Genomic DNA, 55,940 nt, shown 5'->3' with positions numbered 1-55,940 from the left:
CGTCTTCGAGTACCACCCGGACAACCCCGACCTGCTGGAACTCTCCAACCACGTCCGGAGCGCCCATCACTACTACCGGGACGAGGCGGTCCGGCCCGGTGCCCGGGTGGACCTCGTGGTCGAGTTCGGCGCCCGCCGAGTCGTGTGGTGGGTGAACGGCGTCCGTGCCTTCGCCGACCGGCGCGGGGTGGGCCGGCACTGGGAGGCGTATCTCATCGTCAACCTGTCGGTGTGCGGCGGGCGTTACCATCCGCCGCCCGCTCCCGACGTCGCGGAGATGGACTTCGCGGTGGACGGCCTGCTCGTCCGCAGACCCGCGTCCGACGAGCCGGACGGCGTGGCGGCGGACGTCGGCCTGTTCGACTGAACCGGCGGGCGCACCGGCCGAAGTCGGGCCCGACAGAGAGACATTGGGCCCCGGCGGGTGCATCCGCCGGGCGATCCCGCACGGAAGTACGGCATCAGTAGCGACGTCGCGTTCGTGCACGTCGCACCGACAGGTGCCGAGGGCCATGACGAATCCGCAACCAGGGCGAGAGAGTCCCGAGGCCGCGTACATCGGCCATGTGGGCAACTGCCGCACGTGTCTGCGCGAATCGGGCCGCTGCCCGCGCGCCGAGCGCCTGTGGCGGCTCTACCAGGAGTGGCGCAGCGGCTACGGCGGCCGCCCCGGGGGAGCCGAGTGAGACCGCACCGACGACCCGCCTCGAACGCCCACGGCCGTCCCCGTCCGGTCGCCGCAGCCGGCCCGGACGACGCGAGGAAGGCGTAGGTCCAGCGACCGCCCGCCCCCGGTCGAGCTGGACAGGGACGACCGGGGGCGGGTTCATGCGGTGGCACGCGCCTGACCCCGGCCGGCCGGAGCCCCTGATGCGGCTGCCGGACGAAAGAGGCACGCGCCCTTTCCCGGGACGGCGCCCCGCGCGGGCCCGGCGGGCGGGCAGCTCCACCAAACCGTCCGCGCGTCGGCTCCGGATATCCAGTGACCGGCGGCACGAACCCTCGTCGGCCTAGGGTGGGGCGTCGAGAACGCTCCGACGGTGAAGAGGTGTCATGCGAGGCTCTGCGCGGATGTCCGCCCGCGACGGACTGCATCCCGGGGCGGCCCGGGCACTGACGGCGCTGGTGCCGCACCGGCTCACGGGCGGGGACGCGGGTCCGGCGCGCGCCGCGGTGCTGATCCTCCACGGCGGCAGGGCGGACAGTCTGGCCCCCTCCCGGCCCTGGCACGTCTCGGGCCTTCGGATGCGGCCGTTCGTGCGCGCCGTCACTCGGGCCGTGCCGGACGAGGACGTCTTCGTCGGGCAGGTGCGCTACCGCGTACGCGGCTGGAACGGAGCAGCCGCCGATCCGGTCGCTGACGTCCACCGGGCCCTCGCCGAGCTCACGGACCTGGTGGGGGACGTGCCGGTGGTGCTGGTCGGTCACTCGATGGGGGGCCGTGCCGCCCTGCGCGCCGCCGCCGCGCCACAGGTGAGGGCCGTGGTCGCCCTGGCGCCCTGGTGTCCGAAGGGTGAGCCGGTGACCCATCTGCGGGACAAGCGGGTGATCGTCCTGCACGGCGACCGGGACCGGATCACCGAGCCCGCGTCGTCCTTCGCCCTGGTGCGCCGGGCCGCGAAGGAAGGATCCTCCGCGAGCGCCGTACGGGTCGTGGGCGGTGACCACGCGATGCTGCGGCGCGCGCGGACCTGGCACGAGGCCACGGGCTCGGCGGTCGCCGGTCTGGTGTCCCGCGCCGGCGGCGCGGAGGAGCGGCTTCCCGCCGAGGGACCGGACGGCGAACCCGGCGTCCTCTAGCCCCGTGCCCGACCGGGCGGGAGGCGGCGCCCGCCCGGTCGGGGACTCAGGCGGAGTCCAGCCGGTCCGCGGGATCCGGACCCGGGGTGAAGGAGCGACGCGAGCCGGCCGTGACGCGCGGGGCGGACCCGGGAAGCGGACCGCCCGTGGACGGATCCCAGCTGAGGATCCACTCGAAGTCGCGCTGCAGCCGCCGGGCTTCGCTTCGGACGAGCGTCGGTATGTCGCCGCGTTCGGAGATCAGTTGGGCATAGATCGGTGCATCGTGCACGTGGGGATCCTCGACTCGCTCTCGGGGCCTTCCGCGGGCCTTGCTTGTCTCGACGGTAGGGCCGCGCCGCCGACGTGGTGGTGATCCGGCCGGGTCGGCCAGAACCGGTCACGGCATGACCAACGACAGCCGACGATGTCGAACGAGCCGTCAGGGAACGCCAGTTCTTTTCGTACCTCGAACGGCCTGCTCACGCCGACCGGAGGTCCCGGCCCACCGTGGAGATGCGATGGAGGGAGCGGGCGGACGCGGACTCGTGACGGGCCCGCACGGCCGAACGCGGCCTTCCCGACGGCCCGTTCGCGCACGGGGTGTGCTCCCGCGGTCGCACAGCGGGGCGATGCGACGAAGGTCACGAAAATGTATCGGACATCTGGGACGTGGATCTTCACACGGAGGTCACAACCTCGCTAGGTTGACGACCAGGCCGCCCGACTCCCTCCGGCGAACGCTCGCCGGGCGGTGCGGCCTCCGCCGAGTCCGGCCCGTCCTCGTGGCAGCCGGAGCCGGGGACCCACCGAACCTGGGGTGAATCGGCCAACTGCCCTACGGGGCTGGGGCCGTAGGGCATACCTTCCGGAACCGTCCGCCCGAACCCGACAGCTAACCCGGTAGGCGGACGACGGAAGGAGTGCCATCCCCATGGCGCCGGAACGCACCGAGCCCAGCGGCGACGAAGTCCGCCGACGGCTCGCATCCCTCTACGACCGCGCCGAGGACGACACCGGCAACTTCAACGCCACCCGCGCCCTGGCGGGCCTCTCCTCCCGGCAGGGCGACCGGCGCGCCGTGGCCCGACGGCTCACCGACCAGGGCCCGGCCGGGGAACAGCGCGGGGGTGTCGACGCCGCCCAGAGCGATCTCATGCGCCAGTGGTTCGACGGCGCCCGATCCCGGCTGGGACCCACGGTCGCGGCCGTACTGCCCGCGGACCGGCAGCCCGACCGAGGGCGGGGGACGGCCCGGTCCGGCGGGGGTGCCGGACGCCCCATGGAGCTCCCCGCCCAAGACGTGCGCGCCGTGGCCGAGTTGACGGCTGCTCCCGTACGGGAACTGACGGCCGGCCCCGTCGCGGCGCCGGTCGCGGAACTCACCGCCCGTCCCGTTCTCGAACTGACCGCCGCTCCGGTCTCCGGGCCGACGACCGGGCTCGCTCTCGCTGTGCCGGACGGCGCCGCCCCGGCCACCGGGCCCCTGCCGGTGGTGGGCGGAGCCGCGCCCGTCGCCGAGGCGTCCTCCCCGCGGCTCCGCAAGGACCGCGCCCGGCGCAAACTGGCCGCCGCGCAGGACCTGCTGACCCGGCACAACGCGCGGCGGAGCGTGCCGGCGCCGGTCGCGTACCCGCCCCTTGAACTGCCGCCCGTGGAGACGGCCGCCCCCGCGGCCCCGTACTGGCCCGCCGGGAACGCGCAGGTACCGGCCGCGACGGCCGCGTACCCGTCCGTGGCCGGTGCCGCGTGGCCGGCGGTCGAGGCCGGGCACCCGCAGGTCGAGAGTGCCTCGCTGCCGGTCGCGGCCGTCGAGTACCGGCCGCTGCAGGAGACATGGTCCGCCCCGGCCGAGCCGGTGGCCCCGGCCCTCGACGACAGCCGGTACCCGTCGTGGCCGGAACCCGTGAACCAGCCGGCGCCCGGCGCCCCCTGGTCCGCCGATCCGAACCCCGGGTACGACACCGGGAGCATTCCCGCCCTCGCGGTGCCGCCGGTCACCGGGTACGACACGGGAAGCATGGCCGCAGTCGCGGTGCCCCCGGTCAGCGGCTACGACACGGGAAGCATGGCCGTTGTCGGGGTGCCGCCGGTCACCGGCTACGACACCCGGGCCGCCGAGGCCGTCGCGTTCGCCCGCGCCCAGGTCGGCAGACCGTGCGTGTGGGGAGCGTCCGGGCCCGGCTCGTACGATCCCTCCGGGCTGACCCAGGCCGCCTGGCGCAGCGCCGGCGTGCTGCTGCCGCGGTCGACGTCCGACCAGGCGCGGATCGGACCGGCCGTCGCCCTGGCCGGGGTTCAGCCGGGCGACCTGATCTTCTTCCACGGGGACCTGAGCCACGTGGGCCTCTACGTCGGCGACGGCATGATGGTCCACGCGCCCAGCCCCGGGGGGCGGATCACCGAGGAATCCGTCCAGCATGCCGGGCAGGCGGCGATCCACAGCGTCGTACGGCCGGTCTGAGCGACAGCGGGACCGGCGGCCGCGGTGATGCCGCGGCCGCCGGTCCCGCCGACGTTCCGGGTCTCTCCGGCCCGTCGGTGTCAGAACTCGCTGTCGATCCCCGTGACGGCGGCCGGCCCCAGCGGAGCGTCGTTCTCGGAGAGGCCGCTCTCGCGCAGCGCCCCGGAGACGAGCCGTACCGCCTCCGCCTCGGCGCTGCGCCGGTCCGCGGCCTCGACCTCCAGCCGGACCGAGAACGTGTGGTTCTCGTCCACGGTCAGCAGGCTCAGTTCCTCCGTCTCGCCCAGATCCGTGTTCTGCGGGTCCTGGGGACGCAGCCTGCGCTCCACGTCTGCGCGGGAGGCGTCCGAGACGCCGTGGACGAACGTCCCGGGAACGGTGATGACGTAGGTGGTCACAAGAACTCCTAGCGTGCGTGCCCCGCGGGCCTGAGTGCGGTCGGCAGTGTGATCGCCCGTATACCCCGCATTGTGACGGTCACCCGCGCGTTCTTCGCGTCGGACGCCCTCCGCGGCCTGCTCACGGGTGTGCCGCGCGGTGTTCGGGTGGCGATACGGTCGGGGCCATGGCTGATGCTCGGTTGACCACCGCCTCGTTCCTCGTGCTCGGCGTCATCGACAAGCTCGGCGAGGCCAGCGCGTACGACGTCAAGGGTGAGGCGGCGCGCACGGTGGCGCCCTTCTGGTCCGTTCCGCACGCCCAGGTGTACGCCCAGTGCGACCGCCTCCTGGAGGCCGGCCTTCTCGCGCAGGTGCGCCAGGAGAGCGGCCGCAACCGCCGGGTGCTCACGCTGACCGACGAGGGCAGGGCCGCGCTGCGGGACTGGCTGGACGACACCGCCTTCGTCCCGGTCGAGGCCCGGGAGCGCGGCATCCTCAAGCTCTGGTTCGGCGGCCGGCCGGATCTGCTCGGGCCCGTTCAGCTGGACGAGCACGTCCGGACGCTCGGCGACTACGAGGCGCTGGCGGAGAGCGTCGGGGAACTGCTGACGCGGGGGCAGCGTGACGCTCTGGAATTCGGCATCCGGTACGAGCGCATGATGGTCGACTTCTGGCAGTGGGTGCAGCGGCGGGACGAGGACGCGACAGACCGTTGACCCCGGCGCCCGGGCGGCCCTACCGTCTCGATAGTCCAAACGAGACTATCGATGGTCGGTCCGCGACCACGAGCAGGGAGTCGCCGTGCGTCGTCCGACGGGCACCACCTGGCGCCGTGCAGCCGTCATCGCCGTCTCGGCGGTGTGCGTGGGCTACGCGCCCATCGCGATGACCGAGCTGTGGCCGTACGCGCGTCCCGGCGCCCCGGCGTTCGGCGAGTGGATCCTCGGGCGCGTGGTCTCGCCCCGCTACGTGGCGGACGCCCTCGCCACCCGGATCGAGCCGTACCGCCACAGCCTCCTGCCGCTGATCGTGCACTCCGTCCTCGGCGGCCTCCTCATGCTTCTCGGGCCGTTGCAGGTGCTCACCGCCGTGCGGCGGCGGACCCGGCTGCACCGCGCTCTCGGGGTGGTCTTCGCCGTCACCGTCTACGCGTCGATGGCCGGTGCCGCGCTGTACCTGGCACGGACCGCGCCCGAGGACGCGTTCAGCGGGGCCGCCTTCTGGATCGTGCTCGCCACCATCCTGGTGGGCACGGTCCTGAGCGTGACGTTCGGCGTGCTCTCCGCCGTCGCCGGCTATCCGGACCTGCACCAGCGCTGGATGCTGCTCTGCTACGGCTTCCTGCTGACGGCACCCCTGCTGCGGTTCGAGTGGGGCGGCCTGCCCATGATCATGCCCGGCCTCTCCATGGCGGAGATCAACCGCGCGGCCACCATGCACCTCGGCTCGGTGGTCGCCTTCGGCGCCCTCATCGCCTCGCGCTCCCTGGACAGGCGCCGGAAGATCTCCGGCATGTCCCGCTCCTGGGCCCCGCTGCCCGTCCTGGCCGTCGCCCACCTCGCCGGAGCGCTCGCCCTCACCTGGATCGTCCGCTCCGGCCTGGACTTCGGAGCCCCCGGCCGCCGGCTGCTGCTCGCGTATCTCCTGCCGTATGCCGTCACCTACGCGGTCATGGCCTCCTGCGCCCTGCGCACCGGCCGTGAGGGCCGCCTCTGGGCCCGGGAGGAGTGGCGGCTGCACTGGACGGCCCTGTGCCTGGCACCGGTGCTGTCGGCGGCCGCCGCACCGCTCTTCGAACGGACGCTGGGCCTCGACCGGCTCACGGCCGTCTCGGCGGGAGCGGCGATCGGCTGCGGTGCGCTGGCGACCACGGCGACCCTCGTGGTCAGCCTGCGCGTCATGTACGCCCGGGAGGTCCTCAAGCGGGCCGCGCCCGCGCGCGCCACGGCCCCCCGCCTCTCGTCCCCCGTCTCCTAGCGGCAAGCGGTACGCAGGCCCCTACGTGCCCGGAACCGGCGCCGCATGCCGGTCGTACCCGACCTCGCCCCCGACCTGCCGGCACCCGATGCCTGTCCGCCCGGCCTCGTCACGTCCTCATCGACCCCGTCCGGAAACGGAACCCCATGGCCAACGCATCAGATCTGCCCCGCCACGACGACACCGAGGAGGATCCGCGAACCCCCCGGTCGGCGGCCGACCCGACGGGCGCGACCGGTGGGACGGGCGGGGAACCGGCCGTCGCCGAGGCCCCGAATCCCGTGGTCGCACGGGGCGAGGCTCCGGACAGTGCCCGGGGCAGCGCCCCCGCTCCTCCGACCGGCGGCGGACGGCCGCTCACCGCGGGGGTGGCGATGCTGGCCACTACCGTGGCCGTGGTGAGCGTCCTCGTCGGCGGGCTCCTCATGGCCGTCGGTCTCACCGGACACGTCTTCGGCGCCTGGCGTTCGCCGGAGTCGCTGACGCCGGGACTGATCGGAGCGGCGATGCTCGGTACCGCGCCGGGACTGTTCGCCGTGAGCCGGGCCCGGGCCTGGCACGAGGTCCGCACGCTCGTCCTGCCGCTGGCGATCGTCGTCGTGGGCCTCTTCTCGGTGAGCCTGCTCGATGCCGGGCACCTCTACATCGCACGCGGCGGTTCCGTCGTCCCCGTCCTGTTCAGCCTGGGCTGGCTGTTCGTCCTCGGCGTGCTGAGTGTGTTCGTCCTCGTCGCCCTGGGGTGGCAGTACCTCGCCCCCGCCCGGCCGATCGGTCCGAGTACCGCGCCGCTCCCCGGATGGTCGAAACCGGCCCTGGCCGTGCTCGGGTCGGCCTGGCTCGGCATCGGCGCGGGGCTGCTGACCAGGCCGGGCTTCTGGGGCGGCTTCGTACCCTGGGCCACCAACCGTGCGGACGCCCAGGCACTCGGCGTGTGGGCGCTCGCCCTCGGAGTCGGTGTCCTCGGTGCCCTCGCCGAGGACGACCTCACCCGCACCGGCGCCGCGTTGATCGCCCTGCCGTGCACCGCCGTCACCGTGACCGTCGTCCTCGCGTGCCGCGCCTCGGCCGTCGACTGGCGCTCCGGGCCGGCCCTCTCCCTGGTCTGCATGGTGGCGGGCCTGCTGTTCGCGGGCGCGAGCGGCCGTGTCCTCCTCACCAGGACCTCCCCGGCGCGGCCGTAGCGGCGCCGGGGTCCTGGTCACCGGCCCACGACGCCTACGCGAGCCGTCGGGCCCGCCTGTCAGGGAGACCCGCACGCCCCTGGGGGACGGTCGCAGACCGGCAGCACACGGCCGAGCCGACCCGTGAGCAACGGGAGTTCGGACGCCGCCGGAGCCGCGTCACACCGTCGCCCGCGTCAGGCTAGAGTCTTCGCGTGCCGGACGCGCCGCTAGGCGTGACGGCGGTCGGCCCCGACGGTCCAGGTGCCTCCGGCCGGCGACGGCACGGACCCCGGGCAACGACGCCCGCCAGGTGTCCCGTCGCACCACCTCCCCGGCAAGCCACCGCGCCGGCGTGGCACGCACCGAGGACGCCGCGTCCCCCGGAGACCGAGCGCGACGGGACGAACGAGCACGACGCGCGGTGTGTCCAGGGTCTGGGCGCGGGCGCCCGACACGGAAACGGTTGCATGTTCTCACCGCTGTCCGCGGCCTCCCGGCTGCGCCCGCCCGCCCCCGCCTGGCTCTCCGATCCGAAGGTCTGGCGCACCGAGGCGCTGGCCGGTCTGGTCGTCGGGCTCGCGCTCATCCCCGAGGCGATCTCGTTCTCGATCATCGCCGGGGTCGACCCGGCCGTCGGCCTGTTCGCCTCGTTCACCATGGCGGTGACGATCTCCGTCGTCGGCGGGCGCCGGGCGATGATCTCGGCGGCGACGGGCGCGGTCGCCCTGGTCATCGCTCCGCTGAACCGGGAGCACGGCTTCGGGTACCTCGTCGCCGCCGTGATCCTCGCCGGTGTCCTCCAGATCGTGCTGGGCGCGCTCGGAGTCGCCAAGCTGATGCGGTTCGTCCCGCGCAGCGTGATGGTCGGCTTCGTCAACTCCCTCGCGATCCTCATCTTCCTGGCGCAGGTGCCGGAGCTGACGGACGTGCCCTGGGCGGTCTACCCGCTGGCCGCCGCCGGGCTCGCGCTGATGGTCCTCTTCCCGAGGATCACGAAGGTGGTCCCGGCGCCGCTGGTCTCGATCGTCGTGCTGACGGTGATCACCCTCGCGGCCGGCATCGCGGTTCCCACCGTCGGCGACCGCGGTGACCTGCCCTCGTCGCTTCCGGTCCCCGGCCTGCCGGACGTGCCCTTCACGCTCGACACCCTCACGACGATCGCTCCCTACGCCCTCGCCATGGCGCTGGTCGGCCTGATGGAGTCGCTCATGACGGCCCAGCTCGTCGACGAGATCACCGACACCCGGTCCGACAAGACCCGGGAGTCCGTGGGCCAGGGCATCGCCAACATCGTCACCGGGTTCCTCGGCGGCATGGGCGGCTGCGCGATGATCGGCCAGACGATGATCAACGTCAAGGTCTCCGGCGCCCGTACCCGCCTGTCCACGTTCCTGGCCGGAACGTTCCTGATGGTGCTTTGCGTCGTCTTCGGGCCCGTCGTCTCCGACATCCCGATGGCCGCCCTGGTCGCCGTCATGGTCATGGTGTCGGTCGCCACCTTCGACTGGCACTCCGTCGCGCCGAGGACGTTGAAGCGGATGCCGGCGGGGGAGATCACCGTCATGGTCCTCACGGTCGTCTGCGTGGTGGCCACCCACAACCTCGCCATCGGGGTGGTCGTCGGTTCCGTCGCCGCCGTGCTGATCTTCGCCAAGCGGGTCGCCCACGCCGCCGACGTCACCTCGGTCATCGACCCCGACGGCACGAGCGTCCTCTACCGGGTCACCGGCGAGCTCTTCTTCGCCTCCGCCAACGAACTCGTCACCCGCTTCGACTACGCGGACGACCCCGGCGAGGTCGTCATCGACCTGTCCGCCACCCACGTCTGGGACGCCTCCTCGGTCGCGGCCCTGGACACGATCGAGGCCAAGTACGCCCAGCGGGGGAAGAACGTCCGGATCACCGGCCTGAACGAGCGCAGCGCCCGCATCCACGGCACGCTGAGCGGTGAACTCACCGGCAGCCACTGAGCGCCGTCGCCCGATCTCCCCGGCGGCCCGCTCAGAGGCGCAGGATCACCAGGGCGGTGTCGTCCGTGGCGCCGCCGGGCGGAAGCAGCTCCGACAGCAGCGCGTCGGCGAGCACCTCGGGCTCGTCGGCCCGGTGGTCGGACAGGGAGGCGGCGAGACGCCCGAGACCCACGTCGATGTCCTCCCCGCGGCGCTCGACCAGACCGTCGGTGTACAGGACCAGCGTGTCGCCCTCGGCGAAGTCGGTGGTGGCCTCGGGGCGCGCCACGTGGTCCGGCCGGGCCCCGAGCGGCGGATCGGTCGCCCGGTCCAGGAACTCCACCCGTCCGTCGCCGCGCAGCAGGAGCGGCGGGAGGTGCCCGGCGCTGCTGTAGGTGAGGGAGTGGGTCTCCCAGTCGGCGCGGACGGTCACCGCCGTGGTGGACTCGGCGCCCTTCACGGAACGCGCGTACAGGCCGAGCACCTCAAGGGCGCGGGCGGGGCTGCTCGAAGCGCGTGACGCGGCGCTGAGGGCGCTGCGCAACTGGCCCATGACGCAGGCGGCCGCCAGTCCGTGGCCGACCACGTCGCCCACGGCGATCGACATCCGGCCGTCGGTGAGGTCCACCAGGTCGTACCAGTCGCCGCACACGTTGAGAGCGCTGGTGGCCGGCCGGTAGCGCACGGCGGCCCGGTGCGGGCCCATGTAGTGCGCTGCCGGCAGCAGCGCGTCCTGGAGGGCGAGGGCGACCTCGCGCTCCCGGGCGTGGGCCCGCCGCAGGCGCTCGTTGATCTCCTGGAGCTCCCGGGCGCGGCTGAACAGCTCGGCCTCCAGGAAACGTGCCCGGTCGGCGTCGGTCCGCCTGCCCCGGGCCCGGATCAGCTCGGTGACCTCCTCCACCCGGTGGACGAGCAGCACCACCCTGCCGTCCTCGTCGAGCAGGGGAGCGTTGACCGGACTCCAGTACCGCTCCTGCCAGACACCCGGCCGCTCCAGGGACTCGACGTCGTAGCGCTGGAGGGCCATGGTGTCGCGCTGCCCGGTCTCCACCACACGGCGCAGCGACGCCTCGAGGTTGCGCACCCCGTCGGACGCCGGATCGTCCGGCCGGTCGGGGAACACGTCGAACAGATACCGCCCCACCAACTGCTCACGGGAACGGCCGGAACTGTTCAGGTAGTCGTCGTTGGCGTCGACGTAGACCAGTTCGGGGGTGAGCAGGGCGACCATGCCGGGCAGCGCGTGGAACACGCCCGCGTAGTCGTGCGCGACTCCCGTCACCTGCTTCACCCGCCTCCTGCCGTGGCCCTGGTCGTGCCCACGGTGGAGACGGCGGAGCAGGCGACCCTGCCCCACCGGCTCGGCCTCGGCCACGACCCAGGGGTGGTGCAGTGTTCCCATCAGGCCATCGCTCGGCGGCCGGTGCAAGCGCGGAGGGTCCACGGGCGGTTCGCGGACGGCCGCCCGGCGGGTGCGGTACGCCCGGTGGGCGCCTCCCCGGTCATGATCGCGGCGACGCCTCGGACCGTTGCTCCATACGGGGTTGCTGTGAATTCGCGGGACGGCTGAACACACCGGCGCCCCCTCGCGTATAGGGCTGGGGGATTTTCAGGCGGGGCCGACCACGACGCGTAGGAGCATTTCCTTGGGACGCAACAGGCGCAGACGCCCCACGGGCGCACGACGCGCAACCTCTGCAGCAGTCGCGCTGATTCTGGGCGGAGGCGGGCTCGTCGCCGTCAACGTCTACGCCTCGGCCACCGAGAGCGGCGGGGGTGGAGGCGCGCAGGGTGCCGGCAGTCATGTCCTGTCGGCCGGAGCGGCCACCATCGACTGCCCCGACGTCGGCGAGAAGTTGACGACCGTGCCCGACGCGGCGAAGGGCGACGTCGACAAGGAACTCGCCGCGCTGGACCAGCAGATCGCCGAGGCCTATCAGCAACTCCGTTCCGACGGAGCGCAGATGGAGCAGAACGGCGACAGCGGCGCCGACGCGGTCATGAACCCGTTGAAGGAGAAGCGGTCGGAGTCGATCGGCCGCATCGTCACCGCCGTCGACGCCGCGGGCGACCGGCCCGGGGGACTCGACGACCTGGCGGCCTGCACCCTTCGCTCCAGCGGCGACCAGAGCGGCGCGGACGAGAACGGTGACCAGAGCGGCGGGCAGGACCAGGGACAGGAAGGGCAGGCCGGGCAGGACCAGGGCGCCCAGGGGCAGGAGGGGCAGCAGGGCGGCGGTGACGCGCCGGCCGGGAACGGCCCCGTGGTGGCGGACTTCGCCGACATCAACTCCGTCCAGCCCGCCGCGCAGACCCCGCGGCCCCAGGACGGCGCCTCCACCGGCGAGTTCGTCACGAGCTGCGGTGTGAACGCGAACGGCCTGTTCAACTCGGACAACGTGATCGTGGCCCCCGGCGTCACCAACGGCGCCCACCACTTCCACGACTACGTCGGCAACCAGTCCAACAACGCCTTCGCCAGTGACGACGACCTGGCCAAGGCCGACACCACCTGCCAGGACAAGGGCGACAAGTCCACTTACTACTGGCCGGTGTTGCGGCTCCAGAACGGCACCCGCGAACGCGACGCCGACGCGGCGGGCGGCGGCACGGAGGGCAACGCCGGCGAGATCGTCACGCCCAAGCAGGTCACGCTGACCTTCGTGGGCAACGCGCGCGGCAAGGTCACGGCCATGCCGCGGCTGCTGCGCATCATCACCGGTGACGCCAAGGCCTTCGTCAACGGCACCGCGAACGCCAACGCCTCCTGGAGCTGCACGGGCTTCGAGGACCGGCAGTTGAAGGACAAGTACCCGGTCTGCCCCCAGGGCAGCGACGTGGTCCGCACGTTCAGGTTCCAGAGCTGCTGGGACGGCGCGAACATCGACAGCGCCAACCACCGCACCCACGTGGCGTTCCAGGACGCCGAGGGCAACTGCCCCGGCGGATTCAAGGCCATCCCGCAACTGGTGCAGCGCATCGTCTACGACGTGGACGCGCCGAGCCTGAAGGACGGTGGCCGTACGTCGCCGCTCTTCGCGGTGGACTCCTTCCCGGAGCAGCTGCACAAGCCGGTCACCGACCACGGCGACTTCATCAACGTCTTCGACGACGGCCTGATGAAGGACGCGGTCGACTGCATCAACCAGGGCCGGAAGTGCGGGGTCGGCGCGGGTGACGACGACTCCCAGGACCCCGAGGAGACCGGCAAACCGCAGGAGCCGTCGAAGAGCGCCGAGCCTCCGAACCCCTCGGAGAGCGCGGAGCCCCCGAACGCCTCCGAGGAGCCCTCGGAGCAGCCGGCGCCCCCCGCCGACGACCCGTCCGACGACGACGGCGGCCAGGCCCCCGGTGACGACGACGGCGGCCAGACCGCGGAGCCCCCGGCCGGCACCCAGGGCACCGAGCCGGCCGGCGACGACGACGCGTCGCCGATCGAGGCGGAACCCAAGGCCGACGTCACCTCCTCGGGTCACGCCGCCGGGGCCGGTGGCTCACACGACGACTCGGACGACGGCTCGGGCGACGTGGGGACGGCCGCGTCGACCGCCCCGGTGGCCGGATCCGCTCCGTCGGCAGCCTCGCAGACCGAACCGCAGGCCGTCGCGGGCGGTGGGCTCGCCGACACCGGTGCGCAGCTGTGGCCGGCCGCGATCGGCGGGATCTTCGTGATCGCCGGATTCGTCCTGCTCCGCAGGATCAGGCGGGGCGCCCTGTGACACCGGCGTCCGGCGAGAAGGAGGGACGAGTCCTGACGGAAGCGTCCTGGGATACGCCGGACGCCCGGTCGTACGAATGAGTCCTGAGGGGGCTTGTGCCCGGCCCACGCTGGGAACAAGCCCCCTCGGAAGTGTCCCGGGAGGCGATCTCGACCAGCGGTGTGCGCCGATTCACAGCATCCTGGGGTGAGACGCGATCATGTCGTCCACATTGGGGAAGGCGAAGCTCCATGGACGCATCAGAGCAGGCACCGGATGACCGGCCCCTCGACCTGTACCTCGAAATGCTCCGCCTGCGCATGGCTCCGGCGGACTACGCGCTCTTGCTGCGCATGGTCGAGCCCGTACTCGAAGCGATCAGGGAGGAGAGGGCTGGAGCGATCGAACTGAACCTGGACGGCGAAGACGCCGACGACGTCCCGCAGGAGGTCCGTGACGAGGCCTCCCTCGTGGTCGCGGTGGCCGTGACGGGCCGCCTGGACAACCGGATCGTCGAGCTGGAGACCGAGGAGATCGGTGTCGTCCGGGTCGTGACGGACTCGGGTACGGCCGACGATCCCGAGCGGTGCAAGGAGATCGCCGACTTCATCGGTGAGCGCCACCGCCAGGACGAGGAACTGCGCGGCATCGCCGAGGTGAGCGGTCTGCCCACCGATGTGTGAGACGCGGTGGAGCGCCCCGGCCTGTGCCGGCCCGCCGTAGAGACGGCTGGGCGGTGCGGGCCGCGGTCGTTGTCGACGCGGCCCGCTCGGGCGTCCGCGCCTCCGGGGATGTTGCCCGGAACCGACGTGTGCGGTGAAGATCGAGTATGCGAAGAATCCTGGTCGTGGGAAGCACCGGCGCCGGCAAGACGACCTTGGCGCGCGCCGTCTCCGGACGGCTGGGCATCCCGTTCCACGAGATGGACGCCCTGGCCATCACGGGACCCGGCTGGCGCGAGAATCCCCACCTGGTCGACGACGTGTCGCGCCTCAGCGAGGGGCCGGCCTGGGTGATCGACTCCTTCGGCCACCCCAGCGTGCGCGACCTGCTGTGGGAACGTGCCGACACCGTCGTCTGGCTGGACCATCCCCGTACGGTGGTCATGCGCCGGGTGCTGCGCAGGTCGGCGGCCCGCACCCTGCTGAGACGCCGGGTCTTCGGCGGCAACGTGGAGACGTTCGGCTCGTGGTTCGATGCCGAGCACCCGGTGTGGTGGGCCTGGTCGCAGTACGCGACCCGCAGATCCGACATCGCCGCCCGCTGCGAGGTGCCCCGCCCGACCCCTCTGAAGGTCGTCCGCCTCCGCACACCCCGGGCCACCAGAACCTGGCTGGCCCGCCTGACCGGACCCTCGGCCCGCCCGCCCACGGAAGCACCGCCCACACCCACTCCCCGAGCCTGAGACCGATCATGGTCTTGAACCCGCGAAACATGGCGTAGGGTTGTGTTCAACGACGCGGGGTGGAGCAGCTCGGTAGCTCGCTGGGCTCATAACCCAGAGGTCGCAGGTTCAAATCCTGTCCCCGCTACTCGAAGACAGAGGGTCCGGCACCACTGGTGCCGGGCCCTCTGTCATGTGTGGCCACGTGCGAGAGTCGTGTCCTCGCCGCCGCACGCACCCGGCGCGTCCTTCCGCGTTCGGCCAGCAGACGGAGGGCCTCGCGCGGGGCCGCGGTCGGTGTGGCCACGACGGCGCGCTGCAACCACTCGGAGCCGGCGGTCAGTTCCTCGGCGGTCCACGCCTGGTCGAGCACGACGGCCCTGAGCCGGGTCCATTCCTCCAGTCGGCGACGGAGGAAGGGCTGTTCGGCTGTGAGGTCGGTCATGAGACGCACCCAGGCGGCGAACCGGTCACCGGTCAGCAACACGGCGGCACGCCGGTCCAGATGGCGGCCCACGGCGCTACTCGCCATCCGGGCATCCGTGTCGCGCAACACCTCGACGATCAGCCGGGCTTCCTCGTCCTCCGGGACGGCCTCGAGTGCGCTGAGGTACATCGCGAAGCGCAGATGCTCGGGTGGTCCTCCGGCGGAGGGGGAGGCGGTCACGCCCTCATGCTGGCCGAGCCGCCGGTCGGACGGGAATCGACTTTCCCGGCCCTCGTTCGCGCCGGCCCCGATGCGCATGCGACAACACCGCCCCCGGAGAACCGAGGGCGGTGTGCGTGGAGCGCCGGGCAGGCCTTGCACCTGCATTTCCCCGCAGGAAGCGGGGCGTCTTTCCTTGGACCACCAACGCCGGGCCCTGCACCGGGTGTTCGGTGTGGGCTCGGGGTCAAGCGTAGCAGGCGGCCCGTGTCGGCCGACGGGGCCGGCTGTCCCGGTGGTGCTTGCGGTGGGCAGGGCGGGGCGGCAAGGTGCAGGGGTGGCTACCTTGTTGATCGTCCATCACACCCCCTCGCCCAACTGCCAGGCCCTGTTCGAAGCCGTGGTCTCCGGGGCGACCGCTCCCGAGATCGAGGGCGTACGGGTGGTGCGGCGCGCCGCGCTGAGTGCGACCGCTTCGGATGTGCTCGACGCCGACGCCTGCCTGCTCGGCACTCCGGCGAACCTCGGCTACATGTCGGGTGCGTTGAAGCACTTCTTCGACCAGGTCTACTACCCGTGTCTGGACACGACGGCCGGGCGGCCCTTCGGGTACTACGTGCACGGCGGCAACGACGTCACCGGAGCGGTGCGCGGCATCGAGACGATCACGACGGGCCTCGGCTGGCGGCGTGCCGCCGAGGCCGTGACGGTGACCGGCGAACCGGGCAAGGCCGACATCGAGGCCTGCTGGGAACTAGGAGCGACCCTCGCGGCCCGGTTGATGGAGTGACGGGGTCTGCGCGTGTTCGCCCGACCGGCCCCCGGGTCGCTGTTGTTGATGCGACTCCGGACGGACCGCGTCCGCGCTACGCGTAGCCCGGCGGGGCGAAGGGGCGCGCCAGGGCCGCCGTCAGCCCGGACACCGTGGGTGGGCAGAGGCGGGCGGCGAGATAGCCGTCCGGGCGGATCAGGAACGCCGTCGCCCGGTCCGGCACCGCGTAGAGGCGGGCGAACTCGCCGAGTGTGTCGACGTAGACGGGCGGGCTCCCTGCGTCGGGCCGGGCCTCGGGCGGGAGGATGACGCAGACGTCGACGCGGTCGCGGGTGAGATCGCGGGCGAGGTCGACGAGTTGGCCGACACCGTCGCCGTCCCGGTCCGTGTCGCCGTACAGGAGCAGCACGTGCTCGCGGTCGCGCAGAACGTCGTACAGGCGCAGCGGATAGGTCGCGACGGGTGCCGCGAGACCGGCGCAGTCGGGCGCGCGGTCCCCCGGCTGCGGGGCGGGACCCGGAGACTCCGGGTCGACGATCGGGCTGCCGCGGTAGCCGACGAGGAGCTGGGCCTCGCGCAGCATCAGGGTCGCCGGGTCGCTCGCGTCAGCCTGGATGCCCTGGCCCGCGTGCCGGACCGTGCGCTCCACGACCTCCTCGCCGACGGGCCGCCGCTCGGCGTCGTAACTCGCGGCGAGCAGGCTGGAATGCGTACCGCCCTCGATCGCGAGGGCGAGTTTCCAGGCCAGGTTCCAGGCGTCCTGGATGCCGGTGTTCATGCCCTGGGCGCCGGTCGGCGGGTGGATGTGCGCCGCGTCGCCCGCCACGAAGACGCGCCCGTCGCCGTACCGGTCGACGATCCGGTGGCTGATGCGGAACACCGAGGACCAGCGCAGTGCGGACGCGGTGGTGGGCCGGGGGGAGAGCCGGTCCAGGACGGTCTGGATGTCGGAGAGGGCGGGACCTGTGCCGCTCTCCAGTCCGTGGGCGATGTCGTCGGACGGTTTCGACTGCCGTGCCGCGGCGGAGAGTTCGGGCGGCACCGTCATCGACATGCGGTAACGGCCCCTGCCCGGCAGCGGGATGCAGACCAGCAGATCGTCCACGGCGCCGGCGGCGTCGTGGTGCATGGCGCGCACGCCGTACCCCTGCGGGAGGTCCCAGTCGACCTCCACGTCGCCGAGCATGTACTCCTCCGGGAAGGCGCTGCCCTCGAACGTGAGCCCCAACTGCTTGCGGACGGTGCTGTGGGCGCCGTCGCAGCCCACCAGGTACCGCGCCCTGACCTCCTCCTCGACGCCGGACGCCGACCGCAGCGCGACCGTCACCCCGTCGAGGTCCTGGTCGAACGAGACCAGTTCGGTGCCGCGCTCGACCGTCGTCCCGAACCGCTGGAGGAACTCGTCGAGGATGCGCTCCGTCTCGTACTGCGGCAGCGCGGCGAATCCGTAGGGCACCTCGGGCGGGAGCACGAGGTCGATCCGGGGCTGCTCGACTCCGTCGACGTAGGTGAGCTGCCCGTACATGGGCACCGCCGCTTCGAGAGCCGTGCGGGCGAGCCCGATGTGGTCCCAGATCTCCAGGGTGCGGGGCTGGATGCCCACGGCCTTCGCGTACGGGAGGCGGGCCGGCAGCGGGTCGACGATCCGGCAGCGCACACCGCGCCTGCGCAGTTCCACGGCCGCGGTGAGGCCCACCGGGCCGGCGCCCGCGACGAGCACGTCGGTTCCGAAGATGTGCGCCACGGGCGCCTCCCTGCGTTCGTCCCCGCCGCCGAGCAGCTCTACCTCCATCGTGGCCCCGTCGCCTCCGGCCCCGCCACTCGAACCGAGTCGGCCGGTCGGCCCGGTCAGGACGCGTCGTCGGACCGCGGCACCGGTCCCTCCGCGTGCTGCCCGCGATGGGGGAGCCGCAGGTGGTGGGCGGTGGTGCGTTCGATGACGAGGAGGGCGGCGTCGTCGGCCGGCTCGTCGCCGATGTGGCGGACCAGGTCGTCGTGGATGCGCCGCAGCAGGGTGTCGGGACCGGACGCGGGGAACGACGCGAGCCGCTCGGCCAGGGGGTAGAAGGCGCCGCTCGGTGACCGGGCCTCGATCACACCGTCGGTGTAGAGCAGCAGCAGGTCACCGGCTTCGAAGGTGAACGGATCGGTGTGATGGCTCGCGGCGGGCAGCTCGCACATGCCCAGCGGCGGGACCGGGTGCCGGGCGTGCAGGACCGTGACCTCGCGGTCGCGCAGGAGCAGCGGCGGGGGATGGCCGCAGTTGATCATCCCGACCTCGGCGTCGGTGTCGGGGATGTCGAGGACGAGGGCCGTGGTGAAGTGCTCGCCGGGATCGTGCTCGGTGTCGGCCACCTCGTCCAGGTCACGGCACACGCTCACCTCCAGGGCCGCCGTCAGTTCCGGCAGGGTCGCGTACCGGTGGGCCCCCTCGCGGAAGGCACCCAGCACCACCGAGGCCTCGCCGATGGCGGCCAGCCCTTTGCCCCGCACGTCACCGATGATCACGCGGGTGGACGCTCCGGCGGCCCGGGTGACGGCGAACAGGTCGCCGCCGATCTGTGTGTCGTCCTCGGCCGCCAGGTACAGCCAGGCCGTGCGCAGCGGGCCGATCCGGCGTGGGGGCGGGCGCAGCAGGACGCGCTGGGCCGTCTCCGCCACCGACCGGGCCCGCACCAGCTCACGCGCCCGCCGCTCCCGTACGTGGCACACGAACACCACCAGCGCGGAGAGCACGATCAGCGCGATGATCTGCGCCATGTGGTTGGTGGTGGTCAGGCCGCCGTGGAACACGGCGATGACGACCTGGGCGATCACGGCCAGGAGCCCGACCAGTGCGGTCAGGAGGGGGCCGGCGAACGAAGCCGTGAGCGTGGGCGCGATGACCAGCAACGGGCCGAGATGCACGTCGGTGGGGGAGCGGATGTCCACGACCGCGATCACGACGATCAACGCCAGCGGGATCGCCACCAGGCCGCGACCCGTCGGTTGCTCCACGAGGCCGCCCACTGACATGCGCCGGTTGCCCACGCGTCCAGTTTGCCCTGATTTTCGGATCACGGGCTCCGGGTGGGGCCGGGACCGCCGCGGTGTCCCGGCTCGTCGGCCGTCCTCGGAGGCGATCCCGGCGGGTCCACGAGCCCGCTGTCGGCGCGCCGCGCGGGTGGCCGGGCGGCGGGCCGACGTCAGTTCCACGTCAGTTCGGCGACGTCAGTTCCACAGCGGATAACTGACCGTGCGGTCGAACCCCGCGGGTCGGTCGTGGGTGTACACCAGCGTCATCTGCGTGTAGTGCCGCTGGTGGGGCTTCTTCTTCCACGACTGCGGGTGATCCAGCTTCACGACGACGGGGTACGAGTGGAATGTGCCCGCCGCGCAGTACGGCTTGCAGTCGTTCACCACGTTGACGCCCCGGGCCTCCGCCGAACTCTGGTTCCAGTGCGACCAGTGCAGCGACACGAGCCGGCTGTTCCCGTCGCCGCAGGCCAGGATGAAGTTCGTCGGGCGGACGTCCGGCTTCCAGAGGCAGTCGACCAGGACGGGCGCCGACTGCTTCGGCTGCGGAGCCCGGGCGGCCGCGGGGACCTGCGGAGCTGCCGAGGCGGTACCCATGACCGCGGCGAGCGAGGCGGCCGCGCAGAGGGTGATTGCTGTTCTCGCTGTGCTGCTGCGCATATGTGTGCTCCGTGCGGGACGACGGTCGTTCGGTCGCCGGTAGGTGATCACCGGCTTCCGTCTCTGCCCCGACGCTACGGCCCCGATGTGTGATGCACCACTCATATGGATGAACGACATCATTTCGTGAGAATCGTTCCGGAGAGCTTCACACCGGTGGAATCCGCGTCTTGACCGGCGTATCGGGACAGCGCCGCGAACCCTAGAATTCATCCGTGACGAATGGATCCGGGCCGCAGCGTGGGCGCAGGCCGGGCAGTCCGGACACCCGGGCGGCGATCCTCGACGTGGCACGGCGTCGCTTCCTGGAGGACGGCTATCACGCGGTCACGCTGCGTTCCGTCGCCGGCGAGGCCGGGGTCGATCTCGCCCTGATCAGCTACTACTTCGGCTCCAAGAAGGGCCTGTTCGGGGCCGCTCTGGCGCTCGGCGCCAACCCGGCCGAGATCCTCGCGCAGGTCGCCGAGGACGGGGACCTGAGCACGTTTCCCGAACGGGTCCTGCGCCAGGTCCTCGCTGTCTGGGACGACCCGGTGTCGGGGCCGCCGCTGCTCGCGATGCTGAAGAGCGCGATCGACGACGACGGCTTCGGAGAACTGGTCAAGGAAGCGGTCGAGCGGGAGATCGTGGAACGCATCGCGGGTCTCGTGCCCGGCCGGGAGGCCCGGCAGCGCGCCGCCTCGTTCACCACGGTGATCGGCGGGCTCATCGCCACGCGCTACCTGCTGCGCCTGGAGCCGATCGTGTCCATGAGCGTCGAAGAGGTGGTCCGTTTCGTGAGCCCGCAACTGCGCCAGGCGCTGCGCGGCCCCGGTCGTCAGGCGCCCCGCAGCCGTCCGGTCCGGCCACCGGCGGCCCGCCCCTGACCCCGCCCGGTCGCCCGCCCGCCGTACGTGCCGCTCCGACGCGCACGCGGCCGGTCGAAGTGCGCGAAGTACGGGTACGGGTACGGGTACGGGTACGGGTGGGCGTGTACACGAAGGGGCCGGCGCCCCGCTCGATGCGGGGCGCCGACCTGGTGTCCGTCCCGGGCTGCGGAGACCTCCCGGCCCCGACCCGTGGGATTCACCGGTACGCGGGCTGCTCGTGCTCCTCGGTGTCGGCCGGACCCGTCACGTCCGTCGCCTCGTCGTCGAACGGCTTCTGGAGCGGGGCGGAACGGAGCAGCAGCGCGACGGTCACCGCGGCCAGCACCGCCGCGGCCGCGGCGCCCAGGAGTGCGACGTGCATGCCGTCGACGAAGGCGGTCGTCGCGTGGCCGGAGACCGGGCCGCCGATGGCGTGGGCGGCAGCGAGGGAGGAGCGGGCCGCGTCCGCCTCGTGGTCCGGCAGGCCCGGCAGGCTCAGGTGGTCACGGTAGGCGGCGCTCAGCAGGCTGCCGAGGACGGCGATCCCGAGGGCCCCGCCCAGCTCACGCGCCAGGTCGTTCATCGCGGACCCGACGTTCTGCAGGGAGCGCGGCAGGGCGTCCGTGATGGACGTCGTGGCCGGGGTCATGGCCAGCCCCATTCCGGCGCCCAGCGGCACGAGACCGGTCGCGATGAGCCAGTACGGGCTGGACGCGTCGAGCAGGGAGAGCACGCCCATCCCGCCGGCGACGCCCACCAGGCCTGCCACCCACGGCCTGCGGAAACCGAACCGGGCCACCAGCCGCGGCGTCGCACGCGAGACCGGCACCATCGTCAGGGCCATCGGCAGCATCGAGGTGGCGGCCATCAACGCGCTGTCTCCGCGGACCAGTTGGAGGTACTGCATCATGACGAAGATGAAGCCGAAGAAGACGAAGAACTGAAGCATGATCGACAGTGAACCGGCGGCGAAGTGGTGGTTGCGGAACAGCCGGGGGTCCAGCAGCGGGTTGGCGCGGCGCAGCTCGAAGAGGACGAAGCCGGCCAGGATCACCAGCCCGAGGCCGATGCCGCCGAGCGTGACCGGGTCGGCCCATCCGCGGGTCGGCGCCTCGATCACCGAGTAGACGAGCGCGACCAGACCGGCGACGGCGAGGAGGGAACCCCCGATGTCGAGGCGGGGCTGCTGCGGTTCCGCGGACTCGGGGACGAAGAGCAGGGTCCCGATCAGCGCGACCAGGGCCAGGGCCACGTTCAGCAGGAACACCGAGCGCCACGACCAGCCCTCCAGCAGGGCGCCGGTGGCGAACAGTCCGACCAGCGCGCTGGCCCCGGCGACCGCCGCCCACACGCTGACCGCCTGTGCCCGCCGGGCGCGGGGGAACGTGCTGGTGATGGTGGACAGCGTGGCCGGCATGACCAGGGCCGCACCCACGCCCAGCACCCCGCGCAGGGCGATCAGCGTCGAGGGGTCGGTGGTGAGGGACGCCGCTGCCGATCCTGCTCCGAAGAGGGTGAGCCCCGCGAGAAGGGCCCGCCTGCGGCCGAAACGGTCGCCGAGCGCACCGGCCGGAAGCAGCAGCGAGGCGAAGACGAGGCTGTAGGAGTCGATGATCCAGGACAACTGCGTCTGCGTGGCGTGGGTCTCGCGGGCGAGGTCGGGCAGGGCCACGTTCAGCGAGGCCATGGCGGCGACCACGGTGCCGAGGGCCAGGCAGGTGACCACCAGGATCAGATGGTGGCGTGCGGCCGGCGCCGGGCCGGCGGTTTGGGCGCGCGTGGAGGGCATGGCCTCTGTCCTTCGTCCGAGCGGTCCGGGCGGATCCCGGTGCCTGGAATCAGACTCGGCGGCCGGCGCGCCGATTTCCACGTCGATGAATTCTGCCGGGCCATGGCGGCCGATGCGAAGACGGCGCCGCCCGGCGGCGCACCCCTGCGCGGTACGCCGCGAATACGCAGGTCAACACCTCGCTGAGGATGCGGTGCGGATCCCTCCCCGACGGTCCCGCGTGTACCCGCGCCTCCCGATCCGGGCTGGACGGTGAGCCCTGTTGAATTCCCTGCGTGGGCGCTGCGGCGCTGCGGCGGTACGGCTGGCGCCCGGCGCGACTCCGGAACCGACGGGTCGGCCTCGTACCTCAGGAGCCGTCGGGGAAGACGACCTCGCGCGGCAGGAAGGCCAACTGGGCGTGCTTCTGGGGGAGATGAACCTCCGGAAGGGCCACCTCGGGCAGGACGACCACGGGCCCGATCACGAACCCTTGTCTGAGCAGTCTGCCGATGGCCTTCTGGTTGCGGACGTCGGGATCGGTGACGACGCGTTGCCGGTCGAGCCCGCGCAGCACGTACGCGGCGATCACGGCGGACAGGGACGCCGTCCAGCCCGCGTGGCTCCCCTCCGGACCCGGGGGCGCCAGCAGCAGGTGGATGCCGATGTCCCCGGGGCGGGCCTCGTAGCACTCGCCGACGCGGTCCGCCTCCGGCTCGTAGGTCTGCAGCAGGGCGACCGGCTCACCGTCCTTCTCCACCATGAAGGCGTGGTGGGTCGTCAGCTCCTCCAACTCGCTGTAGATCGCCACGATCTGGTCCACCGTCAACTCGTTCATTCCCCAGAACGCGGCACGCTCCTGGCTCGCCCACGCGTGGATCGTCCCGCAGTCGACGGTGGGGTCGAGGGGCAGGACTCGGAAGACGCCGGCGCCGGGGACGTGCTCCTCGTGCACGAACGGGCGGGTGGGGGCGCATATGTCAGACATGGATCTCCTTGTGCGGGTCGGTCCGTCGCGACCGGAGGCGGCTCATATTAGGTTAGGCTTGCCTAAGATTTCCAAAAGATCGTTTTCGGAGGGGAGAGGGTGGATGGGGCAGCGACGTGGTTGGGAGGGTGCGGTCCTCAAACTGCTGAGGGCCAGGGACTTCGTCCTCACCGTGACGGACGTGGAGGACGTGGCACCGCTCTACCGGCGCCTGCGGGTCGCCGACGGGGGACTGCTCGCCGCGACCGGCGTCCACCCGACCATGTGGGTCCGCCTCTGGTTCGCCGATGCGGGGCGGCCTCATCAGCGGGCGTACACGCTGGTCGACCCGGACCCGGTGACGGGCACCTTCGCTCTCGAGTTCGCGCTGCACGAAGGGTGCGCCAGCGACTGGGCGCGCGGCGCGCGCCCCGGCGACACGATCGAGGCCACGGTCCAGGGGACGGACTTCGAGGAACCCGTCCCCGCGCCGTCACACCTCTTCGCCGTCGTCGACCCGGCCGCGCTGCCCGCCCTCAACTCCCTGCTCGGTGCGCTCGGTTCGGCGCCCGCGACGATCTGGTTCGAGGGGGACCCCGCCGGTCTCCCGTGTGCGGTCGACCCGGTCCGGCACGAGCTGCGTCCGGTGCCCCGCCTCGACGACGGCGCCCACCTCGTCGAGCGGGTGACGGCCGAGCTTCCCGACCTGCTCCGCGACGAGCCCGACCCCTATGTCTGGATCACCTGCGACACCACGACCACGCGGAACCTCGGGACCCACGTCCGCAGGGAGCTGAACGTGCCCCGCCGACGGGTGCACGCTCTCGGCTACTGGCGCGCAGCCCCGGTTCCCGCCACGGTAGGCGGCCCGGCAGGGGAGTAGCCCACGATCGTGAAGGCCCGGCCGGAACGCCGTCCCCGGACGCGCCTCCCGCCGGGCCTTCCTCGTGGATCCGTCACTCCGCGCCGCGGGCCAGCAGGTCGGTGGTGCGGCGGCTCATGATGTCCCAGGCGTCGGACGGCAGTTGGCCCAGATCGCCGTTGCGCAGTGTGCCGATGACGGCGTCCGCGTCCGTGTCGCACAGGATGCTGTCACCGAGCACCTCGTACCCGTCGCGCACGGCGACGCGCAGGAGGCGCCGTCCGTCGGCGGCGGGATGCAGGGCGGCGGCCACGACGAGGGGCGGCGCCCCGCCCGCAGCGCCCTCCGACTTGTGGTAGCTGCTGGCCGTCGGAGCGCTCCAGCGCAGGCCGAGCAGGAGGTGGCGCTTGGCGATGACCTCCGCCAGATCGGTCTCGCGGACCCCGTCCTGTTCCAGAATGACCGCGCGCGCGTCCAGGACGAGCGCCCCGGGCAGCAGGCAGCGCAACGAGCTGCCGACCAGATTGCCGCCGACGGTGGCCGTCCTGCGTACCGCCCCGGTGCCGACGGTGGCCGCGGCCCGGCGCAGCACCTCCGGCAGGCGGTCGTCGATCCGGTGCAGCACCACGGCCGCTCCCAGCGTCCCGTCCCCGATCGTGTTGGCCTCCGGGAGATCACGCAGTGACATCGCCAGCTCGGGGAAACCGTCCCGTTGCCAGCCGGCCCACACCAGCGTCGCGCCGCCTATCGGCACCGCCCCCTCGGCCATGCACTCCTGTGCTTCGGACACGGACGTGGGCAGTCGCAACAGCACGGCAGCCGACCTGCTTTCCTGGTGACTTGGCGGCGGGTGGGCGATGGCTCGGCCACATGACCCTCGACAGGCGCATTTTCGCCGCACGGCAGGGGGCGCGTACAGGGCTCACCCCGGTTCTTGATGCGCCCCCATTCGCACACACGCGCACGCGGGAGCCCTCGTCCGATCATGCCCATGAGCGCCGCCGCCACACACCGGCGGGACGATCCGCCGCGGCGACCGCTCCCGGCCGCGCGGTCGCAACGGTCCGTCAGCGGCCGCCGGGGCGACCGGAGTAGGCCGCCCAGCGCCCGTCGTGCCGGGCCACCGTGATGGGGCGGCCGAAGCAGCCGGTCAGCCAGGTGTCGGTCAGGGTCTCGTCCACGGAACCGCGGGCGAGGACGCGGCCCTCCCGCAGCAGCAGGGTGTGACTGACGGCCGGGGAGAGCTCCTCGAGATGGTGGGTCACCGTCACCGTCGCGAGGCCCGGACGACTCTCGGCCAGCCGCTGCATCGCGTCCACGAGATCCTCGCGGGACGGCAGGTCCAGTGCGTTGAACGGCTCGTCGAGAAGCAGCAGGGACGGGTCCGCCATCAGGGCCCTGGCGATCAGGACACGGGCCCGCTGCCCACCCGAACAGACACCGTACGGCCGGTCGGCCAGCTCCTTGATGTCCAGCTCGGCCAGCAGCTCGTCGGCACGCCGGCGCACCGCGTCGTCGTACTTCCGCCACAGCGGCTGAACCGTACCGGTGTGACCCGTCAGCACGACCGTGTGGGCGGTGACGTCCTGCGGCACCCGCTGCGCGGTGCTCACGTGGCCGATCCGGGCGCGCAGTTCCCGCACGTCGACACGGCCCAGCCGGAACCCGAGCACCTCGACGGTCCCGGTCGTCGGATGCATCAGGGCACCGAGGAGCCGCAGCAGCGTCGTCTTGCCCGCACCGTTGGCCCCGAGCAGCGCCCAGTGCTCACCGGACCGCACCGTCCAGTCGATCTCCGAAAGGATCACCTGACCCGTCGTGTGACGGTGCACGCTCACCTCGCGGAGCGCGACGACAGCCTCTCGGAGATCGGCTGATTCCTCGGTCGGCACCTCACCCATCACCGGGCTCTCCTCTGCGGTCGGCGTACCCCGCACACTAGATGCACCCGACACCTTGTTGTTCGCGCCGTCCGCCTCGTGGACAGGCGGCACGCGCCGGGGAGGGCGCCCGGGGAACGGCCGGCCGTCCTCACATGTTGATCATGTGCCCGGCCAGTCCGTGCACGGCCTCCTTGACCGCCTCGCCGAGCGTCGGATGCCCGTGCACATTGCGGGCGACCTCGTGGACGGTGAGGTCCCACTGCTGGGCGAGTGTCAACTCCGGCAGCAGTTCGGTGACTTCGGGGCCGATCAGGTGGGCGCCGAGGAGCTCTCCGTACCGTGCGTCGGAGAGGATCTTGACGAAGCCCGCGGTCTCGCCGAGGCCGTGCGCCTTGCCGTTCGCCGTGAACGGGAACTTCGCCACCTGGACGTCGAAGCCCCGCTCGCGGGCCTGCGCCTCGGTCCATCCGAAGCTGGCGATCTGCGGCTGACAGTAGGTGGCCCGCGGGATCATCACGTAGTCGAGTTCCATCGTCTCGGCGTCGGCGATCGCCTCGGCCGCCACGATGCCCATCGACTCGGCCGCGTGCGCGAGCATCAGCTTCGCCGTCACGTCCCCGATGGCGAAGATGTGCGGCACGTTCGTGCGGCCCCGGCCGTCGATGTCGATCGCGCCGCGCTCGGTCAGTTCGACCCCGGTGTTCTCCAGGCCGTAGCCCTCCACCCGGGGCTGGAACCCGATCGCCTGGAGCACCTTGCCGGCCTCCAGCGTCTGCCGCTGGCCGCCGGTGGTCACCATGACCTTGACCGCGTCACCGGAGTCGTCGATGGCCTCCACCCGGGTGGACGTCAGCACGTTGATGCCGAGCCGCTTGTAGCGCCGGGCCAGTTCGGCGGAGACCTCCTCGTCCTCCAGCGGGACGATCCGGTCGAGGAACTCGACCAGGGTGACCTCGACGCCGTAGTTGTGGAGCACGTACGCGAACTCGACGCCGATGGCGCCCGCCCCGGCGATGATGATGCTCTCCGGGAGGGTCTCCGACAGGATCTGCTCCTCGTACGTCACCACGCGCTCGCTCAGTGACGTTCCCGGGAGCAGCCGGGTGGTGGCGCCCGCGGCGATGACGCAGTGGTCGAACGTGACCGTCTCCGTGCCGCCGTCGGTGAGGGCGACCTGGAGGGTGTGGTCGTCCGAGAAGGTGCCGCGCCCGTCGAACTGGGTGATCTTGTTCTTCTTCATCAGGTAGTGGACGCCCTTGACGCGGCCGTCCGCCACCTTGCGGCTACGGGTGAAGGCGGGGCCGTAGTCGAAGGTCACCTCGCCGTCCACACGGATGCCGAACGTCTTGGCCTCCTGGGTGAAGATGTGGGCCAGTTCCGCGTTGCGCAGCAGCGCCTTCGACGGGATGCACCCCACGTTCAGGCACACACCGCCCCAGTACTTCTCCTCGACGACCGCCGTACTGAGTCCGAGCTGGGCCGCCCGGATCGCCGCGACATATCCACCCGGGCCGGCGCCCAGGACCACCACGTCAAAGTGTGCGCTCATGACGGCCAGCCTAGGGGGTGCCCCGCGACGGACGCCTGAGCGGCGGCTCCGCGCCCCCGCAGCCGCCGGCCCCCGCGGGCCGGACGCACGTCAGGGCCGGCCCCCGAAGGAGGCCGGCCCTGACGGCGGTCGTCAGTCGGCGGTCACCGGTCCGCGGACCGGTGACGCCAGACGTTCGGCCGCGGTCGTCAGACCAGGTCGAACCGGTCGAGGTTCATGACCTTGTCCCACGCGGAGACGAAGTCCTTCACGAACTTCTCCTTCGCGTCGTCGCTCGCGTAGACCTCGGCGAGCGCGCGCAGCTCGGAGTTCGAGCCGAAGACCAGGTCGGCACGCGTACCGGTCCACTTGACCTGCCCCGAGGCGTCGCGGGCCTCGAAGGTGGTCACGTCCTCGGACGTCGCCGTCCAGGTCGTGCCCAGGTCGAGCAGGTTGACGAAGAAGTCGTTCGTCAGCCTGCCCGGGGTCTCGGTCAGGACACCGTGCGCCGACTGTCCCTGCGTGGCACCGAGGGCGCGCAGGCCGCCGACGAGGACCGTCAGCTCCGGGGCGCTCAGGGTCAGCAGGTTCGCGCGGTCGAGCAGCAGGTACTCGGCCGGCAGGCGGTTGCCCTTGCCGAGGTAGTTGCGGAAACCGTCGGCGGTCGGCTCCAGCGCGGCGAACGACTCCGCGTCGGTGTGCTCGTCCGTCGCGTCGACCCGGCCCGGCGTGAAGGGCACCTGGACGTCGTGACCGGCGTCCTTGGCGGCCTTCTCGACGGCCGCGACGCCGCCGAGGACGATCAGGTCGGCCAGCGAGACGTGCTTGCCGCCGGCGTTGAACTCACGCTGGACGCCCTCCAGGGTGCGCAGCACCGAGGCCAGCTGGTCGGGGTCGTTGGCCGCCCAGCCGCGCTGCGGCTCCAGACGGATGCGCGCGCCGTTCGCGCCGCCGCGCTTGTCGCTGCCGCGGTACGTCGAGGCCGACGCCCACGCGGTGGAGACCAGCTCCGCCACGGTCAGGCCGGAGTCGAGGAGCTTCGCCTTGAGAGCGGTGACGTCCTCGGCGCCGATGGCCGCACCCTCCGCCTCGGGCAGCGGGTCCTGCCACAGCAGCGTCTCCTGCGGCACCTCGGCGCCGAGGTAGAGGGACTTCGGGCCCATGTCGCGGTGGGTCAGCTTGTACCAGGCGCGCGCGAAGGCGTCCGCGAACTCCGCCGGGTTCTCGTGGAAGCGTCGCGAGATGGGCTCGTAGATCGGGTCGAAGCGCAGCGACAGGTCCGTCGTGAGCATCGAGGGGGCGATCTTCTTCGACGCGTCGTGGGCGTCCGGGACGGTGCCCTCGCCCGCGCCGTCCTTCGGCTTCCACTGGTTGGCGCCGGCGGGGCTCTGGGTCAGCTCCCACTCGTAGCCGAAGAGGTTGTCGAAGAAGCCGTTGCTCCACTGCGTGGGCGTGGTGGTCCAGGTGACCTCCAGGCCGGAGGTGATCGCGTCCGCGCCCTTGCCGGTGCGGTAGCTGCTCTTCCAGCCGAGGCCCTGGGCCTCGATGGGGGCGGCCTCGGGGTCGTCGCCGACGTTGTCCGCCGGGCCGGCGCCGTGGGTCTTGCCGAAGGTGTGACCGCCCGCGATCAGGGCGACCGTCTCCTCGTCGTTCATCGCCATGCGGCGGAACGTCTCACGGATGTCGCGGGCCGCGGCGAGCGGGTCCGGGTTGCCGTTGGGGCCCTCGGGGTTGACGTAGATGAGGCCCATCTGGACGGCGCCGAGCGGGTTCTCCAGCTCGCGGTCGCCCGTGTAGCGCTCGTCGCCGAGCCAGGTGGTCTCCGGGCCCCAGTACACGTCCTCCTCGGACTCCCAGACGTCCTCGCGGCCGCCGGCGAAGCCGAAGGTGTCGAAGCCCATCTGCTCCAGGGCGACGTTGCCGGTGAGGATCATGAGGTCGGCCCAGGAGAGGCTCTGGCCGTACTTCTTCTTCACGGGCCACAGCAGACGGCGGGCCTTGTCGAGGTTGCCGTTGTCGGGCCAGCTGTTGAGCGGGGCGAAGCGCTGCTGGCCGGCACCGGCACCGCCGCGGCCGTCGCTGATGCGGTAGGTGCCCGCGCTGTGCCACGCCATACGGATCATGAAGGGGCCGTAGTGGCCGAAGTCGGCGGGCCACCAGTCCTGCGAGGTGGTGAGCACCTCGGCGATGTCCTGCTTCACGGCGGCCAGGTCGAGGCCCTGGAACGCGGCGGCGTAGTCGAACTGCTCACCCAGCGGGTTCGCCACGGCGGGGTTCTTCGCAAGGATCTTCAGGTTGAGGCGCTCCGGCCACCACTGACGGTTGCCGCCGCCCTGGGTCGGGTGCGCGGCGCGGCCGTGCGCGACGGGGCAGCCACCTCCGGCCTCTTCCGATTTCGGGTCTGTGACGATCGCATCGTGGTTCTCAGACATGGGAATCCTTCCGGACGGGGCGGATCTCGGTGCTCAGGAACTGAGGGGGGTTAAGCGTTGAGGGCGGAGGCCAGGGGAGGCGCGCCCGGAACCGTCGATGGGGCCGACGGGCAGGGCGTGCGGGTGGGACGGAGACGGACAGGGGGCCTCGCCGACCGCACGGCCGACGGTCGGGACGTTGCACACCCCGGGCGGCGGGCCGGCGGAACCGGTCCGGTGCGGGGCACGCGTCCTGCCGCGGCGAGCGGACGGAGGGCCGTGTGCGACGTGGGGCGGAGTGCGGCTTCGCGCCCTGGGCGGTCGTCACGTGCAGACCCGCGCCGCGCAGTCCCGCGACGGTGGTCCCGGCATGTCTGTCTCTCCTGCCCGTACTGGAGTCGTCCTGTCCCTTGGCTGGCGCCGAAACCGATCCTACGATGGACAGAGTCCAAGTCAAGAAGGACGCCAATCCCATATTCGATCGGATCCCGGATCCGCACCGATAAACTGCGGCATCCCACCGAACCCGAAAAGGTGAACCGACATGAGTGACCTGCTGGAGCGACTGCGCGGGCGTGGCTGGCGGATGACCTCGCAGCGGCGCGTCGTCGCCGAGGTCCTCGACGGCGATCATGTGCATCTCACTGCCGACGAGGTGCACGCGCGTGCGGCGGAGCGGCTGCCCGAGATCTCCCGCGCGACCGTCTACAACGCGCTGGGGGAACTGGTCTCCCTGGGAGAGGTCATCGAGGTCTCCACCGACGGCCGGGCCAAGCGCTACGACCCGAACGCGCACCACCCGCACCAGCACCTCGTGTGCTCGGGCTGCGGCACCGTCCGCGACGTGCACCCGACCGGGAACCCGCTGTCCGACCTTCCGGCGGCGGAGCGCTTCGGCTTCAGGGTGGCCGCCGTCGAGGTCACCTACCGGGGGCTGTGCCCTTCGTGCGCCTGAGGACCGCCTCTCGTGCCCGAGGCGACGGTTGCCTAGGCTTTCGCCCGTGAACGACAGCACGCACGACCTACGGATCCGGCCGGGCGGCCCGGGCGACGCGCCGGTCATCCTGGACATGCTCGACGCCGCGGTGGCCTGGATGAACAGCCGCGGGAACACCGAGCAGTGGGGCACCGTCCCGTACTCGCGCACGTCGGGCGGTGTGGAGCGGGTCCGGCGGTACACCACCGAGTACGCCCCCTACATCGCGGAGCTGGACGGCATCCCGGTCGGAACCCTGGTGCTGGACTCCGGGCCCAGTCCGCAGATGCCGATGATCAAGCCCGCGGACGAGCCCGAGCGGTATGTGCGCCTGCTCGTCTCCGACCGCCGGAACGCCGGCCGGGGCATCGGGGCGGCGCTGTTGTCCCATGCCGTCGAGGAGACCAGGCGGGCGGGCGTCTCCCTGCTCCGGGTCGACTGCTGGGCGGGCGGTGGAGGTGACCTGGTCGCCTACTACGAGCGCAACGGGTTCACCCCCACCGACAGCTTCCTCTCCGGTACCTGGCCGGGACAGGTGCTGGAACGACGGATCGGCTGACGGCCGCTACGCGTCGTCCCGGCTCAGATAGTCGGCGACCAGCGTCGCGAACTCCTCCGGGCCGGCGAGTCTGATCCCGAGGATCTCGGCCTTGGCACGCTTGGAACCCGCGCCCTCCCCGGCGACGACCAGGCTGGTCTTCTTCGAGACGCTGGAGGAGGAACGGCCGCCCGCGCGTTCCACGAGTTCGTTCATCTGGTTGCGGCTGAGCTTCTCCAGCGCGCCGGTCATCGCCCCCGTGACCACCACGGTCATCCCCGTCAGTGGTCCTCCGGCCTGCTCGGCGCCCTCCGCGCCCGGTTCCGCCTCGTCCGCCGCGACGGGCGGGGTGGCGCCCGGTTCGGCCATGTTGACCCCGGCGGCGGCGAGCTTGTCGATGAGCGGCGCCAGCTCGGCGAGTTCGGCGACGATGGACGGGGCCTTCTCCGTGCCGATGCCGTCCACCCGCCGCATCGCCTCCGCGTCCGCGGCGCGGACGTGCTCCATGGTGGCGAAGTACCGTGCGATCCGACGGGACATGGAGCGGCCCGTGCCCCGGACACCGAGCGCGCACAGCACCCGCGACAAGGGCCGGCCCTTGGCCGTCCCGATCGCCGCGAGGAGGTTGTCCGTGCTGGTCTCGCCCATGCGCTCCAGACCGAGCAGCTGCTCACGGGTCAGGGTGAACAGGTCCGCCAGATCGCCGACCAGGCCCGCGTCGACGAGCTGGACGACCCGGGTGTGGCCGAGCCCTTCGATGTCGAGCTGGTCGCGTCCCGCGGCGTACGAGAGGGCGGCGACCAGATGGCACATGCGGCCCTGCTCGCACCGCCAGCGCTGCTCACCGGTGTCGATGGCGGAGCCGCAGCGCGGGCACACCGCGGGGAAGACGATCGGTTGTTCGTCGCCCGTGCGCAGGTGGGCGACGGGCGCCTCGATGCGCGGGATGACGTCGCCCGCGCGGTGCACCATGACGTGGTCGCCCAGCCGCAGGTCGCGGCGGGTGATGTCGGCCGGGTTGTGCAGCGTGGCGTAGGTGATGGTCGAGCCGTCGATCTCGACCGGCTCCAGGACGGCGCGCGGGGCGATGATGCCGGTGCGGCCCACGTTCCATTCCACCTCCAGCAGGCGGGTGATCTTCTCGACGGCCGGCAGTTTGTAGGCGATCGCCCAGCGCGGTGCGCGGGTGCCCGATCCGGCGGCCCGCTGGTCCGCGGCCAGGTCCGCCTTGATGACGATCCCGTCGATCCCGAACGGCAGTTCAGCGCGCAGCGCCGCGATCTCCTGGACGCGGGCCAGGACCTCATCGGCCGTCGCGGCGGTGATCCCCGGAACGGCCGTGCCCGCCGTGGTGTTCACGCCGAGCTCGGCGGCCCGCCGCATCAGGTCGCTGTGCGCGAGGTCCTCCAGCTCCCCGGCTGTCGGGGCCTGCGTCGCGGCCGTCGGCAGCAGGCCGTACCCGAAGAACGTCATCGGGACGGTGTAGGCGCGGTCCTTGGCGCGCAGGGTGCCCGCCGCGGCGTTGCGCGGGTTCGCGAACGGCTGACCGCCGTGTGCGGTGCGCACCTCGTTGGCGTGCTCGAACTGGGCGGTGGTCATGAGGACTTCGCCCCGCGCCTCCACCGTGACCGGTTCGGTGAGCGCGTCCGGCAGGCCTTCGACGGTGCCGATCGCGTGCGAGACGTCCTCCCCGGCCGTCCCGTCCCCGCGGGTGATCAGCCGGGTGAGCCGGCCCTGCTCGTAGCGCGCCGCGATCGCGAGGCCGTCCAGTTTGGGTTCGACGCTGAACGCCTTTGCCTCGTGGCCGATGCGACGGGTCAGTGACGCGGTCCAGGCGGTGAACTCCTCCGGCGAGAACACGTTGTCCAGGCTCAGCATCGCCACCGTGTGCGGGACGTCCCCCTCGACGGCCCCGCCGGCCACCTTTCCGGTCGGCGAGTCCGGGAGCACCGCCTCCGGATGTGCCGCCTCCCAGACGGCGATCCCCCGCACCAGCCGGTCGTAGGCGTCGTCGTCCAGCACGGACGTGCCCCCCTCGTAGTAGGCGGCCGAGGCCTTGGTGGCGTCCTCGACGGCCTGCGCGTAGGCGACGGCGTCCACGATCACTGCAACAGGAGTTGTCATGCAGGTCATCCTGCCTGCCGCCACTGACAACGCCCCCTCGCGGAGCCCCCGTCCCGACTCCCGTCTTGGTGTCCGCAACCCGCCTCGCGGCTCTCGCGTGTGCCGCTCCGGCCTCCCGGGGGCACCGGCTCTCGCCCTCCAGGCACCTACTAGGTACCATCGGGTCATGCCGTCACTGAATGTGTCCTTCACCGAGGCCGAGCTCGAAGGCGTGCGGGCGGCCGCAGCGGCCGAGGGCAAGAGCCTGAAGCAGTACCTGCACGACCTCGGGGTGCGCGAGATGCAGCGCCGCCAGTTCGTCGCCGGTGCCACCGCGTGGGCCGACCGGCTGCGCGAGGAGTTCGACGAGGCGTTCCCCGACGAGGTGCCACCGTCCGAGCGCGACGGGGCCGCGGCAGCCTGATGCATCTCTACGTCGACGTCGCGTGGCTGCTCGACGTCCAGGAGGCCGCCCTCGACGACGAGGACATGTCCGTCTCGGACTATTCGGCGCTCGTCGCGGCCGTGGCCCGTCACCGGACCAAGCTGCCGACCCTCGCCTCGGCCGACCCGGACGCCGCCTGGCGCGCGGCCGCGCTGATGCACACCGTCGTCCGGCTGGAGCCGCGCCCGCACCGCAACAGCCTGTTCGCGGCGTTCGTCGCGGCGCAGTACATGGACCAGTCGGGCGAGGGCATCGACCCGCCGTACGGCGCGCTGTCCGACCTCGTGCGCAAGATCCGCGAAACGCGCCTGTCCATCGGTACGGTCGCCGATCAGCTGCGGTCCTGGAAGGTCTGAGGCCCGCACCGGGCGCCGTCACCGGCGCGTCCGGTGGACACCCGTCAGTGTCCGCGCACCGCGGGGGCCGGCCGGGGTGACGGGCTGGGCACCAGCGCCGTCGGGAGCGGTCCGGCCGGCAGTCCGGGGTCGCGGTCGGCCTGACGCAACTCGGCCAGCAACTCGGTCTGCCCGGAGAGCAGTTCGGTGAGGATGCGGCGGGCGGCGCGCAGCAGCTCGGCGACGTCTCCGCCGGCCAGCGCGTAACTGACGGTCGAGCCCTCGCGGATGGAGACCACGATCCCCGAGCGGCGCAGTACGGCCAACTGCTGGGACAGGTTGGACGGTTCGATCTCTATCTCGCTCAGCAGGTCGCGCACCGATACGGGACCACTCTGCAGCAGCTCCAGGACCCGGATACGCACGGGGTGCCCGAGCATGCGGAAGAACTCGGCCTTGGCCTGGTAGAGGGGAACCTGCCTGGTCAATCGTTCGCTCCCTGCCGCCTCGGACGGGTTGCTTCTCCCGCTGGCGCGGCGGCTGTTCACGCGCCGCCACGCGCGGTGACGTACGGACCGATCCTCGCGGCTCCGCCTCCGCACACCCAGGGGATTGACCTGATCTGGATGTACCCAATTGAAGAAGTCTTCAAGTCGTGGGCGTGCGGAGGCGCGGAGAGGTCCGCCGGCTAGACCTCCAGCTCCGCCTCGATGCGGGCGAGCTTGTGGCGGGCCATGGCGAGGTTGGAGGTCCCCTTGTTGAGCACGAGGTACAGGAACAGACCATTGCCCTCACGGCCCTTGACCGGCCGGATCACGTGGTACTGGTTCTCCAGCGTGATCAGTACGTCCTCGATCTCGCTCTTGAGACCGAGGTGCTCCATCGTCCGCATCTTCGCCCTGATCACGTCGGTGTTGCCCGCCGCCGCGATGTTCAGGTCGAGGTCGTTGCCGCCCCCCAGCGTTCCCAGCGCCATGCCGCTCGTGTAGTCGACGAGAGCGGCGCCCAGCGCGCCTTCGATCGACGTCATCGTCTCCTTGAGGGAGACCTCCACATTCGCCATCCCGATGTCCCCTCCTGGTCACCGCGCGGCCGGGGGATTTCCGGCCTCGTCGGTGCTCCGGACCCTACGGACCGTCTCCGGTGGCCAGCCGAGTTCTTTCGGGACTGGCGGAAGGAGCACCGAAACGACTTCCTCCGCACCCTCCGTTGATCGAATCCGACCGATGAGTGAGAGCTGATGGCCGAGTGCGGGGAGTGAGTCGGACGAGAGCGGCTTTGGGCGGGTGGGCGCCGGGTTCCTCTCGGTCTCTTGATCCAGACATGCTCATTACGTATAGGGCATGGGATGTGAGTGTTAGATTCCACGGTATGCGGATGACCTTGGCGGAGCGGGTCCGGTCGGCGGTGGCCACGCTCCTGCACGCGACCGGCGAGTCGCAGACCGACCTCGCCACGGCGCTGGGCGTGAGCCAGGCCCAGGTGAGCCGCCGTCAGTCCGGCACGGCCGCGTGGAGCCTGGACGACTGCGACGCCGTGGCCGCCCACTTCGGCATCGACGTGCTGGACCTGCTGTCCGGACCGACGCGGGCCTCCGAGGCGCTGCCCGAGGGCCGCCGCCGGTCCCCGGGCCGGCGTCCCGCCGTGGTCCGCCCCCTGGCGCGGGAGGAATCGACGCGATGACGGATTTCGAGACGATCGACGCCCTGCTCGCCGCCGCCCGGCAGGAGGTTCCGCTGCCCGGCACCGAGGAGCGCAGGGCCCTGCGGGAGGGCGTGAACCTCTCCCGTGCCCAGGTGGCCAGGGCGCTCGGGGTCGGCCCGTCCACGGTCGGCGGCTGGGAGGCCGGACGGGACCCGAGCGGCGAGGTCCGCGAGAAGTACGCGTACTTCCTCGAGGGAGCGCGCGCCAAACTCCTGGACCGGGCCGCGCAGGACGAGGGAACCGACGACGTGACGCCCCAGGACACGGAGACCGGCCCCGGCGGCTCGCGGGACGAGCCTGGCACCGGAGACGACGGAGGCGCGGAACAAGGAGCGGCCGACGATCCCGCCGATGATGTCGAGGCACTCCCGCAGCCGCGTCCCTGCGTGCTCTGCGGGCAGCCGGCCGGACACCAGGTCGCCGGATTCCCCCAGCACCTCGACCCCGCCGAGTGCGGGGCGCCCGCAGCGTCACCGCAGCCGCAGCCGCAGCCGCAGCCGCAGCCGCAGCCGCAGCCGCAGCCGCAGCCGCGTCCCGTCACGGCGGAGCGGACGGCCGCGCGGACGCCGCGCGAACAGCCGGCCGGCCGGGGCGTCCCCGGGCGTCCGGCGAGGCCGACCAGGGTGGTGCCGGTCGGCCGACGCGCGCAGGCCGCCGACGCACCCGGCGCGATCGGCAGGACCGTGGCGGCCGAACTCGCCGCCGCGACCGGCGATGTGGAGGCGGCCACCGCAGCGCTGGTGAAGCGGGCCATCCCGGACGCGATGGCGCTGCTCGACGAGACGCGCAAAGGCGGCCGCTACGACGTGGTGGCCCATCCCTGGATCCCCGACGTCCTGCGCAAGCAGAGCGCTCGGGGCGCCGACCACATCTGGGAGGCCCGGCCCAGGTGGACCCGGGGTGAACTCCCGCCCGGGGCGCACGAGGTCACCGCGCTCGACGTCAACGGGGCCTATCTGTCGGCGCTCAAGACCCATCTCCCGATCGGACAGTTGGAGCACTCGACGTCACCGGAGCACGACCGTCGCCGCGCCGGCGTGCATCTGATCACGCCTCCCGCGTGGGCCCACGACGCGGTCCTGCCGAACCCGCTCGGCAACCGCGACGAACCGGGCCCGCTGTGGGTCACCGAACCCACACTGCGCCTGCTGCTGCGTCTCTCGGGACCGGCGTACGGCCTGTGCGATCCCCCCGAGATCCACGAGTCGTTCACCTCGGGCGCGACCGAGGGCCTGCTGGAGAAGTTCCGCGTCGCGCTCAAGGACGCCCGGGACCGGGCGATCGCCGAGGACGACGGGGTGACGCTGGAGTACGTGAAGGCGATGTACTCCAAGTTCGTCTCCACGATGGGGGAGTCGAACTACAACCGGGAGCTCTACCGGCCCGACTGGATGCACCTCATCCGCTCGCAGGCCTTCGCGAACCTGTGGATGAAGGCGTACCGGGCCTATGACGAGGGCCTCATGGTGGTCCGGGCGATGGGCACCGACGAACTGCACGTCATCGGTGACTGGCGCGCGGTGTTCCCCGAGGGCCGCGGCGTCACGGAGGTGAAGGTCAAGGACACCTACGCGATCGGCGCGGACGGGGACCCGGGCGGGCTGTCGTACCGAGAGGTCTGAGGATTCTGGTCCCCGTCGGCCGGCCCGCCACGCCGGTCACCCGCCGTCCGCCCGCGTGGGCGCCGCCTTCCGCCGGGGGCCCGCGAGGATCAGACTCTCGACCCCCTCGTACACCTGGCGCTCCCGGTCCGCGGCGCGGCGGCCGGAGAGCATGCTGCCCAGCCAGCCGAAGGCGAAGCCCAGCGGGATGGACACCAGGCCGGTCGTGGTGAAGGGGAACCAGTTGAAGTCCGCCGCGGGAAAGGCGGCCGTGGGGGAGCCCGACACCAGGCGGGTGCCCGGCATCAGGACCAGAACGGCGAGCGTGCCGCCGATGAGCGTGCTGAGCAGCCCGGCGCGGGTGAAGCGGCGCCAGAAGAGGCTGTAGACGAGGGCGGGGGCGATCGCCGAGGCGCCCACGCAGAACGACATGGTGGCGAGCGGCTGCAGACTCCGGTGCTGGACGAGGACCGCGAGCGCGATCACCGGTGCGCCGACGACCAGGGCGGAGCCGCGCGCGATGGCCGTCTCGCGCTGCGGGGACAGTGTGGCCTTCCGTCCCGCGAAGACGTCGTGGGCCAGCGAGTTGGCACAGGCGAGCGTCATTCCGGCGACGGACGCGAGCAGGGTGAGGAAGATCGCCGTCGTGACCGTCGTGAACACCAGGGTCTCGGCCCGCGACACCACGGGGCCGAACGCGGCGCGGGAGCCGAGGAGATACGCCGTGTGCCCCCGCGGGTCCGCGGCGGCGATGTGGGACCGGCCGATCAGAGCCGTCGCACCGATGCCGATGACACTGGCGACCATCACGAACAGGGCGACCGACGACACCGCCCACGACATCGAACGCCGCACCTGCCGGGCGCTGTTCGCGGTGAACATGCGCATCGTCACGTGCGGCAGACAGGCACCGCCCATGACGATGGCGAACTGCGTACTGATCATGTCGAGCCGGGGATGGGGGCCACCGGCGAACTGGAGCCCGCCGTGCAGGAACGCGTGCGGCGCGCCGCTGCGCTTCGCCGCCGCGTTGAACAACGCGCCCGGATCCCAGTAAAACTGATCGAGCATCAGGACGGCGACCACGATCCCGGAGCCGAGGAGCACCACCATCTTCAGGAGCTGTATCAACGCCGTGCCGCGCATCCCGCCGATCGCCGCGTAGGTGATCATCAGGGTGCCGACGCCCACGATGCAGCCGGTCTTCATGGAACTGTCGGAGAAGCCCAGGATGAAGGCCAGCAACTGCCCCGTGCTGGCGAGCTGGACGAGCATCATCGGGACGAGGGCGGCGATCGTGACGGCGCACGCCGTGATGCGCACGGCCCGTCCGGGCATGCGCCGCGCGAGCACGTCGCCCATCGTGAACTTGCCCGTGTTCCGCAGGGGTTCGGCCAGCAGGAACATCAGCACCAGCAGCGACAGCAGCGTGCTGAGGGCGAGGACGACACCGTCGTAGCCGCACAGGGCGATCACTCCGCCCACGGTCAGCACGGTCGCGGCCGAGATGTAGTCGCCGGCGATGGCGAGACCGTTGCGCAGCGGGGACAGCGAGCGGTATCCGGTGTAGAACTCGGCGAGGTCGTCGCTGTCGGGGCCGGTGAGCACGCACAGCAGCAGGGTCACCGTGACGGCGATGCTGAAGGCGACGAGGGACCAGGACTGGGTGGCGCCCGTGAAGGGGCTCATCGCTCCCGCTCCTGCTCGCCGCCGGCCCAGGGGACGCTGCGGTTCACACGGCGGGCGAGCGGGTCGACATAGCGGCGGGCGGTGCCTTCGTAGAGCAGCACGGCGAGCCAGGTGGCGGGTATCTGGGAGAGGGCGAGGAGCAGGCCCACGGAGAGACCGCCGACGGCCGGCCGGTCCATCAGGCCGGGGGCGCCCGCGGAGAGTCCCAGGAACAGGGTGAAGTAGCCGAGGACCGCGAACGTGGTCACCCGCCGCTGCCTGCGGTAGGCGCGCCGCAGGATGCGCAGATCGCGGTGGTGCCCGGTCCAGGCGCGGGGTAACGCCGCGTCGCGCAGGGGCTGTTCACCGGTGTCCGGGACGAGACGGACAGGGATGGTGGCGTCGTCTTCGTGCTGTCCGTGGAGCTGTCGCGCGGGGCGGGCGGCGGAACTGTCGTACGACATGCCGGTCTCCTCGTGGGGGTGCGGGCCCGGCGTACATGGGCCGCGGAACGGGTGGGCGCGGCTCGGGTCCTCGCACGCTATTCGGCCCGTCGGCCAGTGCGAAGGGCTTTCCTTCAAGTACCTGGTCGGACTACGTCCATGCGGCTGACCTCGACTGTTGTCGATGAAACCGCTGTGGTCCGAGGTCTGTGAGTGAGTGTTGAGGCGTCCCGGCGGATGCCTTCCGCGGCGGCGGAGCGTGGGCCGGGGGAGGAGCCCGCGCGAGTCGGCGGGGACGCTGGCGCGCCCTCACGGGGACTCGCCCAGTTCGTGCAACGGGGTGCCGTGGGCCCACCGTGCGAGACAGGAACCGTCGATGAGACGAACACCGCCCTGCCGACGTGCCCACTGGACGTCCCGGCGGCTGAAGGCGCCACGGTGCACCACCAGCCGGAGCGGGGCGCCGGCCGGGTCCGTGCGCCCGGGACGCGTGGACGTGGGCGGGTCCTCGTCGGGCAGCGGCTCGGCCACGGGCCGGAACGCCACCTCGACACGCTGCCCCAGGCCGTCCCGCGCGCGGACACGCGGACGGTCCTGGACCCGTGGCGCGGGGAGCACCCGCCAGCCGTCGCGGCGCAGCATCCGTGACACGGCCAGGGCCAGTCCCTGGGCGTCCAGCTCCGCGAGTTCCTCGGCGGTGTAGAAACCGAGCCGCCGCCGGGCCAGTGGCCGGTGCCGGCGCACCAGGGCCGGGCCGAGAACGACGAGGAGGGCCAGGGCGCCGAGGGGTACGGCGGCGCCGGCCACGCGGTAACCCACGGCCAGTCCGGCCGCGACCGCGCAGAGGACGACGACGACTCCGGCCAGCGCGGGCAGCACCTCGCGCAGCCCGGGACCGTAGCGCCCCTCCGCCCGCAGCCGCCGGATCGTCGAGCGTCGCCGTGCCCGTCCCGACAGGCTCTTCCCGGGTGTTCTCCCCCTCGATGTCACTCGGGCCAGCTCCCCCCAACCCTCGCGCGCCTCGGCGTCTGGCTAGGGCTACCCACCGGAGGGGGTCCGACCGTGCGGAGGACGAGATCCGGCCACCAATCAGGCCGAACTCTTTCCAGTCGGGGAGCTCAGGGGATGGGGACCGTCGCCTGAGGCGTGCGTGCTGCTCGGGGTACCGGCCGCGGAGCTCCCGGGCCGAGGACGCCCGAAGGGGGCGGTGGTGATACCACCGCCCCCTTCGGCACTCGTCCGTGGGTGACCCCAGGTCGCCGGACCGCTCAGACGGTGCCGGAGTCGGAGATGACGAGCTTCTTCTTCGTGTCTCCGGACTGGCTGCCGAGCTCCTCGATCGCCTTGACGACGTCCATGCCCTCGACGACCTCGCCGAAGACGACGTGCTTGTTGTCCAGCCAGTCGGTGACGATCGTGGTGATGAAGAACTGCGAGCCGTTGGTGTTCGGACCCGCGTTGGCCATCGACAGCTGACCCGGCTTGGTGTGCTTCAGCGTGAAGTTCTCGTCGGCGAACTTCTCACCGTAGATGCTCTTGCCGCCGGTGCCGTTCTGGCGGGTGAAGTCGCCGCCCTGGAGCATGAAGCCCGGGATGACCCGGTGGAACGGCGAGCCCTTGTAGCCGTAGCCGTGCGCGCCGGTGGCCAGCTCACGGAAGTTCCGGGCCGTCTTCGGGACGACGTCGTCGAAGAGTTTGAACTCGATACGGCCCAGCGGTTCGCCGTCGGCCGTGACCTCGAAAAAGACGTTCTCGCTCATTGCTCTGCTCCTCTGAATGACAAATGGTCGTCCCCGAGCATAGAGAGCCCGCGGCGGTGGGGGCGTGACCGGGGGTGATCATTCGGTACATGGCCCGTTTTCGCCGGGCGTCCCGCCGGGCGTGGACCGGGCGCCGGGCGGCACCGGGAATTCCCGGTGAGGGAGGCCCGGCGCAGCGTTCAGCCCCTGACGTGAAACGCGTCAGGGGCTGAACCTCGCGACCCTGCATGAGGCGCGGGACCGGCCGGCGGATCTACTCGACCTTCGCCCAGTCGAGCGTGCGCTCCACCGCCTTCTTCCAGCCCGCGTACCCTTCCTGGCGCTGATCCTCGGACCACTGGGGCTCCCAGCGCTTGGACTCCTGCCAGTGGGTGCGCAGCTCGTCCGTGTCGGCCCAGAACCCGGTGGCCAGGCCCGCCGCGTACGCGGCGCCGAGCGCGGTGGTCTCGGCGACCACGGGCCGGCTGACCGGTACGCCGAGCACGTCGGCCTGGATCTGCATGCACAGGTCGTTGGCGGTCACGCCGCCGTCGACCTTCAGCACGTCGAGGTGCACCCCGGAGTCCTGCTCCATGGCCTCGACGACGTCGCGGCTCTGGTAGCAGATGGCTTCCAGGGTCGCCCGGGCCAGGTGGCCGCTGTCGTTGTAGCGGGCGAGGCCCACGATCGCTCCCCGGGCGTCGGAGCGCCAGTAGGGGGCGAACAGGCCCGAGAACGCCGGAACGAAGTACATCCCGCCGTTGTCCTCGACGGTGCGGGCGAGCGTCTCGCTCTCGGCCGCGTCGCTGATGATCTTCATCTGGTCGCGCAGCCACTGCACGGCCGAGCCGGTGACCGCGATCGACCCCTCCAGGGCGTAGACCGCGGGGCTGTCACCGAACTGGTAGGCCACGGTGGTCAGCAGGCCGTGTTCCGAACGGACCAGCTCCGTACCGGTGTTGAGGACCAGGAAGTTGCCGGTGCCGTAGGTGTTCTTGGCCTCGCCGGGGGCGTAGCAGACCTGTCCGACGGTGGCCGCCTGCTGGTCGCCGAGCACGCCCGCGATGGGGATGGACGCCCGCAGCGGCCGGGAGGTCCGCGTCGTGCCGTAGGCCTCGGCGGAGGAGGACGGGTTGATGCTGGGCAGCATGGCCCGCGGGATCCCGAAGAACCCCAGCAACTCGTCGTCCCAGTCCAGCGTTTCCAGGTCCATGAGCATGGTGCGGCTGGCGTTGGTCACGTCGGTGGCGTGGATGCCGCCGTCGGGGCCGCCCGTCAGATTCCACAGGACCCAGGCGTCGGTGTTGCCGAAGATGGCGTTGCCCTGCTCCGCCGCCTCGCGGACGCCGTCGACGTTCTCCAGGATCCACTGGATCTTGCCGCCGGAGAAGTACGTCGCCGGAGGCAGGCCCGCCTTGCGCCGGATGACGTCGCCCTTGCCGGAGCGGTCGAGGGCGGCGGCTATGGAGTCGGTGCGGGTGTCCTGCCAGACGATGGCGTTGTAGTACGGACGTCCGTTGCGCGGGTCCCACACGACAGTGGTCTCGCGCTGGTTGGTGATGCCGATCGCCGCCAGGTCCTCGGCGGAGAGGCCGCCGTGCCGCAGGGCGTTCTGGATCACCGAGTTGGTGCGTTCCCAGATCTCCACCGGGTCGTGCTCGACCCATCCGGAGCGCGGGAGGATCTGTGCGTGTTCCAGCTGATGCTTCGCCACCTCGTTGCCGGCGTGGTCGAAGATCATGAATCGGGTGCTGGTGGTGCCTTGGTCCACCGCGCCCACGAAGTCAGCCATGGAGTGCCGCCTCAGTTCTGGGTGTCAGGGCTTGGGCTGCTCGGAGACCGGGATACGTCCCGCGGGCTCGGGCTCCGCCGTCGGCAGGAACCTGCCGATGAAGAGCTTGTACATGCCCGCGCCGACCAGTCCACCGATCAGGGGGCCGATGATCGGCACCCAGAAGTAGATGTTCCCGTACTGATCTCGCCAGGCTCCCCCGTATCCCGTGATGAAGCTCGCGAGACGGGGACCGAAGTCACGTGCCGGGTTGATCGCGTAGCCCGCGAGGGTGCCCCAGGCCATACCGATGCCCACCACGAGCAGACCCGTGATGAACGGGCCCAGGTTCGCCCCGGGAGGCGTGTTGAGCAGGTCCGTGATGGCCAGGATCACCAGCAGCAGAATGGCCGTGCCGATGATCTGGTCGCGGAACGCGCCCCACTCGTGGACCGGCAGGTTCGGGTTGCCGTTGGCCGGCAGGGTGGAGAACACGCCCTGGGTCTTGATGGTGTGTCCGGGGTCCGCCTTCGCCAGCGCGTCCGTGTAGTTCCAGCGCACGATGAGGGCCGCCACGAAGGCGCCGATCGTCTGCGCCACCATGTAGGGCGCCACCTTCTTCCAGGGGAACCCCTTGAAGGTGGCCAGCGCGAGCGTCACCGCGGGGTTGAGGTGCGCGCCACTGATACGTGCCGCGACGTAGACACCCATGGTGACGCCGATGCCCCAGGCCCAGGCGATGCTGTCGTGGTCGCCCAGACCGCCCGGTGGCGTGGTGAGCGCGCCGCCGGCGACCACTTGGGCCACCACGCCGCACCCGAAGAGGATGAGAATCATCGTGCCGAGGAACTCGGCCGACATCTCGCCGATTATCCCCAGCCTTTTAAACCGCTCAGCCATGGAAGCCCGCTTCCCGCCGGTTCAGGACCGGCCGACTACTGCCACCAGAGCCCTCCCTCACATCAGCATAGGATGATCAAGAGCTAACCGCATCAAAAGGGAAATATCGCGTTCTGATGCTCCGTGTGATGCGCGAAGTGCGCCCAGGTCGGGGCGTCGAGCGGCCGCTCGAGCCGCCGTCGGACGCGCGGAGGAAGGGGTGGGTCAGGCGGGCACCGTGACGATGCCGAGCGGCTCGCTGGTCGGCTGTTCCGATCCGCCCGCGGGCTCGGCCGTGATCCCCACGGCCGCGACGTCCTCCAGGGAGCCGCGGAGCACCTGGGCGTGGCCGCCGCCCGAACCGGGGAGCAGGCCCGCCGGGCGCAGGTCGCCGGTCTTCGCCGCGTACCAGAGTTCGTAGACCCTTTCCTTCCCCAGGCGCGGAAGGCCCGCGGCGACGACCGCCGCGCGGCCCTGCGTCCGGGAGGCCACGACGCTGATGTCGCCGCCGTCGTCCAGCTTCTGCGTCGTGATCGTGGCGTCCCCGGCGGTGACGATGTCGGTGACGGCGGCCGTCCTCGCCTGCTCGCGCGACGCCGCCGTCCGGGCCTCGTCGGCCTGCTGGTGCTGCCACACGGCGACACCGCCGAGCGCGGCGGCGACGGCGAGGCATGCGGCGAGCGCCACCCGCAGGACCCGGCCGCGCCGGCCGTTCGGACCGGGGATCGCGATGTGCTCCTGCCGGGTCCGGGTGATCCGGTCGAGGACCCGCCCGCGCAACTCGGGGGAGGGGTCCGCCTCGTGGCCCGAGGCGAGTTCGAGGGTGACGGCCGACAGCTCCGCCACTTCGTCCCGGCAGGCCGCGCAGTCGGCGAGGTGGTTGTCGAACGCCGCCTCCTCGTCCGGCGGCAGGGCGTGCAGGACGTACGCGCCGACGAGCTGGTGCTGGTCCTCGGTGGTCATGACCTGCCCTCCAGACACTTGCGGAGCTGCCGCAGCCCGGAACGCATCCGGGACTTCACGGTGCCGGCCGGGGTGGCCAGACAGGCGGCCACCTCCAGGTACGTCATGCCCTGGTAGTAGGCGAGCACCAGCGGCACGCGTTGATGCCGCTCCAGAGCGGCGAGGCAGTGCCGCACGTGCCGGCGGTCCTCGTGCCGCTCGACCGTCTCGGCGACCTCGTCGAAGGGGCGGTCCTCGGCCAGCAGCGCGCTGCGCTGCTCGCGGGCCGTGCTGGCCTGGGCGTGCCGGACCCGGTCCACGGCCCGCCGGTGGGCCAGGGCGAGGACCCAGGCGCGGGCGGCACCGAGTTCGGGGCGGTAGCGGTCCGCCGTCCGCCAGATCTCCACCATCACGTCCTGCGTCACCTCCTCCGCCTGCGCCTCGTCCCGCAGTACACGGCAGATCAGACCCTTCACCGGACGGGCGAGCGTGTCGTAGACGTCGGCGAAGGCGTCGTGATCACCCGTCGCGGCCCGCTTGAGCCGGGCGTCGAGCCATGCCTCGGCCGACGATCGCCGCGGCGCACCGTGTCCGTCCTGGCCGCTCTTCGACATCGCTCCCAGAATCCGTCCGTAGCTTCCTTCTCGTCGGTTCGACTCTCCGGCCCGGAGACCGTTTCCGCAGCCCGAGGGCTGCTGGGCCGGTGTCCGTCGCCACCCTCTATTCGTAGCCGCGCCGCCCCGCGTATGACCGTCGCGCCCTCCGGTACGGCCGGGGCGGCGGCCGTCCCGGGATGGTGACCCCCAGGCCGCCCGGAAACTTTTAGGGGTCTATCCTCATACATACCTTTTACGGCTCCGAATACCTCATGTCCCGCACATCGTGAGCCGCGGGTCGCATCGCACCGCAGGGTGTGAACTCCCGTGACGTCGGCTCGCGTTGTGCACGCCGATGACGCTTACGAGGGAGGTGAGTCCGATGACCGCACGCATCAGCACCCGGCGCCTGCTGGCCGGTGCCGCCGCGACAGGCCTGCTGGCCGGTGGTGCCGCGCTCGGCATGTCCGGTGTCGCCGCCGCAGCTCCGACACCGACGTCCGCGCCTTCAGTGGTCACCGGTGACCACCACGGCCACCACGACCGCTGCGAGTGGAAGAAGGGCCACTGGGAGAAGAAGTGGGTTCCTGGTCACTGGGTCAAGAAGTGGGTCGACCACGACACCTGGCACCAGGGTTACCGTGACAGCCACGGCGGCTGGCACCAGGGCCATCACAGTCACGACTGGAAGAACCAGTGGGTCTACGTCCCCGGTCACTGGGACCACCAGTGGGTCAAGGCTCACTGGGACTGCCACCACCGCTGAGCAGGAGTACTCCTGACCACGGGTGAGGACCGGGGCGAACCCGCTCCGGTCCTCGCCTGCGCGGTGGGGTGGGCGGTCGATGCGGTCCGGCGGCGTCGCAAACCCGGTGGAGTCGGCCGGACCCCGCTCGTTAGGCTGCGCGGATGACCACACGTACCTTCCGGATCACCGTTCGCGGAGTCTTCGACGGACTCAGCGCCGAGCAACGCGCCGAACTCCTCGCCGAGGCGGCGGAGCACGACGTCCTCCAGGCGGCCTTCACCGCCGAGGGACACCTCAGCTACGACCTGGCCGCCCGCCCGGCGTTCACCTTCCGCTTCCTGGACGCGGGAGAGGCCGAGGAGGACATCCTCGACGCCGTCGAACGGGCCGAGACCGCCGCGACGGCCTGGCTCACCGGCCGCGGCTACGGTTTCAAGCGCCTCAAGGCCCAGGGCGAGGACCTCTCCCAGGCCCCCCTCGGCAAGCGGCAGCGACGGGAGATCGCCCGGAACGCCACCCCCTGATCCCGTACACCTCCTCGACGCTTTCGCGCGTGGCTATGCTTGAGTAGTCAAGGAGGTGTCAATGAGTACCGGACTGGACGCGGCCCTGCGCCTGATGCGGGCGCAGGCCGCCCTGGTGAAGCGGTTCGACGCGCGTCTGAGCGGGCTGCACGGCGTGAGCCTCGCCGATTTCACGCTCCTGCTGCGGCTGTCCCAGGCGCCGGGCGACCGGATGCGCCGGGTGGATCTGGCCGAGGCGCTGGGTCTGACCGCCTCCGGTGTCACCCGGGGGCTCGTGCCCCTGGAGCGCATCGGACTCGTACGACGCGACGCCGACGCGCGGGACGCCCGGGTCGCCTACGCGGCGCTGACCGATACCGGCCGGGAACGGCTGGCGGAGATGCGCGTCACCGCCGATCACGTGGCCCGCGACGTCTTCGGCGAACCCGCCTGGACAGAGGACGACACGGGGCGGCTCGCCGACCTCCTCACCCGCCTCGGCGGCACCGGACTGGCCCCGGGAGGGGCGGCCCGCCCCTGAGCCCGCGAGGCCGACCGGGATCCTCCTCCGGCCCCCGCGCCTTGCCTGCCCCGTGACCTCGGCGCACCCTGGTCACATGGGAGCTCGCGACGGGCCGACGCTCATCACCTCCGTCCAGCGGGCCTTCCGCCTCATGGAGGCGGTGAGCGCGCACGAGAACGGCGCGCCCGCGAAGCAGCTGGCGCGCGAGACCGGTCTGCCGCTGGCCACCGCCTACCACCTGCTGCGGACGCTGGTCCACGACGGATACGTCCGCAAACTCGACGACGGCGGGTTCATCCTCGGCGACAAGGTGCGCACGCTGCACACCAGGGGCCGCGGACAGGAACTGCTCGGCCGGGTCCGCCCCACGCTCGCCGCGCTGCGCGACGAACTCGCGAGCGCCGCCTACCTCACCTTCTACGAGGACGGTGAGATCCGGGTCGCGGAGATCGTCGACGGTCCCCGGGCGCCCCGGGTGGACCTCTGGGTCGGCTTCGAGGACGCGGGACACGCCACCGCGCTCGGCAAGTCCGTCCTGCGCGAGATGGACGAGGAGACCCGTGACGACTACCTCGCCCGGCACACCCTCGCCGATCTCACCCCCCGCACCATCACCAGCCGGCCGGAGCTGCTGCGCCGGCTCGCCTCGTCGCCCGTGGCCCCGGCGGTCACGGACCTGGAGGAGTACGCCCTCGGTACCGTGTGCGTCGCCGTGCCCGTCTACAGCGGGGACACGCTCGGCTCGCTCGGGGTCTCCCTTCCGGCGGATCGGCTGCCCCGGATCCGGGAGGTGCTGACACGGCTCGTCCCCACGGCGAACCGGGTGACGCGGGGACTGTCGCTCACTATCTGAAATCCCGCTCCTTGCGGTCCTTACCTCGAACGTATTTCCTAGATGAAACGGACATTTCAGGAAGAATCTAGGTGAGGACTGCGCCCGGATATGAGTCAGGACCGAGAGTACGTCGGCGAACACGGACGGAAACGTACGCGCAGGAACCGCATTCTCGGTACCGGAGCGGCGGCGGGCGGTCAGCGCGCCGCCGCCCGTGTCGCCCTCGGCACCCCCACGCTTCCCGTGCTCGTCGTCGTCGCCGTGGCGCTCGTCGACCTGACCGCCGGAACGAGCGTGATCTGGCTCTCTCTGCTGGCCGCGGGTCCCGCGCTGGCCGCCGCCACCAGCCGGCCGCGCGGTGTCCTCTGCGTCGGGCTCCTCGCCGGGATCCTCGCCGCACTGCTGGGCCTCCAGGGCGGGGTCCACGGCGGCGAGCAGGCCGCGGTCCTCTCCGCCCTGGCCGCCGTCACCGTCGCGAGCGCCCTGACCAGCGCGCTCCGGTGGCGCCGCGAGCGGGTGCTCGCGGCGGTCCGTTCGGTCGCCGAGGCCGCGCAGCACGCGGTCCTCGCGCCCATCCCGTCGAACGTCGGGCCTTTCCAGGTGGCCGTCCGTTACAGCGCCGCCGCGGCCGAGGCCCGGATCGGCGGAGACCTCTACGCGCTCGTCCCCACGCCCTACGGCGTCCGGATGATCATCGGCGACGTCCGGGGAAAGGGACTGCCCGCCGTGGGCACCGCGGCGCTGGTGCTCGGCATCTTCCGTGAGGCCGCCTACGACGAGCCCGACCTCCTCGCCGTGGTCGGCCGGATCGAGCGGAGCCTGGCCCGCAACCTCGGATACGACGACTTCGTCACCGCCGTCGTCGCCGGCTACCCGGAATCGGGCCGGCTGGAGGTCGTCAACTGCGGACACGCGCCGCCGCTGCACGTCCGGGCCTCCGGGCATGTGTCGTCCGTCGAGCCCACGTGCCCGGCGCCGCCGCTCGGACTGCGGGGACTGACGGGCGAGACGCCCAGCCTGCAGGTGCTCCCCCTGGCCGACGGGGACCAGCTTCTCCTCTACACCGACGGGGTCACCGAAGCCCGTGACCACGGACGGGCGTTCTATCCCCTCGCCGAAGGCCTCGCCCGGCACGTCTGCGACGAGCCGGCGGCCACCCTGGACGCCCTCGACGCCGAACTGCAGGCGCATGTCGGGGGACGGCTCCACGACGACGCGGCCCTGCTGCTGCTCCGCAAGCCCACGGTTCAGGACCCGGTGGAGCCGGCACCCGCCCTCCTCGCGGGCCCCGGCGCCCTGACGACCGCCGCCCGGAGCGGCCCCGTGAGCCCGGGGTCCGGACTGGGCTGCGGGATGGTCGCGGACTAGCGCGACTGGCCGGATCACGTCGCTCGGCTGCCGGGGGGCCCTAGGGTGCCTGGCCGTGACGGTCTCTCTTGGTGCATCGACGTTGTGGCGCGACCGGCGGTTCGTCCTGCTCACCTCCGCACGGGTCGTCTCCGTGCTCGGCAACGGCTTCGCGCGCGTGGCGCTCGCGTTCGCCGTGCTGGCCCTGCCCGGAGCGAGCCCGGGGCGGCTGTCGCTGGTCCTCGCGTGCCAGGCCGTGCCCCAACTGGCGTTCATCCTCGTGGGCGGAGTGATCGCGGACCGGATGTCGCGCTCGCGGCTGATGGTCCTCGCGGACGCCCTCGGCGCGGGGGCCTACGCCGGACTGGCGGCGATGGTGCTCACCGGACACGCGCCCCTGACAGCCATGTGTCTGCTGGCGGTGGCCGCCGGAACCGCGTCGGCGCTGTTCGCGCCGGCGATGGACGGCATGGTGCCGCTGGTCGTCCCGCGGGACCGGCTGCAACGGGCCAACGGACTGCTGCGGGTGGCCACCAACAGCTCCCTGCTGCTGGGCCTCGCCCTCTCGGGCGTGACGGTCGCGCTGGTCGGCCCCGGGTGGGCGCTCGCGCTCAACGCCGCGTCGTTCGTCGTCAGCGCGATGCTGACCGCCCGGCTGCGGGTGACCGCGAGGCCACGCGGCCGGACGTCGGGATGGGCCGATCTGCGGGAGGGCTGGCGGGAGTTCTCGTCCCGGCAGTGGCTGTGGTCCGTGGTGGCGCAGTACGCGGTGGTCGTCGCGGCGCTCAACGCCAACGTCGGTGTCCTCGGCCCGCTGACGGCCGAGCGGCACTTCGGCGGAGCGAGGGCGTGGTCGGTCATCGTGGCGGCGCAGGCCGTCGGCACCGTCGCCGGCGCGGGACTCGCCGCCCGGGTCCGCGTGCGCCGCCCTCTCCTGGTGGCCGTCCTGTGCACCTTTCCGGCCGCCGTGCCGATCGCCCTGCTCAGCGTGGCGGCACCGGTCTGGCTGATCGCCGGGGCCATGTTCGGCACCGGTGTCTCGTCGGACGTCTTCGGCGTCCTGTGGGCCACCACCATCCAGCGGGAGATCCCGGAACAGGTACTCTCCCGCGTCAGCTCCTACGACTGGTTCGGCTCCCTGGCTCTCGCACCGCTCGGACTGCTCGTGGCCGGGCCCGTCGCCACCGCCGTGGGGACGGACAGGGCCCTGGCGGGGTGTGCCGCCCTGATCGTCCTGGCCACGGCGGCCACCCTGCTGTCGCCCCAGGTGCGCACCCTCCGCGCCCCCGTCGGCCCACCCCGGGCGCCGCTGCCCGCGCCCCGGGCCGCGGAGTGCCGGACGGACGAGGAGACGGCGGGCTGACGCCTGGGGGCTGCCGTCGTCGCGGGCGCGCGGCGAGGTGCGCGGGCCCGCGATGACGCCGTCCGCGGTGGTCGTCGGCGGGAACCGTGCGCAGGTCGGCCCGTTCTCCCGCGGGGCCGGGGCTCAGGCCGCGGCGCTCACCCCGTCGTTCCCGGTCCGGAAGGCGGGCAGCTCGCCGAGACGGTGGACGTAGTCGCGCAGGCGCGGGTGGGCGCACAGGGCCCCGGCCGGGGTGAGCTGCGAGAGAGCCACCCACGCATCCACGTCGGCGGCCGTCAGACTGTCGCCCAACACATAGGTGGCATGCGTGAGTTGGCAGTCCAGGAGGTCCAGTGCCGCGGTGCGGTCCGCGGGGCGCGCGGACGGCGTGACGTCCCGGTCGAGAAGATCCCGAAGGGCCTCGATGTCGGCGCTCAGGGACGGCGGGAGCAGGGTGGGTGCGTGGCCCGCCGTGTGTCCGGACGGCAGGCCCGTGAGATCGCGGAGGATGTCGGAGGTGTCGTTGCTGACGATGCGTCCGGTCCAGCGGTCGCAGAGCGCGGGTGCCGTGAACGGTCCGTCGTAGTGGTGCTCGGTAGCCTCGTAGGCGCGGCGCAGCGAGGCGAAGGCGTCGGGGGTTCCGGCGGGGTGGGTGAGCAGCGTCGTGGCGACCGAGTTCGTCAGTCCCAGCAGGCCGAGGGTGATGGAGATGCGCAGCGAGCGCGGACAACTCGCCGCCAGATACACCTCGTAGCGGTGCGGCGCCGGGTAGAAACCGCCGGCGAGTCCGACGCCGATGCGGCTGTGGGCGGCCCGGGGGAGGGGTGGTGCGGACGCCTCGGAGCGGGCGGCCGAGGGCGACGGAGCCTGGCCGCTGGCCGGGGCGAACGGGTCGTCTCCATCACCGGCGCGGGTGGTCGTACTCTGGCCGCAGGGACGGGAACCGGCTGTGCTGGAACCGCGCGAAGCTGTCTCGGGCATGACTCTCCCTAGGGGGAACGAGGAAGCCATCGCCGCCCTGTGGGCATGGGCGTGGGCGATGAGCGGCTGGAGGCGAAGCGACCGCGCCGACGCGCGGGCCAGGACTGAAACGGGCCGGCAGCGGATCAGTAGGCGCTGGAGACGCGCAACAGATCGATGTGCAGGCGCCTCGTCAGGTCGTTCCTCGGCATTCTCACCGGTCCCACCTCCGGGGCTCGCGGGACGCGAGACCACGCTTGCCCCACCGCACCGGCGGGACCCGGTCGTCACCCGGGGCACCCCGTCGCGGTGGAAGGGTTGCCTGTCAGCGAGCCGGGGCCGATGACCACAGGAGCGGGCGAACCCGCGCCGTGGGCGCTGACAATCGTGACCGTCCGTGCCAGTCTCGACGCGCCCCGCGGCGCCGTCAAGAAGGCGGGTGACGCGGTCTCACCTGGTGGGCACCCGCATTGACATTCTTTTCGGGCCGGGCCTAACGTGCGGCCCACAACGAGATGCCTCAGGGCCGGAGAAGTGATGGTGACGGCGATGTACGCAGCTGACGGGACGGCCGCATGGCGGCGCCTCGGCCGCGACGTGCTGTGCGCGGACCGCTCCGTCGACCTCCTGCGTGTCAACAGCGCACTGTGTACGGGCATGTGTCGCACCCTCCGCCAAGGCTGACGGTTCTTCTTCCGCGTCTCTGACGACCACCGCTGTCGCGGTGTCCCCCTCTCCGTCCAGCCCCCGTTCCCCGTGCGCCCGTGTCCCGTCATGTGCTGAGCCCTCACGGCTCCACATCACGCTGCCGCTCGCCGTGGTCCGGGGTGTCCGAATCCGCTGGAGCTCTCCATGAGTGAATCTCCGGGCATAGCTGTGTCCTCCGGATCAGCGCCGCCCGCCGAGGTGATCCCCCGTTCCGACGTCCCCGCCGCGCCGAAGCCCCTGACGGCTCAGCGCGTCCTGCCGCTCCGGCGTCCCGGCCGCTGGATCATCACGGCCGTCGTGCTCGTACTGGTGGCCCAGGTCGCCCACGGCCTGGTGACCAACCCCTTCTACCAGTGGGACCGTTTCCAGTACTGGTTCCTGCGTCCGAAGATCCTCGACGGCCTGCTCATCACCCTCGAAGTCGCCGCTTACAGCGCGGTGTTGGGCCTGCTGGGCGGCATCCTGCTGGCGCTCGCCCGGCTCTCGCCCAGCCCCGTGCTCCGCGCCGTGAGCTGGGTCTACACCTGGCTCTTCCGCTCGGTGCCGCTCATCGTCGTCCTGCTGTTCCTCTACAACTTCAGCGCCCTGTACAAGACGCTGAGTGTCGGAGTGCCGTTCGGGCCGGCCTTCTTCTCCTTCGACGAGTCCCGCCTCGCCACCGACATGGCCGTCGCCGTCATCGGCCTCAGCCTCAACGAAGCGGCGTACGCCTCCGAAGTGGTGCGCGGCGGTCTCCTCTCGGTCGACCAGGGGCAGCACGAGGCGGCTTCCGCGCTGGGCCTGCCGAAGCGGTACCAGTTCGCGAGGATCGTCTTCCCGCAGGCGCTGCGCTCCATCACCCCCAACTACGTCAACCAGCTGATCGGCCTGATCAAGGGCACCTCCCTGGTCTTCTACGTCTCCCTGCTGGACCTCTTCGGTTCGGTGCAGAGCATGGGCAGCACCTATCCCGGCGACATCGTGCCGCTGCTCCTGGTCGCCACCGCCTGGTACCTGATCCTGACCAGCGTCGTGTCCGTCATCCAGTTCTACGTCGAGCGGCACTACTCGAGGGGCGCGCTGCGCACCCTGCCGCCGACCCCGCTGCAGAAGGTAAGGAACGGCCTGCGCGACACGCGGGCCCGACTCCGCAGGGAGACGGCGACATGAGCGGCGAAGCGCGTACGACGACGGTGAGGACGACGACGGCCGCTCAGGACGCGGCGACGGAGGCGGCCTCGACCGCCGAGGCGATCGGGGCGCTGGAGATCCAGCCCGCCGCGGTCGAGGTGCACGACGTGCACAAGTGGTACGGCGCCCACCAGGTCCTGGACGGGGTGGAGTTGACCGTTCGGCCCGGCGAGGTCACAGTCATCCTCGGACCTTCGGGGTCGGGCAAGTCGACGCTCCTGCGGGTCATCAACCACCTGGAGAAGCCGGAAGCGGGTCATGTCAGCCTGAACGGCGAGCTCATCGGGGTCCGCCGGCACGGCGAGCGCCTCAAGGAACTGAGCGAGCGCGTCATCCTCGGCCAGCGCAGCCGCATCGGGTTCGTCTTCCAGAACTTCAACCTCTTCCCGCACCTGACCGTGCTGGACAACGTGGCCGCCGCACCGGTGGCGACGGGCAAGCTGTCCAAGCCCGAGGCCCAGCAGCTGGCCCGCGACCTGCTCGCCCGCGTGGGACTGGCGGACAAGTCCGGCGCGTACCCGAGGCAGTTGTCGGGCGGACAGCAGCAGCGGGTGGCCATCGCCCGGGCGCTCGCCCTGCGGCCCGGGGTCATCCTCTTCGACGAGCCGACGTCCGCGCTCGACCCCGAACTGGTCGGCGAGGTGCTCGCCGTCATCAAGGACCTGGCCAGGAGCGGCACCACCCTCGTCATCGTCACCCACGAGATCGGCTTCGCCCGCGAGATCGCCGACCGCGTCGTCTTCATGGACGGCGGCCGCATCGTCGAACAGGGGCCGCCCGCACAGGTGTTGGACCGCCCTCGGCAGGAACGCACCAGGGACTTCCTGAGCAAGGTCCTCTGACTCGCCGCTGCGACCCCCGGCCCGCGCCCCGACGCCGGGCACCAGTCGGCCACCTGTCGGCGCGAGCCCCCGCAGGGCCCGCCGGCCCGAGCGACACGCCCACCTCACGCCGCGGACCCGCCGGGACCGCGCCCCCACACCCTCACCGCACCCACCCGACAAGGACAGTCATGCGCACCCTCCCCTCGAACAGCAGAATTCTTCGCGGCGTCACCGCCACCGCGGCCGTCGCCTCCCTCGCCGCCGGGCTCGCCGCGTGCGGGGGTGACAGTGACGCGGCGACCCGGACCCAGGACGCCTCGGCCGGATCGGTCACCGTCGGCGCGCTCTCCAACGGCGCTGCCAAGGAGACGAAGTTGAAGGTGTCCGAGGTGAAGTCGATCAGTGCGGAACTGCCCAAGTCGGTCGCCAAGAGCGGCACGTTGAGGATCGGCGTCGGCGCGTTGCCCGCCGGATTCGCGCCCCTCGCCTACGTGGGCGGGGACCAGAAGACCCTCACCGGCGCCGAACCCGACCTCGGCCGCCTGGTCGCCGCGGTCCTCGGACTCGAACCGGAGGTGAAGAACTCGACGTGGGAGAACCTCTTCGTCGGGATCGACAGCGGCAAGGTCGACGTCGCCTTCTCCAACGTCACCGACACCGAGGAGCGCAAGAAGAAGTACGAGTTCGCCTCCTACCGGCAGGACAACCTCGGCTTCGAGGTCCAGAAGAAGAGCACCTGGAACTTCGGCGGCGACTACCGGAACCTGGCGGGCAAGACGGTCGCGGTGAGCGCCGGCACCAACCAGGAGAAGATCCTCCTCGAGTGGAAGGCGAAGCTCGCCAAGGAGGGCAAGAAGCTCGACGTCAAGTACTACCAGGACAACAACGCCACCGCCCTGGCCCTGTCCAGCGGAAAGATCGACGTGTCCTTCGGCCCCAACCCCGGCATCGCCTACCACGTCACCCAGACCGCCAAGACGCCCAACCCGACCCGCAACGCGGGCACGTTCTCCGGTGCGGGGGAGTCGCTCCAGGGTCTGATCGCGGCCACCGCGAAGAAGGACAGCGGGCTCGCCAAGCCGCTCG

The 55,940-nt window shown here is 71.8% G+C and carries 55 protein-coding genes, 1 tRNA gene and 2 riboswitches (2 of these 58 running past the window's edge); of the genes, 30 read left to right on the top strand and 26 right to left on the bottom strand.

Annotated elements, in window-relative coordinates:
- The 3 genes from B0675_RS29130 to B0675_RS29125 form a co-directional block, all read left to right on the top strand.
- Positions 1-367, top strand: partial view of a beta-glucanase gene (locus B0675_RS29130; RefSeq protein ID WP_081222583.1) — the 3' portion only. It extends 332 nt beyond the left edge of the window; the window shows 367 of its 699 coding nt (coding positions 333-699); its start codon lies beyond the left edge, outside the window; the stop codon is at positions 365-367.
- Between the two features lie 145 nt (positions 368-512).
- Positions 513-686, top strand: a complete 174-nt coding sequence (locus B0675_RS41575) for a hypothetical protein (RefSeq protein WP_164370131.1) — start codon at positions 513-515, stop codon at positions 684-686.
- A 367-nt stretch (positions 687-1,053) separates the two neighbouring features.
- Positions 1,054-1,800 carry an alpha/beta fold hydrolase gene (locus B0675_RS29125; RefSeq protein ID WP_241540051.1) on the top strand — a complete coding sequence of 249 codons (747 nt, stop codon included), beginning with the start codon at positions 1,054-1,056 and terminating at the stop codon, positions 1,798-1,800.
- Positions 1,801-1,846: 46 nt separating this feature from the next.
- Here B0675_RS29125 and B0675_RS29120 read toward each other — a convergent pair whose 3' ends face one another.
- The gene (locus B0675_RS29120) at positions 1,847-2,071 is read right to left on the bottom strand and encodes a hypothetical protein (RefSeq protein ID WP_081222581.1); all 225 of its coding nucleotides are present in this window, start codon (positions 2,069-2,071) and stop codon (positions 1,847-1,849) included.
- Positions 2,072-2,533: 462 nt separating this feature from the next.
- A riboswitch (cyclic di-AMP (ydaO/yuaA leader) is annotated at positions 2,534-2,705 on the top strand.
- Between the two features lie 8 nt (positions 2,706-2,713).
- Between B0675_RS29120 and B0675_RS41570 the strand changes: the two genes are divergently transcribed.
- The gene (locus tag B0675_RS41570; RefSeq protein WP_241540050.1) at positions 2,714-4,243 is read left to right on the top strand and encodes a C40 family peptidase; all 1,530 of its coding nucleotides are present in this window, start codon (positions 2,714-2,716) and stop codon (positions 4,241-4,243) included.
- 80 nt (positions 4,244-4,323) lie between these two features.
- Here B0675_RS41570 and B0675_RS29110 read toward each other — a convergent pair whose 3' ends face one another.
- Positions 4,324-4,641, bottom strand: coding sequence for a hypothetical protein (locus tag B0675_RS29110; RefSeq protein WP_081222580.1), 318 nt, complete (start codon positions 4,639-4,641; stop codon positions 4,324-4,326).
- 167 nt (positions 4,642-4,808) lie between these two features.
- Between B0675_RS29110 and B0675_RS29105 the strand changes: the two genes are divergently transcribed.
- The 4 genes from B0675_RS29105 to B0675_RS29090 all read left to right on the top strand — a co-directional run bounded on the left by B0675_RS29105 (position 4,809) and on the right by B0675_RS29090 (position 9,733).
- Positions 4,809-5,339 carry a PadR family transcriptional regulator gene (locus tag B0675_RS29105; protein WP_081222579.1) on the top strand — a complete coding sequence of 177 codons (531 nt, stop codon included), beginning with the start codon at positions 4,809-4,811 and terminating at the stop codon, positions 5,337-5,339.
- Positions 5,340-5,424: 85 nt separating this feature from the next.
- Positions 5,425-6,600 carry a DUF2306 domain-containing protein gene (locus B0675_RS29100; protein ID WP_241540049.1) on the top strand — a complete coding sequence of 392 codons (1,176 nt, stop codon included), beginning with the start codon at positions 5,425-5,427 and terminating at the stop codon, positions 6,598-6,600.
- A gap of 146 nt (positions 6,601-6,746) precedes the next feature.
- Positions 6,747-7,781, top strand: a complete 1,035-nt coding sequence (locus B0675_RS29095) for a hypothetical protein (protein ID WP_081222578.1) — start codon at positions 6,747-6,749, stop codon at positions 7,779-7,781.
- Positions 7,782-8,230: 449 nt separating this feature from the next.
- On the top strand, positions 8,231-9,733 hold the full coding sequence (locus B0675_RS29090) for a SulP family inorganic anion transporter (RefSeq protein ID WP_081222577.1): 1,503 nt from the start codon (positions 8,231-8,233) through the stop codon (positions 9,731-9,733).
- 31 nt (positions 9,734-9,764) lie between these two features.
- Here the strand turns inward: B0675_RS29090 and B0675_RS29085 are convergent, their stop codons facing one another.
- Positions 9,765-11,114 (bottom strand): SpoIIE family protein phosphatase, encoded by a 1,350-nt coding sequence (locus B0675_RS29085; protein ID WP_081222576.1) that lies wholly within the window; start codon positions 11,112-11,114, stop codon positions 9,765-9,767.
- 244 nt (positions 11,115-11,358) lie between these two features.
- Here B0675_RS29085 and B0675_RS29080 point away from each other — a divergent pair, with 244 nt between their 5' ends.
- From B0675_RS29080 to B0675_RS29065, 4 genes are all read left to right on the top strand, one after another.
- The gene (locus B0675_RS29080) at positions 11,359-13,431 is read left to right on the top strand and encodes a DUF1996 domain-containing protein (RefSeq protein ID WP_107482869.1); all 2,073 of its coding nucleotides are present in this window, start codon (positions 11,359-11,361) and stop codon (positions 13,429-13,431) included.
- 230 nt (positions 13,432-13,661) lie between these two features.
- On the top strand, positions 13,662-14,093 hold the full coding sequence (locus tag B0675_RS29075; RefSeq protein WP_081222575.1) for a hypothetical protein: 432 nt from the start codon (positions 13,662-13,664) through the stop codon (positions 14,091-14,093).
- 164 nt (positions 14,094-14,257) lie between these two features.
- On the top strand, positions 14,258-14,815 hold the full coding sequence (locus B0675_RS29070; protein ID WP_347110261.1) for an AAA family ATPase: 558 nt from the start codon (positions 14,258-14,260) through the stop codon (positions 14,813-14,815).
- A 53-nt stretch (positions 14,816-14,868) separates the two neighbouring features.
- Positions 14,869-14,942 (top strand) — tRNA-Met (locus B0675_RS29065).
- Here B0675_RS29065 and B0675_RS29060 read toward each other — a convergent pair.
- Positions 14,940-15,461, bottom strand: coding sequence for a hypothetical protein (locus B0675_RS29060; RefSeq protein WP_179165462.1), 522 nt, complete (start codon positions 15,459-15,461; stop codon positions 14,940-14,942). The genes B0675_RS29065 and B0675_RS29060 overlap by 3 nt on opposite strands.
- Before the next feature lie 316 nt (positions 15,462-15,777).
- Here B0675_RS29060 and B0675_RS29055 point away from each other — a divergent pair, with 316 nt between their 5' ends.
- Positions 15,778-16,230: a flavodoxin family protein gene (locus B0675_RS29055; RefSeq protein ID WP_081222573.1), complete on the top strand. Its 453-nt coding sequence runs from the start codon at positions 15,778-15,780 to the stop codon at positions 16,228-16,230.
- Between the two features lie 76 nt (positions 16,231-16,306).
- Here B0675_RS29055 and B0675_RS29050 read toward each other — a convergent pair whose 3' ends face one another.
- The 3 genes from B0675_RS29050 to B0675_RS29040 form a co-directional block, all read right to left on the bottom strand.
- Positions 16,307-18,004 carry an FAD-dependent monooxygenase gene (locus B0675_RS29050; protein ID WP_081222572.1) on the bottom strand — a complete coding sequence of 566 codons (1,698 nt, stop codon included), beginning with the start codon at positions 18,002-18,004 and terminating at the stop codon, positions 16,307-16,309.
- Positions 18,005-18,060: 56 nt separating this feature from the next.
- Entirely contained in the window at positions 18,061-19,242 is a 1,182-nt protein-coding gene (locus B0675_RS29045) for a PP2C family protein-serine/threonine phosphatase (protein WP_347110257.1), read from the bottom strand.
- A 180-nt stretch (positions 19,243-19,422) separates the two neighbouring features.
- On the bottom strand, positions 19,423-19,887 hold the full coding sequence (locus B0675_RS29040) for a hypothetical protein (protein WP_081222571.1): 465 nt from the start codon (positions 19,885-19,887) through the stop codon (positions 19,423-19,425).
- Positions 19,888-20,102: 215 nt separating this feature from the next.
- Between B0675_RS29040 and B0675_RS29035 the strand changes: the two genes are divergently transcribed.
- Positions 20,103-20,753: a TetR family transcriptional regulator gene (locus B0675_RS29035; protein WP_081222570.1), complete on the top strand. Its 651-nt coding sequence runs from the start codon at positions 20,103-20,105 to the stop codon at positions 20,751-20,753.
- A gap of 199 nt (positions 20,754-20,952) precedes the next feature.
- On the opposite strand, the gene B0675_RS29030 is transcribed toward B0675_RS29035, so the two are convergent.
- Positions 20,953-22,524 (bottom strand): MFS transporter, encoded by a 1,572-nt coding sequence (locus B0675_RS29030; protein WP_081222569.1) that lies wholly within the window; start codon positions 22,522-22,524, stop codon positions 20,953-20,955.
- 349 nt (positions 22,525-22,873) lie between these two features.
- Entirely contained in the window at positions 22,874-23,491 is a 618-nt protein-coding gene (locus tag B0675_RS29025) for a GNAT family N-acetyltransferase (RefSeq protein WP_081222568.1), read from the bottom strand.
- Positions 23,492-23,594: 103 nt separating this feature from the next.
- Here B0675_RS29025 and B0675_RS29020 point away from each other — a divergent pair, with 103 nt between their 5' ends.
- Complete coding sequence (locus B0675_RS29020) at positions 23,595-24,353, top strand: siderophore-interacting protein (protein ID WP_081222567.1); 759 nt, start codon at positions 23,595-23,597, stop codon at positions 24,351-24,353.
- A 73-nt stretch (positions 24,354-24,426) separates the two neighbouring features.
- On the opposite strand, the gene B0675_RS29015 is transcribed toward B0675_RS29020, so the two are convergent.
- From B0675_RS29015 to katG, 4 genes are all read right to left on the bottom strand, one after another.
- A complete protein-coding gene (locus B0675_RS29015; RefSeq protein WP_081222566.1) occupies positions 24,427-25,146 on the bottom strand; it encodes an FAD binding domain-containing protein in 720 nt (239 codons plus the stop codon).
- A 253-nt stretch (positions 25,147-25,399) separates the two neighbouring features.
- On the bottom strand, positions 25,400-26,233 hold the full coding sequence (locus B0675_RS29010) for an ATP-binding cassette domain-containing protein (RefSeq protein ID WP_081222565.1): 834 nt from the start codon (positions 26,231-26,233) through the stop codon (positions 25,400-25,402).
- 130 nt (positions 26,234-26,363) lie between these two features.
- Positions 26,364-27,764 (bottom strand): dihydrolipoyl dehydrogenase, encoded by a 1,401-nt coding sequence (gene lpdA / locus B0675_RS29005; RefSeq protein ID WP_081222564.1) that lies wholly within the window; start codon positions 27,762-27,764, stop codon positions 26,364-26,366.
- A 188-nt stretch (positions 27,765-27,952) separates the two neighbouring features.
- Complete coding sequence (gene katG, locus B0675_RS29000; RefSeq protein WP_081222563.1) at positions 27,953-30,175, bottom strand: catalase/peroxidase HPI; 2,223 nt, start codon at positions 30,173-30,175, stop codon at positions 27,953-27,955.
- Positions 30,176-30,698: 523 nt separating this feature from the next.
- Here katG and B0675_RS28995 point away from each other — a divergent pair.
- Positions 30,699-31,109, top strand: coding sequence for a Fur family transcriptional regulator (locus B0675_RS28995; RefSeq protein ID WP_081222562.1), 411 nt, complete (start codon positions 30,699-30,701; stop codon positions 31,107-31,109).
- A 46-nt stretch (positions 31,110-31,155) separates the two neighbouring features.
- Complete coding sequence (locus B0675_RS28990) at positions 31,156-31,689, top strand: GNAT family N-acetyltransferase (protein WP_081222561.1); 534 nt, start codon at positions 31,156-31,158, stop codon at positions 31,687-31,689.
- A 6-nt stretch (positions 31,690-31,695) separates the two neighbouring features.
- Here the strand turns inward: B0675_RS28990 and ligA are convergent, their stop codons facing one another.
- A complete protein-coding gene (ligA, locus tag B0675_RS28985; RefSeq protein ID WP_241540048.1) occupies positions 31,696-33,792 on the bottom strand; it encodes an NAD-dependent DNA ligase LigA in 2,097 nt (698 codons plus the stop codon).
- A 166-nt stretch (positions 33,793-33,958) separates the two neighbouring features.
- Here ligA and B0675_RS28980 point away from each other — a divergent pair, with 166 nt between their 5' ends.
- Positions 33,959-34,195, top strand: coding sequence for a hypothetical protein (locus B0675_RS28980; RefSeq protein ID WP_081222559.1), 237 nt, complete (start codon positions 33,959-33,961; stop codon positions 34,193-34,195).
- On the top strand, positions 34,195-34,572 hold the full coding sequence (locus B0675_RS28975; RefSeq protein ID WP_081222558.1) for a toxin Doc: 378 nt from the start codon (positions 34,195-34,197) through the stop codon (positions 34,570-34,572). Before B0675_RS28980 ends, B0675_RS28975 begins: the two co-directional genes overlap by 1 nt.
- Before the next feature lie 44 nt (positions 34,573-34,616).
- Here the strand turns inward: B0675_RS28975 and B0675_RS28970 are convergent, their stop codons facing one another.
- Complete coding sequence (locus B0675_RS28970; RefSeq protein WP_266853079.1) at positions 34,617-35,039, bottom strand: metalloregulator ArsR/SmtB family transcription factor; 423 nt, start codon at positions 35,037-35,039, stop codon at positions 34,617-34,619.
- A gap of 200 nt (positions 35,040-35,239) precedes the next feature.
- On the bottom strand, positions 35,240-35,614 hold the full coding sequence (locus B0675_RS28965) for a hypothetical protein (protein ID WP_081222557.1): 375 nt from the start codon (positions 35,612-35,614) through the stop codon (positions 35,240-35,242).
- Positions 35,615-35,922: 308 nt separating this feature from the next.
- Between B0675_RS28965 and B0675_RS28960 the strand changes: the two genes are divergently transcribed.
- Entirely contained in the window at positions 35,923-36,234 is a 312-nt protein-coding gene (locus B0675_RS28960) for a helix-turn-helix transcriptional regulator (RefSeq protein ID WP_081222556.1), read from the top strand.
- Complete coding sequence (locus B0675_RS28955) at positions 36,231-37,877, top strand: helix-turn-helix transcriptional regulator (protein WP_081222555.1); 1,647 nt, start codon at positions 36,231-36,233, stop codon at positions 37,875-37,877. The genes B0675_RS28960 and B0675_RS28955 overlap by 4 nt, the downstream gene beginning before the upstream one ends.
- A gap of 36 nt (positions 37,878-37,913) precedes the next feature.
- Here the strand turns inward: B0675_RS28955 and B0675_RS28950 are convergent, their stop codons facing one another.
- From B0675_RS28950 to sigK, 8 genes are all read right to left on the bottom strand, one after another.
- Positions 37,914-39,545, bottom strand: coding sequence for a cation acetate symporter (locus B0675_RS28950; RefSeq protein ID WP_081222554.1), 1,632 nt, complete (start codon positions 39,543-39,545; stop codon positions 37,914-37,916).
- Positions 39,542-39,988, bottom strand: coding sequence for a DUF485 domain-containing protein (locus B0675_RS28945; RefSeq protein WP_081222553.1), 447 nt, complete (start codon positions 39,986-39,988; stop codon positions 39,542-39,544). Before B0675_RS28945 ends, B0675_RS28950 begins: the two co-directional genes overlap by 4 nt.
- 288 nt (positions 39,989-40,276) lie before the next feature.
- Entirely contained in the window at positions 40,277-40,957 is a 681-nt protein-coding gene (locus B0675_RS28940) for a hypothetical protein (protein ID WP_241540047.1), read from the bottom strand.
- A 278-nt stretch (positions 40,958-41,235) separates the two neighbouring features.
- Positions 41,236-41,727 (bottom strand): peptidylprolyl isomerase, encoded by a 492-nt coding sequence (locus B0675_RS28935; protein WP_081222551.1) that lies wholly within the window; start codon positions 41,725-41,727, stop codon positions 41,236-41,238.
- A gap of 253 nt (positions 41,728-41,980) precedes the next feature.
- A complete protein-coding gene (glpK, locus tag B0675_RS28930; protein WP_081222550.1) occupies positions 41,981-43,498 on the bottom strand; it encodes a glycerol kinase GlpK in 1,518 nt (505 codons plus the stop codon).
- Between the two features lie 24 nt (positions 43,499-43,522).
- Positions 43,523-44,377, bottom strand: coding sequence for an MIP/aquaporin family protein (locus tag B0675_RS28925; RefSeq protein WP_081222549.1), 855 nt, complete (start codon positions 44,375-44,377; stop codon positions 43,523-43,525).
- Between the two features lie 204 nt (positions 44,378-44,581).
- Entirely contained in the window at positions 44,582-45,319 is a 738-nt protein-coding gene (locus B0675_RS28920) for an anti-sigma factor (RefSeq protein ID WP_081222548.1), read from the bottom strand.
- Positions 45,316-45,912 carry an ECF RNA polymerase sigma factor SigK gene (sigK, locus tag B0675_RS28915; RefSeq protein ID WP_081222547.1) on the bottom strand — a complete coding sequence of 199 codons (597 nt, stop codon included), beginning with the start codon at positions 45,910-45,912 and terminating at the stop codon, positions 45,316-45,318. The genes B0675_RS28920 and sigK overlap by 4 nt, the downstream gene beginning before the upstream one ends.
- A 364-nt stretch (positions 45,913-46,276) precedes the next feature.
- Here sigK and B0675_RS28910 point away from each other — a divergent pair, with 364 nt between their 5' ends.
- From B0675_RS28910 to B0675_RS28885, 6 genes are all read left to right on the top strand, one after another.
- Entirely contained in the window at positions 46,277-46,660 is a 384-nt protein-coding gene (locus tag B0675_RS28910) for a hypothetical protein (protein WP_081222546.1), read from the top strand.
- A 143-nt stretch (positions 46,661-46,803) separates the two neighbouring features.
- The gene (locus B0675_RS28905; protein WP_081222545.1) at positions 46,804-47,166 is read left to right on the top strand and encodes a DUF6204 family protein; all 363 of its coding nucleotides are present in this window, start codon (positions 46,804-46,806) and stop codon (positions 47,164-47,166) included.
- Positions 47,167-47,227: 61 nt separating this feature from the next.
- Positions 47,228-47,686 (top strand): MarR family winged helix-turn-helix transcriptional regulator, encoded by a 459-nt coding sequence (locus tag B0675_RS28900; protein WP_081222544.1) that lies wholly within the window; start codon positions 47,228-47,230, stop codon positions 47,684-47,686.
- Between the two features lie 76 nt (positions 47,687-47,762).
- Positions 47,763-48,521, top strand: a complete 759-nt coding sequence (locus tag B0675_RS28895; protein ID WP_081222543.1) for an IclR family transcriptional regulator — start codon at positions 47,763-47,765, stop codon at positions 48,519-48,521.
- Between the two features lie 225 nt (positions 48,522-48,746).
- On the top strand, positions 48,747-49,871 hold the full coding sequence (locus tag B0675_RS28890) for a PP2C family protein-serine/threonine phosphatase (protein ID WP_081223947.1): 1,125 nt from the start codon (positions 48,747-48,749) through the stop codon (positions 49,869-49,871).
- Between the two features lie 55 nt (positions 49,872-49,926).
- Positions 49,927-51,213 (top strand): MFS transporter, encoded by a 1,287-nt coding sequence (locus B0675_RS28885; RefSeq protein ID WP_179165460.1) that lies wholly within the window; start codon positions 49,927-49,929, stop codon positions 51,211-51,213.
- Between the two features lie 123 nt (positions 51,214-51,336).
- On the opposite strand, the gene B0675_RS28880 is transcribed toward B0675_RS28885, so the two are convergent.
- Complete coding sequence (locus B0675_RS28880) at positions 51,337-52,173, bottom strand: glutathione S-transferase C-terminal domain-containing protein (RefSeq protein WP_081222541.1); 837 nt, start codon at positions 52,171-52,173, stop codon at positions 51,337-51,339.
- A gap of 125 nt (positions 52,174-52,298) precedes the next feature.
- Entirely contained in the window at positions 52,299-52,364 is a 66-nt protein-coding gene (locus tag B0675_RS42615; RefSeq protein WP_323178258.1) for a putative leader peptide, read from the bottom strand.
- 36 nt (positions 52,365-52,400) lie between these two features.
- Positions 52,401-52,545: riboswitch (SAM riboswitch) on the bottom strand.
- A gap of 459 nt (positions 52,546-53,004) precedes the next feature.
- Between B0675_RS42615 and B0675_RS28875 the strand changes: the two genes are divergently transcribed.
- The 3 genes from B0675_RS28875 to B0675_RS28865 all read left to right on the top strand — a co-directional run.
- Positions 53,005-54,009 (top strand): amino acid ABC transporter permease, encoded by a 1,005-nt coding sequence (locus B0675_RS28875; RefSeq protein ID WP_081222540.1) that lies wholly within the window; start codon positions 53,005-53,007, stop codon positions 54,007-54,009.
- A 98-nt stretch (positions 54,010-54,107) separates the two neighbouring features.
- Positions 54,108-54,872, top strand: a complete 765-nt coding sequence (locus B0675_RS28870) for an amino acid ABC transporter ATP-binding protein (RefSeq protein ID WP_107482934.1) — start codon at positions 54,108-54,110, stop codon at positions 54,870-54,872.
- Positions 54,873-55,042: 170 nt separating this feature from the next.
- On the top strand, positions 55,043-55,940 hold the 5' portion of the coding sequence (locus B0675_RS28865; protein WP_081222539.1) for an ABC transporter substrate-binding protein. The gene runs 128 nt beyond the window's last position; 898 of the gene's 1,026 nt are visible here — the first part of the coding sequence; its start codon is at positions 55,043-55,045; the stop codon falls past the right edge of the window.

The organism is Streptomyces sp. M41(2017) (assembly GCF_002078175.1).
Taxonomy (GTDB): Bacteria; Actinomycetota; Actinomycetes; order Streptomycetales; family Streptomycetaceae; genus Streptomyces.
Note: the sequence above shows the minus strand (reverse complement) of the source record. Positions and strands in the feature narration are given on the sequence as shown.

Coding starts and splice junctions, on each gene's coding strand:
- glpK (WP_081222550.1), bottom strand. CDS start 43,498: ATGGCTGACTTCGTGGGCGCGGTGGACCAAGGCACCACCAGCACCCGA.
- B0675_RS29075 (WP_081222575.1), top strand. CDS start 13,662: ATGGACGCATCAGAGCAGGCACCGGATGACCGGCCCCTCGACCTGTAC.
- B0675_RS28980 (WP_081222559.1), top strand. CDS start 33,959: ATGCCGTCACTGAATGTGTCCTTCACCGAGGCCGAGCTCGAAGGCGTG.
- B0675_RS29095 (WP_081222578.1), top strand. CDS start 6,747: ATGGCCAACGCATCAGATCTGCCCCGCCACGACGACACCGAGGAGGAT.
- B0675_RS29010 (WP_081222565.1), bottom strand. CDS start 26,233: ATGGGTGAGGTGCCGACCGAGGAATCAGCCGATCTCCGAGAGGCTGTC.
- B0675_RS28955 (WP_081222555.1), top strand. CDS start 36,231: ATGACGGATTTCGAGACGATCGACGCCCTGCTCGCCGCCGCCCGGCAG.
- B0675_RS28965 (WP_081222557.1), bottom strand. CDS start 35,614: ATGGCGAATGTGGAGGTCTCCCTCAAGGAGACGATGACGTCGATCGAA.
- B0675_RS28995 (WP_081222562.1), top strand. CDS start 30,699: ATGAGTGACCTGCTGGAGCGACTGCGCGGGCGTGGCTGGCGGATGACC.
- B0675_RS28905 (WP_081222545.1), top strand. CDS start 46,804: ATGACCACACGTACCTTCCGGATCACCGTTCGCGGAGTCTTCGACGGA.
- B0675_RS29030 (WP_081222569.1), bottom strand. CDS start 22,524: ATGCCCTCCACGCGCGCCCAAACCGCCGGCCCGGCGCCGGCCGCACGC.
- B0675_RS28950 (WP_081222554.1), bottom strand. CDS start 39,545: ATGAGCCCCTTCACGGGCGCCACCCAGTCCTGGTCCCTCGTCGCCTTC.
- katG (WP_081222563.1), bottom strand. CDS start 30,175: ATGTCTGAGAACCACGATGCGATCGTCACAGACCCGAAATCGGAAGAG.
- B0675_RS28900 (WP_081222544.1), top strand. CDS start 47,228: ATGAGTACCGGACTGGACGCGGCCCTGCGCCTGATGCGGGCGCAGGCC.
- B0675_RS28875 (WP_081222540.1), top strand. CDS start 53,005: ATGAGTGAATCTCCGGGCATAGCTGTGTCCTCCGGATCAGCGCCGCCC.
- B0675_RS29125 (WP_241540051.1), top strand. CDS start 1,054: ATGCGAGGCTCTGCGCGGATGTCCGCCCGCGACGGACTGCATCCCGGG.
- B0675_RS28895 (WP_081222543.1), top strand. CDS start 47,763: ATGGGAGCTCGCGACGGGCCGACGCTCATCACCTCCGTCCAGCGGGCC.
- B0675_RS41575 (WP_164370131.1), top strand. CDS start 513: ATGACGAATCCGCAACCAGGGCGAGAGAGTCCCGAGGCCGCGTACATC.
- B0675_RS29025 (WP_081222568.1), bottom strand. CDS start 23,491: ATGTCTGACATATGCGCCCCCACCCGCCCGTTCGTGCACGAGGAGCAC.
- B0675_RS28920 (WP_081222548.1), bottom strand. CDS start 45,319: ATGACCACCGAGGACCAGCACCAGCTCGTCGGCGCGTACGTCCTGCAC.
- B0675_RS41570 (WP_241540050.1), top strand. CDS start 2,714: ATGGCGCCGGAACGCACCGAGCCCAGCGGCGACGAAGTCCGCCGACGG.
- B0675_RS28960 (WP_081222556.1), top strand. CDS start 35,923: ATGCGGATGACCTTGGCGGAGCGGGTCCGGTCGGCGGTGGCCACGCTC.
- lpdA (WP_081222564.1), bottom strand. CDS start 27,764: ATGAGCGCACACTTTGACGTGGTGGTCCTGGGCGCCGGCCCGGGTGGA.
- ligA (WP_241540048.1), bottom strand. CDS start 33,792: ATGACAACTCCTGTTGCAGTGATCGTGGACGCCGTCGCCTACGCGCAG.
- B0675_RS28925 (WP_081222549.1), bottom strand. CDS start 44,377: ATGGCTGAGCGGTTTAAAAGGCTGGGGATAATCGGCGAGATGTCGGCC.
- B0675_RS28910 (WP_081222546.1), top strand. CDS start 46,277: ATGACCGCACGCATCAGCACCCGGCGCCTGCTGGCCGGTGCCGCCGCG.
- B0675_RS28975 (WP_081222558.1), top strand. CDS start 34,195: ATGCATCTCTACGTCGACGTCGCGTGGCTGCTCGACGTCCAGGAGGCC.
- sigK (WP_081222547.1), bottom strand. CDS start 45,912: ATGTCGAAGAGCGGCCAGGACGGACACGGTGCGCCGCGGCGATCGTCG.
- B0675_RS28935 (WP_081222551.1), bottom strand. CDS start 41,727: ATGAGCGAGAACGTCTTTTTCGAGGTCACGGCCGACGGCGAACCGCTG.
- B0675_RS29020 (WP_081222567.1), top strand. CDS start 23,595: ATGGGGCAGCGACGTGGTTGGGAGGGTGCGGTCCTCAAACTGCTGAGG.
- B0675_RS29050 (WP_081222572.1), bottom strand. CDS start 18,004: ATGGAGGTAGAGCTGCTCGGCGGCGGGGACGAACGCAGGGAGGCGCCC.
- B0675_RS29085 (WP_081222576.1), bottom strand. CDS start 11,114: ATGGGAACACTGCACCACCCCTGGGTCGTGGCCGAGGCCGAGCCGGTG.
- B0675_RS28880 (WP_081222541.1), bottom strand. CDS start 52,173: ATGCCCGAGACAGCTTCGCGCGGTTCCAGCACAGCCGGTTCCCGTCCC.
- B0675_RS29105 (WP_081222579.1), top strand. CDS start 4,809: ATGGCTGATGCTCGGTTGACCACCGCCTCGTTCCTCGTGCTCGGCGTC.
- B0675_RS29090 (WP_081222577.1), top strand. CDS start 8,231: ATGTTCTCACCGCTGTCCGCGGCCTCCCGGCTGCGCCCGCCCGCCCCC.
- B0675_RS29040 (WP_081222571.1), bottom strand. CDS start 19,887: ATGCGCAGCAGCACAGCGAGAACAGCAATCACCCTCTGCGCGGCCGCC.
- B0675_RS28945 (WP_081222553.1), bottom strand. CDS start 39,988: ATGTCGTACGACAGTTCCGCCGCCCGCCCCGCGCGACAGCTCCACGGA.